Source organism: Streptomyces sp. CNT360, assembly GCF_000424785.1.
The window spans coordinates 55401-111314 of record NZ_AUKO01000028.1 but is presented as its reverse complement, the minus strand read 5'-3'; the positions used below and the strand labels follow the sequence as shown (position 1 = coordinate 111314).

Here is a 55914-nt window from a genome sequence, read left to right as displayed (position 1 = left end):
CTGTCCCAGTTGTCGGAGATGTCACCCGTGGTACGCCACAGGTGCCCCAGGTCCCCGGCCCACTGCCACGGCTCGTTCTCGCCCCACTCGCAGATGCTGTAGACGATGTCGCGGCCGGTCTTGTCGAGCGCGTCCCGCATCGCCTGGTACCGCTCCTCGGCCGGGACGCCCTCGTTGTTGCAGTTGTCGTACTTGAGGTAGTCCACGCCCCAGTCGGCGAACTGGCGCGCGTCGCTCTCCTCGTGGCCGAGCGCGCCCGGCATACCCGGCTCCGTGCTGCACGTGTGGGTGCCCGCACTGGTGTAGACGCCCAGCTTCAGCCCCTTGGCGTGCACGTAGTCGGCGACCGCCTCGATGCCGTCGGGGAAACGCTCCTTGTCCGGGACGAGCTTGCCGTCCGCGTCCCGCTCCGGCTCGGCCCAGCAGTCGTCGAGGTTGATGTACTCGTAGCCCGCGTCCTTGAGGCCCTTCTCGACGAAGATGTCCGCGGTCTCCTTGACCATCTTTTCGTCGAAGTCGGCCTCGCAGTGCGTGGCGTTCCAGTTGTTGAAGCCCATCGGCGGGGTCTTGGCCAGTCCCTCACCGGGCGGCGCGGCCGGGGCCGCCTCACCCGCCGCCGGGACGGGATCCGGTACGGCCGCGGGGCCGCTGCCCGGGGTCGGGCCCGCGGCCGAGGCGGGGCCGGCCAACCCGGCCCCGCAGAGCAGGGCGACGCCGATCGCGCTGGCGACCCGTCTGCCGGTGACGCGACCGCCGTCGTCCGACCTGCTGTCATCTCTTCGGTGCACGACACGGCTCAATACGGTGGGGCGCATGTTCCGTCCTCCCGGTCGTTCGCCGGGCTGCCCCGCGTCATGGTCGGCGGGGCAGCCCTCATGACAGCCTCACCGTAGGACCGTGTTCACCTCTGTTGGAACCCTCACGACAAATGTTTGTTTCCGTGTGTTCCTTTGCGCCGGCACCGGTGCCGTTCGCCGCGCGGCCCGCTCGACGGCGGACAGTTCAGCCCTCCACTCAGCCCTCCACCCGTACGCCGAGCTGAGCCGCGAACGCCGGTGCCAAATCCATCAGTTGGCCCGGCGAGATGACCGCACCCGCCAGGTCGCCCACCCCCGCGGCCACATCCAGCTCCGTCGCCCCGCGCAGATCCACGTCCTTGAGCCGCGCCTGGTGGAACTCGGCCCGCCGCAGCACGCAGTCCCGGAACTCGACCCGTTCGAGCGAGGCGCCGGAGAAGTCCGGCTCGCTGAGCACACACTCCTGGAACGTCACGTCTCTGAGGGCAGCCTGACGGAGGTTCAGGTAGTCGATCTTGCCGCCCCGCACCAGCACCCGGTCCCACCGCGCCCCGTGCAACTGGACACCGCCCAGCCGCGCGTCCCGCAGCTCCACGTCACGCCATCCGGCGCCCGCCAGGTCCGTACCGACGCCCCAGACCCCCTCCAGCACCGAGTCGATCACGCGCAGCCTGCCCAGGCGCGCCTCGTCCAGCGCGCAGCGGTACATGCCCACGTCCAGCAGCGTCGCCCCGCCACCGTCCGTACCGCTCAGGTCGAGCCCCTCGAACCGCACCCCGTCGTAGTCCCCGTCCGGCTCCAGCCCGCGCCCCTCGAAGGGGCGCAGCTCGGACAGGGAGACCTCGGGGCGCCGTGCCGCGCGTACCGCTGATGTCGCCATGCCCCCATGCTGCCCCCGACCACTGACAACGGCCCCGCGCGCCCGGGCGGGACAACGGTGCCGCCTGCCCCGGGCAGGACAACGCTGATCGGCGACTGGACGGTTGCCGGCCGGCGAGGTCTCCTCACGCCGGGTCGGCCGCCGCCGCAACGTCCGGCCTGAAGACCTCTCTCGGCTTGACCAGCGCCCGCATCCGGGCCCCACTCACCGCGTCACCGTCGCCCCCTTCCCCGGGCGCCTCCCCCGCAGCGCTCTGAGCGAGGTACGTACGCCACGGACCGACCCCCAGCACGGCGCCGACGACGAGGCCGAAGGCACCGAGCACATCGGCCGGCTGCACACCGGACCGCCGCCCCGCACCGCGCCGCCGACGCCCTTCGCCCACGGCACCGTCACCGTCGCCGCGCCGGATTCCTCCCTTGCGCGGCCCACTCTCGTCACCCTCACCCACTGCTCTCACCTGCCTCGTCTCTGCCGTTCACCGGCCGGCCGTCACCCCGTGCGCCGCGCGTCCCACGCCCGCCCACCTCGCTCCGGCCGCACCAGCCCGTCCCCCGGTGTGATGCGGCTGCCGCACCTAAAGTTCACGGCACGTCCCGCCCCTCCCCGCGGCTGAACGAGACGAGACGGGCCGCCCGACGCAAAGGGACGCGTGTGGCCAGGAGGTGTGGCCAGGAGGTGTGGCCGAATGACGACGCCTCACCGCCCGGGTTCTTTACCGATCTGCCGCAGTACGGCTAAAGTAAGGGCACTCATTTCTTCTACGAAGACGGAGGGGAGGTAAACCGTGCTGATTCTCATGAGCAACTGGGCCGCCGGTAAAAGCGTGTGGCACAGGACCTGCGGCGTGTGGCGAGAAACTGCGGGAAAGGCCGGTTCCTTCACCTTCTCCGCCACCGGGAACAATTCTTCGTCCGTATGAACCGTAGAAGTGCGCGCCCGGCCCGTGCGGGAAGGCGAGCGCGATGTACCTCCAACTCCTCGAATCCCTGGGCACGTTCTTCGGCGGCCTCGGCGCCCTCACCGCAGCCACCACCCAACTCCTGACCTTCCTCCAGAAGAAGTCCGAGGGGGAGGCCGACGCCGGAGAGCCGGGCGTCGGCGGCGACAGCCGGCGGCCCCCGATGCACCCGCTGAAGTGCCTCACGTACTCGCTCGCCATCTGACCTTCACCTGCTCCGCATTTCCGCTCCGTCACCCACGGAAACGGTTGCGCCGACATCACCGCACCGTCAAAGCCGAACACTCCGGTCCCGCACACGGAATGCAAAGAGGAGCGGCAGAAATCGTGCGAATGCTTTCCTTCAGAAGGGCCGCCGGTTCGCCGGTCGGGATTCCTGGGGAGGCCGACATGAACGGCAACGACTTCCTCCGCGAGCAACTCCGCCTCGCACTCCGCTTCGGCACCGCCTTCACGGCCCTCGCCCTCGCGGGCGCGGCGCTGTCCCTCTCGGGCGCTCCGGACCTGGTGTCCTGGCCCGCCGCAGCGGGAGCAGCCACCGCAGGCTGGTGGGGCGGGGACCGGCTGATGAGGCGGTACGAGGAGCGGCACTGACGGCGTCGCCGTAACCCCTGACTGCCGGGCTGCCACGGTGGCCCGGCCCCGACATATCCACCGACTTCGACGCCGAAGAGCTCTACCTCGACCATCAGCCACAGCGCGCGGGCCGTGAGGTCCTGCACCGGGAGACGAAGACAGAGGACTCGGAGGATTTCCTCCCCCTGCCGGAACCCTGCCTCGCAGCGCTCCGCCAGCGCCGTCAGCAGCAACAGGAGGACCGGAGAGCGGCCGGAGAACTCTGGCAGGACGTACACAGGCTGATCGTCACCACCCGCTACGGGACACCGATCGAACCCGGCAACCTCACCCGGGCCTTCGCCGTCCGCGTCCGCCAGGCCCACGTCCGCGCGATCCCGCTCCGGAACACCCGGCACACCACGGGTTCGCTCCCCGTCGCCATGAAGGTGCACCCCAAGGTGGCGCAGCGGATCTTGCGGCACTCCAAGTTCACGATGACCTTCGACGTGTACTCGGAGGCCAGCGACGAAGAGATCCGCGAGGCGCTGCAACGTCTCTCCCGCGGCTTCGGCCAAGAGCCGCCGGACGTCGCCGAGGAGTCCGCGGGAGGCTCGTAGCGGTCCGTAACGATCACCCCGGTTGCTGTCCTCCGCTGCTGTACGGCACGAAAGAGGCCCCGCATCGATCATGATGCGGGGCCTCTGAGCTGCGGAGCCGCCTGTCGGATTCGAACCGACGACCTTCTGTTTACAAGACAGATGCTCTAACCAACTGAGCTAAGGCGGCGGGGTGCGGTGTTGCTCGTGCAGTGTACCCGGCGCGGGTTCGGGCTGGTCGGACTACTGACAAACGGAGGATCACAGGCTAGCGTCCAGGCCAGGTCCACGCAGTGGACTACACCTCCCCCTTTACGACGGATCGTCCGGCACGTACCTGCCGGTGAAGGAGAAGAGAACATGGCCACGGTCACCTATGACAAGGCAACCCGGGTGTACCCCGGAGCGGAGAACCCCGCCGTCGACAAGCTCGACATCGAGATCGAGGACGGCGAGTTCCTCGTCCTCGTCGGCCCCTCCGGCTGCGGTAAGTCCACGTCGCTGCGGATGCTCGCAGGGCTGGAGGACGTCAACGAGGGCAACATACGCATCGGTGACCGGGACGTGACCCACCTTCCGCCGAAGGACCGGGACATCGCGATGGTCTTCCAGAACTACGCGCTGTACCCGCACATGTCCGTGGCCGACAACATGGGCTTCGCCCTGAAGATCGCGGGCGTCCCGAAGGCCGACATCCGCAAGAAGGTGGAGGACGCGGCGAAGATCCTCGACCTCACGCAGTACCTGGACCGCAAGCCGAAGGCGCTCTCGGGCGGTCAGCGGCAGCGGGTCGCCATGGGGCGGGCCATCGTCCGTGAGCCGCAGGTCTTCCTGATGGACGAGCCGCTCTCGAACCTGGACGCGAAGCTCCGTGTGCAGACCCGTACGCAGATCGCGGGGCTCCAGCGCCGGCTCGGCATCACCACCGTGTACGTCACGCACGACCAGGTCGAGGCCATGACCATGGGCGACCGGGTGGCCGTCCTCAAGGACGGGCTACTCCAGCAGGTCGACAGCCCGCGCAACATGTACGACCGCCCCGCCAACCTCTTCGTCGCGGGCTTCATCGGCTCCCCGGCCATGAACCTGGTGGAGGTCCCGATCACCGACGGCGGCGTGAAGTTCGGCAACAGCGTGGTGCCGGTGGAGCGCGACGCCGTGAAGGCCGCCGCCGACAAGGGGGACAAGACGGTCACGGTCGGTGTCCGGCCCGAGCACTTCGACCTTGTCGACGGGGAGGGCTCCGGCGAGGGCGAGGGCAAGAAGCTGACCAAGGGCGAGGCCGCGGGTGTCCCGGTCACGGTGAACGTGGTCGAGGAGCTCGGTGCCGACGGGTACGTCTACGGCACCGCCCAGGTCGGCGGCGAGGAGCGCGACCTGGTGGTCCGCGTGTCCGGCCGCAGCGTCCCGGAGAAGGGCACCACCATCCACGTGGTACCGCGCGGTGGCGAGTCCCACGTCTTCGCCACCTCCTCCGGCGAGCGCCTCAGCGACTGAGGCCCGAGCGCGGATTCGGCCGCCGGGGCGGGTGCGCAGAGGCACGCCCGCCCCGGCGGCCTTTTCTCGAACACTCCAGCATCAGGTCCCTCGAAGCGGTGACACAATGTCGCCAAATCACTACCGCTCGCTACCATCGCGGGCGTGAACCACGCAGCCCGCCGTATCGGCCGATCCCTCGCCCTCGTACTCCCGGTCGTGCTCGTTCTGTCCGGGACGCTCGCCGTCACCCGTGTCCCGTGGGCCACTGCGCCCGCGGACTCGCAGGTCCTCGCCTCCTCCGCACACGACGCCGCGTCGTCGGACAGCGCCTCGGACGGAGCGTCCCCGGACGCCTCGTCGGCGGACGCCTCGACGCCCACCTCCCCGGGCACCGCCTCGAACGCACGCGCCCCACAGGACGTGCTCCGGCACCGTCTCGTCGCCGAACTCCAGGAGAAGGACCCGGGGGTGGCGCTCAACAGCCTTCAGCGCGCCGTCAACCGGAAGCCGTCGCTGGCCCGCCACTGCTCCTCCCTCGCTCGGGCGCTCGGCAAGGCCGCCGTCCACAAGTACGGACCCCAGGGCGCCCAGCGGTTCTCCCGCCCGGTCTGTGACACGTCCTTCGCGTACGGCGTCGCGCAGATGAGCTGACGGCGGCACCGGAACGCGAAAACGCCCCGGAATGCCTCCGAACACCCTGGAATGATGCGGAACGCATCGGAACGTCCCGGAACACGGCACGCTCCGGGCTTCGGACGAAGCCGGACTCCCGGCTCCGGTCCAGGAATCGGCTCCGGTCCACAGATCGGCTCCGGTCCATGGATCATCGGGCTCCGGTCCACAGATCGGCTCCGGTCCATGGATCATCGGGCTCCGGTCCAGGAATCGGCTCCGATTTAGGAATCGGCTCCGGTCCAGGGACCGACTCCGGCCCGGGGACGGACTCCGGCCCGAGGACCGACTCCGGTCCAGGGGTGAACCGGCTCCCGGGAGCCGGGTGTCCGGGCCGCACACGCGCCCCTGCCCGGGGCCGGGGCCCAACCTGCGGGGGCCGGAGCGGTACCCGTACGACACACCCCGCAGCCGCGCGCCCCGCGCGCATAGGCTGCGGCACATGACCCAGCATCCGACCCAGGCCGTGATCCTCGCCGGTGGGCAGGGATCACGGCTGCGGCCGTACACCGACGACCGCCCCAAGCCGATGGTGGAGATCCCCGGCACCGGGGTACCGATCATCGGCCACCAGTTGGCCTGGCTCGCGGACGAGGGCGTCACCGACGTCGTCGTCTCCTGCGGGCACCTCGCCGAGGTACTGGACGAATGGCTCGGCAAGGCCGAACTGCCCTGCCGCGTCGCGACGGTGACCGAGCCCGAACCCCTCGGACGGGGAGGCGCGCTGAAGTTCGCGGCACGCTCCCTGCCTCGCCCCGACGAGCCGTGGTACGCGACCAACGGGGACATCTGGACCCGCTTCTCGCTGCGCGGGATGGCCGCCTTCCATGCGGAGCGCGACGCCACGGCCACTCTCGCGCTCGCCCGGCCGCGCATCCCGTGGGGTGCGGTGGAGACCGACCAGTTCGGTCACGTCCTCGACTTCATCGAGGCGCCACCCTCCCCATACCTGATCAATGCGGGCGTCTACGTCTTCGCACCCCGGTTCGCGGGGCTGCTGCCGGAGCGCGGCGACCACGAGCGCACCACCTTCCCCCGCCTCGCCCGCGAACGGGCCCTGGCGGGCTACCCGCTTCCCCAGCGCTCGTACTGGCGCGCCATCGACACGGCCAAGGACCTGACCGAGGCCGCCAGGGAACTCGCCGGCGACAACGGAGTCTGAGGCCCCTCGCCCCCCCCGGGGGGCCACCCGTCCGGCGCGCCACACGCACGAGGGCCGTCGGAGTCCCCGGAGTGTTCCGAAGGACCCGACGGCCCTCTGCCTCCCGTATGCGTACGCGGCGTACGCGGTGCCTCAGCCGTGGCCCAGCAGGCCACCCAACGCGCCGCGTCCGCCACCGCCACCGCTGCTGCCGCCGCTGCTGCCGGTGGAGGTGCCGCCGGCCGAGCCCGTCGACGTGCCGCCGCCGGAGTCGGAGGACTCGCGGGAGAGGCCGTTGCGGGAGCCTGAGCTGCCCGTCGTGGCCTGCGGCGGCTGTTGCTGCTGTTGCTGGGGTGGCGCCGTGGTGCCCTGCTCGCCCGGCGTGGTGGCGCCCTGCTGGGCGCCCTCGGTGGCGCCCTGTGTGCCGCCCTGACTCGGGGTGGCCTCCGGACCGCTGGTGGCCCGTTGCTCACCGGGCCGGGTCTCGCCCGTGGAGGGGTGGCGTCCCTTGTGGCGGGCGTCCGTGCCGCCGCGGTGGCCGTCCGCGCCGCCTGCGGGACCACTGGTGGCCTGGCCGGTGCCGGCGCTCTGCCCGGGGGTGCCCGGCATCGGCGAACCGGGCAGCCGGTTGGTGGGGACCTCGCCGCGGCCGGGGACGGTGGTGGTCTGCGAGGAGCGGACGGCGCTGCCCAGCAGGGAGCCGACGAGCAGCGCGAGGCCGACGATGACGGAGGCGGCCAGCGTGCCCCGGCGCAGCACGCGGCGGCGCAGGTCCCACAGGGTGACCCGGGGGCCGAGCTTGCGCCAGGCCTCGCTCGCCAGCCGGCCGTCGACGGAGAAGACCGGGGCGCCGGCGATGATCAGCGGGCTCCAGGCGGCGAGGTAGATGATGTCGGGCGCCTCGTAGGCGGGCACGGAGCTCCAGCTGACGGTCAGCAGCAGGGCGACGGACAGCAGTGCGCCGACGCCGGCGGCGAGGCGCTGCCACAGGCCGAACATCGTCAGCACGCCGACGATCACTTGAAGGAACGCCACTGTGAGCCCCGAGCCGACCGGGTGGGCGAGGGCGAAGTCGCGGAGCGGGGAGGCGATCGTCCACGGGTGGAGGGAGCGGAGCCAGGTGACCATGGAGCCGCGTTCGCCGCCGTCGAAGTAGACGGGGTCGCACAGCTTCCCCATGCCGGCGTAGACGGTGATGAAGCCGAGGAAGATGCGCAGCGGGAGGAGGACGACGCCGAGGTTCAGCCGGCGCCCGGGGTAGTAGGCGTGCCGCACCCCCTCGCGGCGGCGACGCCCGTCGGCGTCCCGGCTGTCGGCGGCCCCGGGGTCGGTGTCGTCGACGTAACCGTCGTCGGGGTGGACGCCGCCGGGGTAGGCGTCGTACAGGGCGGTGGCGGGGCCGGGGCGGGACGGCGCGGGGACACCGCCGCGGCGTCCGACGGTGCCGAGCTCACCGGTGTCGAACTCGCCGGTGTCGGCGCCGCCTCCGGCGGAGCCGTAGCGCTCGTGCGTGTCGTCGTCGAAGGCGCCGCGCGCCGGCCGTACGCCCTTGAGCAGCGGTTCGCCCGGGGGCGGCAGCGGCTGCCCGCTCTCGGAGGGCTGCGGGCCGCGGGGCGGGCCGACCACGGTGGCGGGACCGCCGGCGCCCGGTCCGCCGCGCGGCGGAGTGTCCATGACACGGGGGAGCAGCTGCGTGGACGGGGGCTCGGTCCCGGTGGCCGCGGGGCCGGCGAAGCCGACGAGGCCGGCGGTACGCGCGGCCTGGATGACCTTCGTGGCGCCCGTGTCGTCCGGCTCGGCACCGCCGCTCCAGACCACGGGCGTACGGCGCCGCGCCTGCCGTGCCGGGCCGGTCCCGCGGGCCGCGCCGGCCGCCACACTGCCGGCGGCGACCGGGATCGGCTCGGTGTCCTCGAAGGCCGTCCCGCGCGCGTGGGGCGCCGCGAACGCGGCCCCCACGGGAACGGCGGAGGCCGCGGACGCCAGGGCGGCGCGCGCGGCTACGGACGAGGAGAGGGCGGTCGGCGCCGTCGAGGACGCACCGAGCCGCACTCGGAAACTCGCGTGATTGACGACCACCTCAGCGGGGTCGGACGGGACCTTGACCGTGCTCAGCACCGGCTCGTCGTCGAAGAAACCGCGGGGGCTTCCCCCTGGGCTGTGCCCAGAGCCGCGGCCCGAAGCGCCGGGTGCGCGGGGTGTTCTGGTGTCCACACTCATCTAACCGAGTGACGGACGGTTAGGACACTGCCTTGACCGCACCGATCTGTCCGAGGCCCGTCAAGCCGGCCGGGCAGCCCCTCCCTGCCCCCTCCGGCGCCGGACGGGGCCCGGCGCCGCGCACGCCCCGGTCAGCTCCGGCGCCGCGCCGCCTCGTACAGGACGACGCCCGCGGCGACACCCGCGTTCAGCGACTCGGCACCGCCCGGCATCGGGATCCGCACCCGCAGGTCGCAGGTCTCCCCCACCAGACGGGACAGCCCCTTGCCCTCGCTGCCGACGACCACCACGAGCGGGCCGTCGAGCGCGGCCACGTCCTGGAGTTCGACCTCGCCGTCCGCGGCGAGCCCGACCACCGTGAGGCCTGCCTTCTGGTAGCCCTCCAGCGCACGGGTGAGGTTGGTGGCGCGCGCCACCGGCGTACGCGCCGCGGTGCCCGCCGACGTCTTCCACGCCCCGGCCGTCATCCCGGCCGCCCGCCGCTCGGGCACCACCACGCCGTGACCGCCGAACGCCGAGACGGAGCGGACGACGGCGCCCAGGTTGCGCGGGTCGGTCACGCCGTCGAGGGCGACGATCAGCGGGTCCTCGCCGCGGTCGAACGCGACCGCCGCCAGGTCCTCGGGGTGCGCGTACTCGTACGGCGGCACCTGGAGGACCAGACCCTGGTGGTTGAGGCCGTTCGTCATCCGGTCGAGCTCCGGCTTGGGCGCCTCGACCAGCCGGATGCCGCCCCGCTCACCCGCGACCCGGACCGCCTCGCGGACCCGGTCGTCGCTGTCGACGAACTGCTGGACGTACAGGGCGTTCGCCGGGACGCCCTCGCGGAGCGCCTCCACGACCGAGTTGCGGCCGACCACCAGCTCCGCGGTGCTCTTGCCGCCGCGCGGACCGCTCCGCTGCGTGCGGCCCTGCGCGCGGCGCGCCTTCACCTGCGCGGCACGCTGCTTGGCGTGGCCCTTGCGCATCTCGGCGGGCGGCGTGGGGCCCTTGCCCTCCAGGCCGCGGCGGCGCTGTCCTCCGCTGCCGATCTGCGGGCCCTTCTTCTTCCCGGGCATGGGTACCTACCTTGGTTGGTCGCTTGCTTGGTCGCTGCTTGGACGGTGCGTGGGCGGTGCGTGGACCGCGCCCGCGGCTCCGGACGGAGACCGCGGCCACGGGCGGCCGCGGTCTCGGACGTACGTTTCGGATGTACGTGCGGCCTGTCAACGGTACGGCACGGCGCGGGGCCGCGCCCTCACTCCGAGGCCAGCTCCCAGCGGGGCCCCGCGGGGGTGTCCTCGATGGCCAGGCCCGCGCGCTTGAGGTCGTCGCGGAGGGCGTCGGCCGTGGCGTAGTCCTTGCGCTGCCGGGCGGCCTGCCGCTGCTCCAGTACGAGACCGACCAGCGCGTCCACCACCGGGTGCAGGTCCTCGGCGGCGCCGCCGGACGGGCCGCCGGACCAGGCGGGGTCGAGCGGGTCCATGCCCAGGACACCGAGCATGGCCCGCACCTCGGCGACCGCCGTGGCGACCGCCGCCGCATCGCCGTCACCCAGCGCCGCGTTCCCCTGCCGCACCGTGGTGTGGACGACGGCCATGGCCTGCGGGACGGCGAAGTCGTCGTCCATGGCCTCGGCGAACGCGTCGGGCACCCGGCCGGCCGGCGGTACGTCACCGGCCGCCTCGGTGCCCCGCTGGAGGAAGCCCTCGATGCGGGCGAAGGCGGCGTCCGCCTCGCCCAGCGACTCCGGGCTGTACTCGATGGTGGAGCGGTAGTGCGGGGTGCCCAGGTAGTAGCGCAGCACGAGCGGGCGCCACTGCTTGACCATCTCGCTGACCAGCACCGAGTTGCCCAGCGACTTGCTCATCTTCTCGCCGCTCATGGTGACCCACGCGTTGTGCGCCCAGTAGCGGGCGAACTCGTCACCGTAGGCGCGGGACTGGGCGATCTCGTTCTCGTGGTGCGGGAAGACGAGGTCGACGCCGCCGCCGTGCACGTCGAAGACGCGGCCCAGGTACTTGTGCGCCATCGCGGAGCACTCCAGGTGCCAGCCGGGGCGGCCGGGACCGAACGGCGTCTCCCAGAACGGCTCGCCGGGTTTGGCGGCCTTCCACATGGCGAAGTCGCGGGGGTCGCGCTTCCCGGTCTCGCCCTCGGCGGCGGGCTGGCGCAGGTTGTCCAGGTCCTGGTTGGACAGCCCGAGGTACTCGGGGAAGGAGCGGACGTCGAAGTAGACGTTGCCGTCGGCGGGGTAGGCGTGACCGCGGTCGATCAGGACGCGCATCATCTCGACCATCTCGGGGATGTGGCCGGTCGCACGGGGCTCGTAGGTGGGCGGCAGGCAACCGAGGGCGTCGTAGGCCGCGTTGAAGGCGCGCTCGTTCTCGTAACCGATCGCCCACCAGGGGCGGCCCTGCTCGGCGGACTTGGCGATGATCTTGTCGTCGATGTCGGTGACGTTGCGGACGAACGTCACCGCGTAGCCGCGGTAGGCGAACCAGCGGCGCATGATGTCGAAGTTCAGGCCCGAACGGATGTGCCCGATGTGCGGGGCGGCCTGCACGGTGGCACCGCACAGGTAGATCGAGACACAGCCGGGCACAAGCGGGCTGAAGTCGCGGATCTGCCGGGCGCTGGTGTCGTACAGGCGAAGAGTCACGGGGTCAAGCCTAGTAGCCCGCAGAACCCCGTTGTGCCCCTCCCGCAGGAGGGGCACAGGGAAGGTCACAGGCGGCCGGCGACCTTGTCGACCGTGACGCGGACGACGACGCGCTCCGCCTCGCCGGCCGAGTCAGGGTTGAACTCGCTGTACGGCTTGCCCGTGTACTTGTGCGACAGCTCGTCGATCAGCTCCTGACCGCCCTCGGTGGTCAGGGAGGCGGTGCCCCGCAGCTCCCCGTACGCGTACGGGTTGTCGGCGGGCTGCACCATGACGCTCACCCGCGGATCGCGCTGCATGTTGCGGGTCTTGCGCCGGTCGACGGTGGTCGAGATGAGCAGGTCGTCGCCGTCCCGCTTCACCCACACCGGGGAGACCTGCGGGCTGCCGTCGGGCTGCAGGGTGACGATGGCGACGAACACCTTGCCGTCGAGGATCTTCTTCAGGTCGTCGGAGAGCTGGGCCACGAAACGCTCCTCGGGTCGCGGTGGGGCAGGATCACGGGGTCGGCGTACCCCCGGCGTCCGACGGTATCCGCGACGCCCGTGGCCGCTCCCCCGACACCCCTGACCGCTTCTGCCCCTTCCGGGCCGGAAGCGGACGCGGGCGCTCTCAGCGGTCGGGCAGCACCAGGGCGGTGGCCAGGGCGGCCAGCCCCTCGCCGCGGCCGGTGAGGCCCAGGCCGTCCGTGGTGGTGCCGGCGAGGGAGACGGGGGCGCCGACCGCGGCGGAGAGCGTCCGCTCGGCCTCGGCCCGGCGCTTGCCGACCTTGGGCCGCACGCCGATGACCTGGACGGCGACGTTGCCGATCGCGAAGCCGCCGTCCCGCACGATGCGGGCGGCCTCCGCGAGGAGGGTGACCCCCGAGGCGCCGGACCACTCGGGGCGCCCGGTGCCGAAGTGGGCACCCAGGTCGCCCATGCCGGCGGCCGAGAAGAGGGCGTCGCAGGCGGCGTGGGCGGCCACGTCACCGTCGGAGTGCCCGGCGAGCCCGTACCGCTCCCCCTCCCACAGCAGTCCGCCGCACCACAGTTCGCGGCCCTCCTCGAACGCGTGCACGTCGGTGCCGATCCCCACCAGGGGGACCGCGGGGCGCTCAGATGTCACCGTCGGTCTTCCTCCGCTCCAGTACCGCCTCGGCGAGCACGAGGTCCAGCGGCCGGGTCACCTTGAAGGCCTCCTCGTGACCGGGCACGACGACGACCTCGACGCCGAGCCGCTCGACCATGCCGGCGTCGTCGGTGGCGCCCTCGCCCTGGGCTGTGAGCCGGGCGTGCGCCTCGGCGAGGACCTTACGGGCGAAGCCCTGCGGGGTCTGCACGGCACGCAGCCGCGCCCGGTCGGGGGTGCCGGTGACCGGCTCGGGCTCCCCTTCCGTACCCGGCTCCACCTGCTTGACGGTGTCGGTGACGGGCAGCGCGGGCACCACCGCGGGCGCACCCTCGCGGACGGCGGCCGCGACCGCGTCCACCGTTCCGCGGGGCACGAGGGGGCGGGCCGCGTCGTGGACGAGCACCGTCTCCACCTCGGCGGGCAACGCGTCCAGGCCGAGCCGCACGGACTCCTGGCGGGTCTCGCCACCGGGGACGACGACGGTGTCGGCCAGCCGGTGGGCCCGCAGCAGGGCGCGGACGGCGGGTGCACCGTCGGGCGGAGCGACGACCACGACCAGGTCGACGGCGTGGGCGCGTGCCGTCGCCCGGACGGCGTGGACGAGCATCGGCGTACCGCCCAGCTCGCGCAGCGCCTTGGGGGCGCCCGGGCCGAGCCGCACGCCCCGTCCTGCCGCGGGGATGATCACCGCGGTGCGGGGGCCTGGGTCACCGGGGGGACGCGGGTCTCCGGAAGGGGCGGTGCCGGTGGAATCGAGTGACATCGGTAGCGCGTTCAGGGTTTGTGTCCTCAGCCGGGGTGGGTATGGCCTGGGGGTGCCCCCGACCGTAGGTTGGGGGAAGTGCCGGGCGCGACCGTTCGACCGAGCCCTTCCGTGATCACCGGTCGAGCGTGCAGCCCGGGCCCGGCACGCCAGATCCTTCGAGCCAGATCCTTCGAGGGGGCCGAGCCCTCTGCGGGTTCAGAGGGGCACAGCCCTCAGCGAAGCGTGCGTGCGCATGCCGCCACATATGCCGCAGCGCCCGGCGACGACTGCTGTCATCCGGGCACCGCGGCATCTGGACCGTCCGTACGGACGGTCGCTGGGTCAGGAAGCGAGAACCTCGTCGAGCAGGGCCTCGGCCTTGTCCTCGTTCGTGTTCTCCGCCAGAGCCAGCTCGCTCACCAGGATCTGCCGGGCCTTGGCCAGCATCCGCTTCTCACCGGCGGACAGGCCGCGCTCGCGCTCACGACGCCACAGGTCGCGCACGACCTCGGCCACCTTGATCACATCGCCGGACGCGAGCTTTTCGAGGTTCGCCTTGTAGCGGCGGGACCAGTTGGTCGGCTCCTCGGCATACGGCGCGCGGAGCACCTCGAAGACCCTGTCCAGCCCGTCCGAACCGACGACGTCACGCACACCCACGAACTCCGCATTGTCCGCCGGCACACGCACCGTCAAATCGCCCTGCGCAACCTTCAGAACCAAGTAGGTCTTGTCCACGCCTTTGATCTGGCGAGTTTCGATAGCCTCGATCAGCGCGGCCCCGTGATGGGGATAGACCACGGTGTCGCCAACCTTGAACGTCATGTGTCAGGTACCCCTTCCGTGGCTATCCAGGGTAACACGGCAACGACGTCTTCTGAATGGCGTTTTCGCAGGTCAGGGCGTATCTCGGGGCTTGACAAGCGGCCCTCTATCGTGCTGCGGCCGGTCAATGCAAGCGGGTATTCGCAGGTGGGAGCGGGTCTGCCCGACCTCGGAAACGTGACCCGAGAGGCGCCGGAGACGGACTGCAACACGTCCGCGATGCCCGTTTTGTCCCCCTGTAGGGAGTGAGCTCTTCGCGTGATCTTCCGGCTTTCCCAAGAATTGATCGGTGGCTGTGCAAGAAGCTGTTGATCAATTCTTCATCGGCCCCACGCATTCTCCGCATTCGCCCGTACGGAGCGCCGCGCCAACGCGCGGAGCCGCACGGTGCGGGACGGCCGCGCGGTGCGGGGTCCCCCATGGAGCGGGCGGTGGCGGGGCGCCCTGCGGCCAGCGGTGTGGAGTCGCCCTCGGGTGAGTGCCGCGGAATCGTCCCGCGGCAAGCGGCGCGGGGGCGCCCCGGGGCGCCCTGCGGTGAGTGGCGCGGGTCACCCTTGCGGGAAGGGGTGCGGATTCGCCCTGCGGCGAGGCGCGAGTCCCTCCGGGGGCGAGTGGCGCCGGGTCACCCCGCGGCAAGACGCATGGCACCAGACCCTCCCGGACGAGCAGCGCCGGATCACCCCACGGCAAGACGCATGGCGCCAGACCCTCCCGGACGAGCAGCACCGGATCACCCGGGGTGAGAGGTGCGCACTCGACCTGCGGCGAGTGGGACGGAGGCATCTGCTGCGACAGGCGCGGAAGCGCCGCGCGACGACTGAAGCAGAGCCGCCCCACCGCACTTGGAGCGTCCGTGGACTCGACCTGCGGCGATCGGCACGAGTCGCCTTGCGGCGACCGGCGGAGCGGAAACGACGGGTGGAGGGGCACGGGCACGGGGCGCGTGGAGGCGGAGGGCCGCAACGGTGGCCCGGTTGAGCGGCGCCCGGCGCCAACGCGAGCAGCACGGAGACAGCGGACGACGAACCGCGCCGAAGCGCAGGAGCCACAACCGGCAGCAAACGATGGACAAGCACCGGCGCAAATGCGGGCGGCGCGGGCATCGGGCGACGAGCCCGTGGAAGCGCAGGGGCAAACCGGCGGCAAGCATCGGACGGCACAGGCGTCGGTTAGCAGTAATGAAGGCGGGACCACAACCGGCAGCAAACGGTGGGCGGCGACCAGCACAAGCGGGGCGCGGACATCGGACGACGAGCCACGAGAAGGCACAGGGGCCGCAACCGGCGGCAGTGGTGGGCGGCGACCAGCACAAGCGGGGCACGGCATCGGGCGGCGAGCCGCGCCGAAGTACAGGAGCCGCAACCGGCAGCAAACGGTGGGCAAGCACCGGTGCAAGCGTGGGCGGCGCGGGGCATCGGGCGGCGAGCCCGTGGAAGTGCAGGGGCAAACCGGCGGCAAGCATCGGACGGCACAGGCGTCGGTTGGCGGTGGTGAAGGCGGGACCACAACCGGCAGCAAGCACCGGCGCGGGAGCGTGGGCGGCGCGGGGCATCGGGCGGCGAGCCGCGCCGAAGTACAGGAGCCGCAACCGGCGGCAGTGGTGGGCGGCGACCAGCACAAGCGGGGCACGGCGTCGGGCGGCGAGGCGTGTGGAGGCGCGGGGTCGCAACCGGCGGCAGGCGGTGGGTGACGCAGGCGTCGATGGCCTGGGTGGTGTGGGGTGGGGTGGGTCGGAGGGTCGGGTGTGGGGCGTCCGCGGGCTGTCGGTACCCTGAGCGCGCACGCCAAGCCCATCCGTACGCGATCGGCAACGCTCCGGAGCGTCCCCCGCTCAGCAGCGTGCCGCCGCCCCAGCCCGCCTAGGAGTTGCCGCCGCCGTGAGCAGCAGCCTTCGTCGCGGCGCCCTCGCCGCCACCACCCTCGCGCTCGCCGCCGTCTCGCTGACCGCCTGCGGTGCCGGAAACGACGCCCAGACGCTGGAAGTCAAGCCCGACAACGCGGCGACGCATGTCGGGGACATCAAGGTGCAGAACGCCAACGTCGTCACCGACACCCACGGCAGCGGTGAGGCGACCGTGACGGCCCGGATCTTCAACGACGGTGCCAAGGACCAGACCCTCAAGGGCGTCTCCGTCAGCGGTCACCGCACCGAGCTGAGCCCGGCCAAGGGCGAGCGGAAGCTCGTCGTCCCGGCGGGCGGCTCGCTGGCGCTCGGCGGCAGGAACGAGGCCTCCGCGCTGCTCACCGACGCGAAGCGGGCCGGTGTCAAGGACGGCAACGCGCAGCCGGTCACCTTCGACCTCAGCCGCACCGGCGCCATCAAGCTGAAGGCCGCCGTCTTCCCGGCCGAGGGCTCCTACAAGACCGTGGGCCCCAGCTCCTCGCCCTCCAGCCAGGGCCCCAAGCCGGGCGGCTCGGAGTCCGGGAAGCCCGGCAAGCCGGGTGAGGAGAACCCGTCGTCCTCCGCGACGGCAGGGGAGCAGGGCGGAGCGGGCGAGCCCTCCGACGCCTCCTCGGCCACGCGGGGCGCCACCGAGGAGGGCGGCGCACAGGGCGAGCACGCCGGTCACTGAGCCGGCCCGGCATCCGCGGCGGCGGCCCGCCAGGGCGCCGGGCGGCTGCCCCACCCGCAGACGGCGAGAGGCCGCACCCCGGAGCAAGGGGTGCGGCCTCTCGCCGTCTGCCGCGCGATGCGGCGGGGCCCGTCCCCGGACCCGGCGGCACCGGCGGGGCGGCTCCGGCCGTCACCGGCGGTCACGACCGCTCGGGACCGCTCACGGCTCGAACTTGTAGCCGAGGCCGCGCACCGTGACCAGGTGGCGGGGGGCGCCCGGGTCGGGCTCGATCTTGGCCCGCAGCCGTTTGACGTGGACGTCGAGGGTCTTGGTGTCGCCCACGTAGTCGGCGCCCCAGACGCGGTCGATCAACTGCATCCGGGTCAGCACCCGGCCCGCGTTGCGCAGCAGCATCTCCAGCAGGTCGAACTCCTTGAGCGGCAGGTCCACCTTGCCGCCGCCGACGGTCACCACGTGCCGGTCCACGTCCATGCGGACCGGCCCCGCCTCCAGGGCCGCGGGGGTGACCTCCTCCGGCTCGCCACGGCGACGCAGTACGGCGCGGACGCGGGCGACCAGCTCACGCGAGGAGAACGGCTTGGTGACGTAGTCGTCGGCGCCTATCTCCAGGCCGACGACCTTGTCGATCTCGCTGTCCTTGGCGGTCACCATGATCACCGGGACGTTGGAGCGGCCACGCAGCTGGCGGCAGACCTCCGTACCGGGCAGCCCCGGCAGCATCAGGTCGAGCAGCACCAGGTCGGCGCCGTTGCGTTCGAACTCGTCGAGCCCCTCGGGGCCCGTGGCCGCGACGGCGACCTCGAACCCCTCCTTGCGGAGCATGTACGACAGTGCGTCGCTGAACGATTCCTCGTCCTCGACGACGAGCACTCGGGTCACGGGAGGACCTCCGGGGCGGAAAGTTGTTCATCGGCCTGGTCGACATACGGCCGCTCCTCCTCGTCGAAGGCGGCCGGTTCCTGCAGTGCGCCGGAGAGGTGGTTGCGGCCCAGCCGGTCGGCTCTGTCGGCCGCAGCACGCTCCCGCCCGCTGCCCGCCTCGGGCAGCCGCAGGGTGAAGGTGGAGCCCTGGCCCTCGGCGCTCCACACGGTGACCTCCCCGCCGTGCGAGGCGGCCACGTGTTTGACGATGGACAGGCCCAGACCGGTGCCGCCGGTGGCACGGGACCTGGCCGGGTCGACGCGGTAGAAGCGTTCGAAGATCCGCTCCCTGTCGCGCTCGGAGATGCCGATGCCCTGGTCGGTTACGGCGATCTCGATCATGTCGCCGCCCGGGGCCCGCAGGGAGCGGCCGGCGACCTTGACCCGGGTGCGGGCCGGCGAGTAGTTGACGGCGTTCTCCACGAGGTTGCCGAGCGCGGCGGCGAGCTGGCCGCGGTTCCCCCACACGTGGAGCCCCTCGGTGCCCCCGGCCAGCAGCGTGATCTGCTTGCCCTCGGCACTGTGCCGGCTGCGCTCGATGGCCTCGGTCACCAGTTCGTCGACACGGACCGACTCCGAGTCCTCCAGCGGATCGTCGTTCTGCACCCGGGACAGGTCGATCAGCTCCTGCACCAGATTGGTCAGCCGCGTCGCCTCGTTCTGCATCCGGCCCGCGAACCGCTGCACCGCCTCCGGATCGTCGGAGGCGTCCAGGACGGCTTCCGAGAGCAGGGAGAGCGCCCCCACCGGCGTCTTGAGCTCGTGACTGACGTTGGCGACGAAATCCCGCCGCACCGCCTCGATCCTGCGGGCCTCCGTCAGGTCCTCCACCAGCAGCAGCACCAGCCGGGAGCCCAGCGGAGCCACCCGCGCGGAGACCGCCAGGGCGTCGCCCCTGCCCGTACCGCGCCGGGGCAGATCCAGCTCGACCTGGCGTATCTCGCCGTCCCGCCGGGTGTCCCTGGCCATCTGGAGCATCGGCTCGACGCCCAGCTTGCCGCCCCGCACCAGCCCCAGCGCGTAGGCGGCGGAACTGGCCTTGACGACGGCGTCGCTCTCGTCCAGCACCACGGCGGACGAGCGGAGCACCGACAGGACCGTGTCGACGCCGGGGGGAAGGCCGGTGCCGGTGTGCAGCGAGGAGGCGGAGGTCCGCGTCGGGCGGGCCTGCTCCCGTTCGCTCCAGCGGAACGCCAGCATCGCGATCACACCGGTGCACACACCGGCGATCGCTGCTGCCGCGGCGACCGCCGCATTCACGTCCATACAGCCAGGTTATGCGGCCACTGCGACAGTCCCCCAGTCCAGGAGGGGACGGGCGGCGCGACTGTCGCCCAGTGTTTACCCGTACGGCGCCTCCGGTTCACCGTGGAGGGCCGAGGTGGTCGCATTTCGGGCGCACCGTGTCAGCGTGGGGGCCGCCCGGGGGCGGCCTCGGACAGCAGTGCTCACAGCCGACAACTGTGCTCGCAGCCCGCAGCCCGCAGCCCGCAGCTCAGGGCCTCGGGGCTGCGCAGCCCGGATCAGTGCGAGGGAAGGACAGCCATGCGGGACGCGTACCACGAGGAGCTGGACTCGATCGGGGACAGCCTGGTCGAGATGGCCAGGCTCGTCGGCTCCGCGGTCGGGCGCGCCACCACGGCGATGCTCGACGCGGACCTGAAGCTCGCCGAGAGCGTCATCGCCGCCGACGAGAAGGTCGACGACCTCCAGCGGGACCTGGAGACCCGGGCGATACAGCTCCTGGCCCGGCAGCAGCCGGTCGCCACCGACCTGCGGATCGTCGTCACCTCGCTGCGGATGAGCGCCGACCTGGAGCGCTCCGGCGACCTGGCCCAGCACGTGGCCAAGGTCGCCCGGCTGCGCTACCCCGAGTCCGCCGTGCCGCAGGACCTCCAGGCGACGCTGCTGGAGATGGGGCAGCTCGCGCAGCGGCTGATGGCCAAGGCCGCCGAGGTCCTCGTCACCAAGGATGTCGACCTGGCGCTCCAGCTCGAACAGGACGACGACGCGATGGACCTGCTCCACCGCACCCTCTTCCAGCATCTGATGGACGACCGCTGGAAGCACGGCATCGAGACGGCCGTCGACGTCACGCTGCTGGGCCGCTACTACGAGCGGTTCGCCGACCACGCCGTCTCGGTGGCGCGCCGCGTCGTCTACCTGGTGACCGGGGACTACGCCGACGAGATCGACCCCGCCCTGGCGGCCGCCACCGGCGGGGCGGCCGGACCCGGCGAGGCGTCGGCGGGTCCGGGCGGCACCGCCTCGTAGCCGTCCGGGTGTGCCTCCGCGCGCCCTTGATGCGCCCAGGGCGGGGCGGCGTGCAATGGGCGGGCAAGGGGAGGGCGTCACGCCCGTCCACGACAGTCCCTGCCGAGGGACGGTCCCTGCTGAGGAGGGAACGATGGCCGAGACCCCCAGGCCGCTCCACACCCCGGCCGACCAGCCACCCGCCGCCCCCCTGGGCACCCGCGAGCTGCCTCTGCTGGGGGCGTGCGGATGCGGTGCCGGCTGCGGGTGCGGCTGCCAGTCCGGCGGTGCCTGCTCGTGCGGAGGGTCCTGCGGCTGACCTGAGCCCCCACGGGACGCGAGGCGGGGTCCTGGCCGGTCCGGCAGGTCAGGGCCCCGTGCCGACAGCGGTGTCGGTCCCGTGCCCCGGGCGGCGCCACGGCAGTCGGGCCGTCAGCGTGAACGCCCCCTCCTCGGGGCCGTAGGAGAGGGTGCCGCCCTCGATCTCCAGGCGTTCCCGCAGCCCGGTCAGCCCGGCGCCGGCCCCCGGGATGCCCGTCCCGCTCCGGCCGGGCGCCAGCGGGTTGCCGACCCGTACCGTCAGCTCCTCGCCCTCTGCACCGGCGACGTGGATGTCGACCGGCTGTCCCGGCGCGTGCTTGCGCGCGTTGGTGAGCCCCTCCTGGACCGCGCGGTAGGCGGTGCGCTGGAGCTGCGGGCGCAGCGGGTAGCCCTCCGCCGTACGCTGCGGCAGCTCCCGCACCAGGCGGACGGTCTGCCCCGCGCCGCGCGCCTCGTCCACCAGCTCGCCGAGCCGGTCGAGATCCGGCTGCGGCCTGGCCCCGTCCGGCACCTCGGCCCCGGACCCGGATCCGGCCTTGAGCCCGGCCCCGGTCCCGGCAGTGGGCTCCTCCTCGTCCTCGCGCAGGACGTGCAGGACGTCGCGCAGCTCCTCCAGCGCCTGGTGGGCGTTGTCGCGGATGACGGTCGCGCTCCCGGCGATGTCCGCGTCGTCCAGCGCCGCGCCCGCACCGGCCGCGGAGCGCTGCGTGCGGTAGGCGAGCGCACCCGCGTGCACGGACAGCAGCGAGACCCGGTGCGCGAGCACGTCGTGCATCTCGCGGGCGATCGCCCGTCGCTCGGCCCGCCGTACGTCCGCCAGCCGCCGCTCGTGGTCGGCGCGGGCCCGTACCGCGTCCTCGCGCAGCTTCAGGACGAGCTGCCGTCGCACCCGGGCGAGGCTGCCCCAGGTGAAGAAGAGCAGGTAGTACGCCGCCACCAGGGCGGCAACCGTCCAGTGCTCGGCGTGCGGCGCCCCGTACAGCAGGACGTACGGGAGCGTCAGCGCCAGGTGCACCAGCAGCACGAGGGCGGCCGTGCGGGGTGCGCAGCGCAGCGCCAGATTGAAGACGATCACCGCCAGGGCGCCGACGACGGTGTCGGTGAGCGCAGCCGCCGGTACCGCCGCCAGGGCGACGCCCAGCGGCCAGCGGCGGCGCACCCACAGCGACAGGCACGCCAGCGCCCCCAGCGGCGGGTCCAGCACCACGAGCCAGTGGGGCAGGTAGGTCTTCGCCTCGGCCTGCTCGAACAGGGCCAGCCAGCAGAACACCGCCCATCCGAAGAGGACGACGTCCACCACCCAGTCCCGGGCGCTCCGCCGCACCGGGCCGCCCCGCGACGGCCCCCCGCCGACCGTCAGCTCGCCGGCTGTCAGCTCGCCGGGCAGCCACCGCCGGGCACGGTCGGAGACGGTCTGACTGGTCATCCTCCGACCCTATGCGCGGCGGCCGGCCCGCCTCCCGTCACACCTGGGGGCGGTTGCTACTTCCTGCCCTGGTTCTTGACGGCCTCGATGGCGGCCTTGGCGGCGTCCGGGTCGAGGTAGGTGCCGCCGGGGACGACCGGGTGGAAGTCGGCGTCCAGGTCGTAGGCGAGCGGGATGCCGGTGGGGATGTTGAGGCCCGCGATGTCCTCGTCGGAGATGCCGTCCAGGTGCTTGACGAGGGCGCGCAGCGAGTTGCCGTGGGCGGCGACCAGGACGGTGCGGCCGGCCAGCAGGTCCGGGATGATGCCGTCGAACCAGTAGGGCAGCATCCGCTCGACGACGTCCTTGAGGCACTCCGTGCGGGGCCGCAGCTCGCTGGGGACCCCCGCGTAGCGCGGGTCGTCGCTCTGCGAGAACTCGGCGCCGTCGGGCAGCTCCGGCGGCGGGGTGTCGTAGGAGCGGCGCCAGAGCATGAACTGCTCCTCGCCGAACTCGTCCCGGATCTGCGCCTTGTCCTTGCCCTGGAGCGCACCGTAGTGGCGCTCGTTGAGCCGCCACGAGCGGCGGACGGGAATCCACAGGCGGTCGGCGGCCTCCAGGGCGAGCTGCGCGGTGCGGATGGCGCGCTTCTGCACGGAGGTGTGCAGCACGTCGGGGAGCAGGCCGGCGTCCTTGAGCAGCTCGCCGCCGCGGACCGCCTCCTTCTCGCCCTTCTCGGTGAGGTTGACGTCCACCCAGCCGGTGAACAGGTTCTTGGCGTTCCACTCGCTCTCGCCGTGGCGGAGCAGGATCAGCTTGTACGGTGCGTCGGCCATGCCCCTGAGCCTACGCGCCGAGGGTGGGGCCGCCGCCGAGGGTGGGGGCGGGCCTCACCGGCGGGCGGCGAAGTGTGGGGTGCCGCCACATGGGGGCCGGTGGGCGGTTTCCCTACGGTGCGGCTGCATGGCTGCCCCTTCCTCCAGTTCCCCCAGTTCCTCCAGTTCCCCCAGTTCCTCGGGGACCCCCGGGTCCCGTCCGCCTTCGCCCTCGTCCCGGCCCTCCGCCCGTTCGCTGCGGCGGATCGTCGCGGCCGGCCTGGTGGGGACCACGATCGAGTGGTACGACTTCTTCCTCTACGGTTCGGCTGCCGCGCTGGTCTTCAACAAGCTCTTCTTCCCCGACTCCGACCCGCTGGTCGGCACCCTGCTGTCGTTCCTGACCTACGCGGTCGGTTTCGCGGCCCGCCCGATCGGGGCGCTCGTCTTCGGCCACTACGGGGACCGGATCGGCCGGAAGAAGCTGCTGGTCGTCAGCCTGCTGATGATGGGCGGCGCGACGTTCGCCATCGGGCTGCTGCCCACCCACGCCACGGTCGGCTCGTTCGCGCCGGTGCTGTTGACGACGCTGCGGCTGGTGCAGGGCTTCGCGCTGGGCGGCGAGTGGGGCGGCGCGGTACTGCTGGTGTCCGAGCACGGGGACGCCCGGCGGCGCGGCTTCTGGGCGTCGTGGCCGCAGACGGGTGCGCCGGCCGGCCAGCTACTGGCGACCGGGGTGCTGGCGGCGCTGACCGCGCTGCTGACCGACGGCGCGTTCGAGAGCTGGGGATGGCGGGTGCCGTTCCTGCTGTCCGGGGTGCTGGTGGTGATCGGGCTGTGGGTGCGGCTCGCGGTGGACGAGTCGCCCCTCTTCCGAGAGGCCAGGGCCCGTGCCGAGGCCCGCACGGCGCAGGCGGGCGGCGAGAAGGAGGAGCTGCCGCTGCTCGCCGTGCTGCGGCACCACTGGCGTGACGTCCTGGTCGCGATGGGCGCCCGCATGGCGGAGAACATCAGCTTCTACGTGCTGACCGCCTTCATCCTCGTCTACGTCACCGACCATCTCGACCTGTCCCAGCAGACGGGCCTGAACGCCGTGCTGGTCGCCTCCGCCGTGCACTTCTGCGTCATCCCGCTGTGGGGCGCCCTGTCCGACCGGGTGGGGCGGAGGCCCGTCTACCTGCTGGGCGCCCTGGGCGTCGGCGCGTGGATCTTCCCCTTCTTCGCGCTGCTGGACACCGGGGACTTCGGCTGGATCGTGCTCGCGGTGACGGTGGGCCTGGTGCTGCACGGGGCGATGTACGCGCCCCAGGCGGCGTTCTTCTCCGAGCTGTTCGCGACCCGGATGCGGTACTCGGGCGCCTCGATCGGGGCGCAGTTCTCGTCGGTGGCCGCGGGGGCGCCCGCCCCGATGATCGCCACGGCGCTGCTGGCGGAGTTCGACGGCCCGGCCATGGTCTCGTGCTACGTGATCGTGGCGGCGCTGCTGACGATCGTCGCCCTCGCGTGCGCGACGGAGACCCGCCACCGGGACCTGGCGGAGGTGGGCGCCGAGCAGTCCGGCGCCGCGGGCACGCCCGGTCCGCAGGACGCGGTACCGCCGCAGTCAGCCGCCGAGGGCTCCCGCCAGACGGTGGAGCCGTAGGGCGAGCTGGACCTCCAGTACGCGGTGCGGCGCCTGCCAGTCGCCGCCCAGCAGGTGGGCCACGCGCTCCAGCCGCTGGGCGACGGTATTGACGTGGACGTGCAGGACGTCCTTGGCGTGGACCGGGCTCATGCCGCAGGAGAAGTACGCGTCCATGGTGGCCACCAGCCCGGTGCCGCGCCGCTCGTCGTAGTCGAGCACGGGCCCCAGGGTGCGGCGTACGAAGCCCGCCACGTCCCGCGCGTCCGTCAGCAGCAGCCCGAGGAAGCCCAGGTCGCCGGGGGCGGCCCCGTCGCCGGCCCGGCCGAGCAGGCTGAGCGCGTCCCGGCAGCGCCGCGCCTGGGACCAGGCGGCGGCGACGGCCTCCGGACGGTGCGCGGGGGACGGTACGGGGGCGGAGGCGCCGACGGTGACCGGCCCGCCGACGGCCCGGCCCAGTTCGGCGGCGACCTGCCGGGCCGCCCCGGAGACCGCCTCCGCCTGCGCGCCCTGCGGTGCCGTCAGCGGGAGCAGCAGCACGAGGCCGCCGTCACGGGTGGCGGCCAGCCCGTGCCGGGTGGCGGCGAGGTGGCTGGCGGCCGACCAGAGGCGCTGCCGGTCCCCCTCGTCGGGGCCCGCCCCGGCGGTGCGGGCGGTGTCGAGGGGGGCGATCCCGCGCGAGCCGTCCTCGGTGGTGGGCTCCCGCGAAACCGACTCCTGCTGGTCCGGCGGCGTCTCCAGGCGGGCGGCGAGCACGGTGTGCGGGGTGTCCAGGTCGGCGCCGAGCCGTGCGGCGCGGTCCCGCAGCAGGTGGGGGTCGCGGTGGGCGGCGTCCAGCAGGTCGTCCAGCAGCTCTCCGCGGACCCGTTGCTCGGCCTCACCGGCGGAGCGGCGGGCGAGCTGGAGCAGCGAGGTGACCATCGCGGCCCGCTCCAGGGTGCGCTTGTCCACCGGGGCGAGCTCGGGGTGGCCGTGCAGCAGCAGGGCGCCCAGCGGTTCGCCGCCCGCGGTGACGGCGGCCACCCAGGTGTCGTCCTGGCGTACGGCGTGGCCGTCGCGGCGGGAGCGTTCGACGGCGGCTTCCCACCCGGGCGCCTCCCCGCGTTCGGTGAAGGCCACCCGGCCGCCGAGCACCTCGGCCAGGGCGCGGGTCACGTCGGGCACGCCGCCGCCGCGCAGCACCAGTTCGGTGAGGCGGTCGTGGACGTCGGAGGCGCGGCGGATGGTCGCGTTGACGTCGCGGAGCCCGGCCAGCGCCTGGGTGGTCTCGGTCAGCAGCCGCGTGTTGTCCAGGGCGACGGCGGCGTGCGCGGCGAACGAGCGGAGCAGCGCGATCTGTTCGGGCTCGAAGACGCGTTCGCGCCGGTCGGCGGCGTACAGCACGCCGATCACCTCGCGCCCGCCCAGCAGCAGCGGCACCCCCAGGATCGCGACCAGGCCCTCCTCGCCGACGCCGCTGTCGATGGGGTGGGTGTGCCGGAAGCGGGCGTCGCGCGGGTAGTCCTGGGTGGCGTACGGGCGGGCCGTCTGTGCCACCAGGCCGCCCAGCCCCTCGCCCATGCCGAGCCGCAGTTGCTGGAAGCGGGCCGACACCGAGCCCTCGGTGACCCGCATGTAGGTGTCACCGCGCTCGGGGTCGGTGAGCGTCATGTAGGCGACCTCGGTGGACAGCAGACGGCGGGCGCGCTGCACGATCGCCTGGAGCACGTCGTCCACGTCGCGGAGCCCGGCCAGGTCGTGCACCGTGTCGAACAGCGCGGTCAGTTCGGCCTCGCGCCGCCGTCGGCCCTCCAGCTCGGCGCGGATGCGCAGCGCCAGGTGCTTGCCGCGGGCGGCGGTGGGTCCGCTCGCTTCCGAAGCGCCGGGCGGGGCGTGCGCCGCGGGGGCGTCGTACGCCTCGGCCGGGGCGCCCCGCGACAGCAGTTCGAGGTAGCCGAGGCAGGGGTCCGGGCCCCCGCCGGTGCCGGGCGCTGCTCCCCCGGCGAGGGGGCTGTCAGGACCGTGGGGGCTCTCGGCGTGGTGCATGGGCACAGGGTCAGTGCGCTGTCCAGGCGCCGTCGAGGGGCAGGGCGGCGCCCGTGACGAAGGAGGCGGCGGGCGTGCACAGGTAGGCGACCGCCTCGGCGACCTCCTCCACCTCCAGCAGCCGCTTGAGCGCCGAGTCGGCGAGCATGACGTCGGTGACGACCCGCTCGGGCGGAATGCCGTGTGCCTGCGCCTGGTCGGCGATCTGCCGCTCCACCAGTGGCGTGCGCACATAGGCCGGGTTGACGCAGTTGGAGGTCACCCCGTGCCCGGCACCCTCCAGCGCCGTCGTCTTCGACAGCCCCTCCAGACCGTGCTTGGCCGCCACGTACGCCGCCTTGTAGGGGGAGGCCCGCAGCCCGTGCACGGAGGAGATGTGCACGATCCGGCCCCACCCCTGCGCGTACATCCGGGGCAGCGCGCCACGCGTGGTGCGGAACGGCGCCTCCAGCATGAGGGTGAGCATCGTGCGGAACGCCTCGGGCGGGAACTCCTCGACGGGCTTCACGAGTTGGGTGCCGGCCGCGTTGACGAGCACGTCGGTGCCTGCGGCGGCCTCCTCGGCGCCGTCCAGCCCGGCCGGGTCCGTCAGATCGAGGGTGTGCACGTCCACCGACGCCTGCCCGGCCCCTGCCCCGCGGGCCGCCTCCCCGGCCTCCTCGGCCAGCGCTGCCAGCCCCTCCGGGTCGCGGTCCACCGCCCGCAGACGGGCGCCCGCCGCCACGAGCCGCAGCGCGCAGGCCCGGCCGATGCCGCTGGCCGCGCCGGTGACCAGCGCGGTGCGGCCGGTCAGGTCGAGGGAGACGGACGGGGACGCGGGACGAGGGGCCGACGCGGCGGAGCCGGCTCCCTGGGAGGGTTCGCGGTGTGGCGTCATGGCCGCCAGCCTAGGTGCGGCCCCCGACCGCCCGGATGTGGAGCGCGCACATACTTCGCGGGCCGACGGCGTGCGGCGGGCACCCTCCTCGCCGCACGGGCTCAGGGGGCGCAGGGGAGCTGGGAGGGGTCAGGCCGGTCGGGTCCCGCCCGCGCGCCGGGTCACCTCGGCGGTCGCCCGGGCCACGGCACGCGCGCCCTCGTCGGACATCACGATCGAGTAGTGGTTGACGCCCTCGACCCGCCCCACGGCGACCCGTTCCGGGTGCAGCCCGCAGGTGGCCAGGTGCCCGGCGTCGTACAGCCCTCGCGGCTCGTCCAGCATGCCGCGTTCGGCCCACAGGAAGGCGGCGGGCGGCCCGGGTTCCCGCAGCGCGGTGCGCAGCGACGGCTCGACGAGCACGCCCCGGCCGTCCTCGCGTACGGCGTCCAGGACGCAGCTGCTGCGCAGTTCGGGCTCGGTGCCGACCAGGTCGCGGTCGAAGCAGGCGCGCACGTCCGCGTTCCACAGCGGCCCGACGGCGGGGTGCTGCCGGAAGAAGTCGGCGTAGCTGTCGCGGTCGGGGAAGGTCATCGACAGCCGCCGCATGGCCGGGCCGATGACCGCCTCCAACTGCGCGTCGATACGGGCTGCTTGTGCGTCGGTGCCGGCCGCCGGTGCGTCGGTGCCGGCCGTGTCGCCGGCGGGCCCGTGAACGTGGCCGTCCCCCTGGCCGTGGTCGCCACCGTCTCCGTCTGCGGCGAGCGAGCCGGGGAAGGGCAGCCCGCCGTCGACCAGCACCGTTCCGGCGACGCGGTCCGGACGGCGGGCGGCGGCCAGTGCGGCGACGAAGCCGCCCATGGAGTGCCCGATCAGCACCGCGCGGTCCTGCCCCAAGTGGTCCAGCAGAGCGAGGACGTCGGCGACGTGCGCCCGCAGCCCGTACGGGCCGGGCAGCGCCGCACTCGCGGCACGTCCGCGCAGGTCGGGGGCGTACAGCGAGGCGCCAGGGAGGGTTTCGCCGAGCGCGTCGGCCACGGCGTCGAAGGCGCGCCCGTTCGCGGTGATGCCGTGCAGAGCGATCAACGCCGGGGCGTCCGGGGCCTGGGCGGGCGCGCCCTCCCAGTCCCCCGCTGCCGATCCCGTCTGTGCGGGCCAGTAGGTGACGGCGAGGGCGCCGCCGCCGGGCGCGGGGACGGTACGGGTGGTGGCCGTACGGATGCTCACGCGGTCCTCCTGTGCGCTGTGCCCGGTGCCGGGCCCGGTGCGGGCTGCCGCGCCCTCGCGACGGTGCCGGGACGCCCGGGACGCCGGCGCAGCCGACGATGTGTCCGCCGCACACGTGCGGCCCGACTCCGGTGGCAGACAGGCACGTTCGGTGCCCGGCGGGCCGACCCTACGGTACGGAAGCGTTCCGCACACGACCTCCGCCCCATCCGGAAGGACCCCCGCGCGTATCCCTGCGCGGCGCGGCGCTCCCGTGAACCGCGCTCGCCTCCCTCACCGCCCCGGGTACCGGCACGGCGGCTGCACGGTGGACGGCATGGGCCGCGGCACGCCGGTGAAGCCCCGGGAGGGCTGCGGGCGGGCCGGCGCGTACTTCCTGGACACGGTCTGCTCGACGGCGCACATCACCGGGGACCGGGGGCCGGCGCCGGGCGCCCGCACCGATTGACGGGTCACGTCAATTCGCTGGCGACCGCACACGCCGCGTGGGAAATTTGCGTCCAAGGGTCGTGAACCTTACGGGGCACGCCGTTCGGGGGCACGTGCACACCCCCCTCACCATCGAGCTGCCGGCGGGCAGGTTTCCCAGGGGAGCGGTCATGGGCGCAGGCGCGGGTACGGGCGCGGACCCGGGAGCAGGGCGGGCGGCGCGGGCGGGACGCCGCGGTGTCGGACGAGCCGTCGCCGAGAGCATCGGCGGGCTGCCCCGCCAGTTCTGGTGGCTGTGGACCAGTACGCTCGTCAACCGGCTCGGCGCCTTCGTCGCCACCTTCCTCGCCCTCTACCTCACCACCGAGCGCGGCTACTCGGCGTCCTACGCGGGGCTGGTCGGCGCGCTCTACGGGCTCGGCGGCGTCGTCGCCTCCGTCGGCGCAGGCGTGCTCACCGACCGGCTGGGGCGGCGGCCGACGATGCTGGCCGCGCAGCTCGCGACCGCAGCCTCCGTCGCCGCCCTCGGGCTGGTGACGCACCCGGTGGCGATCGCGGCCGTCGCCGGTCTCGTCGGCCTCGCCTCCAACGCCTCGCGCCCCGCCGTCCAGGCGATGATGGCCGACGTCGTCCGCCCCGAGGACCGCGTACGGGCCTTCTCCCTCAACTACTGGGCGATCAACCTCGGCTTCGCCGTCTCCTCCACCGGCGCCGGGCTCATCGCCCGGTACAGCTACCACCTGCTGTTCTTCGGCGAGGCCGCGATGGTGCTGGCCACCGCCGTCGTCGTCTTCCTCAAGCTGCCCGAGTCCCGGCCCCGCACCCCGGACGCGCCCGCCGGGTCCGCCGACCCCGCCCGGGTCGCGGCGGTCTCCATGGGGACCGTCCTGCGGGACAGGCGCTTCATGGTCGTGGTCGCCCTCAACCTGATCCTGGCCACCGTCATCCAGCAGGCGTTCGTCTCCCTCCCCATCTCCATGGGCGAACAGGGCTTCACCAGCAGCGACTTCGGCACCGTCATCGCCCTCAACGGCGTCCTCATCGTCCTGCTCCAGCTCCCCCTCACCCGCTTCATCCAGGACCGCGACCCCGCGCGGCTGCTGATCGTCTCCGCGCTGCTGACCGGCTACGGGTTCGGACTCAACGCGTTGGCCGGGTCCGCCGCCTTCTACGCGGTGGCCGTCGCCGTCTGGACGATCGGCGAAATGATCAACGCGCCCACCCAGATGGGGCTCGTGGTCCGCCTCTCCCCCGTGCACGGCCGCGGCCGGTACCAGGGCATGTACACCCTCTCCTGGTCCGCCGCCGCACTCGGTGCCCCGCTCCTCGGCGGCACCGTCATCGACCGCTTCGGCTCCACCACCCTGTGGGTCACCTGCGCCGCTCTCGGCACCCTCGCCGCCGCCGGCTACGCCCTCCTCCTCCGACGCCTGTCCGCCGACGAGCCCGTACGGGAAGAGAGCCCGGCGCGGGAGGAGGGCACGGGGCGGCAGGAGAGCCCGGCGCGGGAGAACGGTCCGGATCAGGCCGTCGCCCCCGCGGGCGGGGCAGACCCCGCTCCCCTCGCATAGGCAGGCACCTGCCCTCGCATACACCCGCCTCACCCGGGTACGCCGGGGGATGGTGATGCCCGCGCTGGGCGCCGCTCGCACCCGGCCGAGCTGCGAAAGGCGGATATGACCCATGAGTACGACCGTGAAGCCCCCGACCGAGCAGGACCTGCGCCAGGACCTCCGGGAGGATGTCCGGCCCGACGCGCACCCGGACGGCCATCCGGCCGGCCAGGTCGACGGCCACCGGAAGAGGGCCGCCGACGAGTCGGTCGGTGAGCTGGTCAAACAGGCGTCGGAGCAGGTCTCGGTGCTCGCCCGTCAGGAGCTCCGCCTCGCGCAGGCGGAGATGCAGCAGAAGGGCAAGCGCTTCGGTCTCGGCGGCGGCATGTTCGGCGGGGCGGCCGTCTTCGGCTTCGTCGCCCTGCTGGCCGCTGCCGCCACCGGCATCGTCGCCCTCGACCTCGTCTGGCCGCTGTGGCTGGCCGCGCTCGTGGTGACCGGCGTGCTGCTGGCCGTCGCAGGCGTGCTCGCCGTCGTCGGCAAGCAGCAGATCAGCAAGGCCACGCCCGCCACACCCGAACGCGCCGTCGACAGCGTGAAGGCCGACGTGGCCGAGATCAAGGAAAGGTCGCACCGATGACAGGCCACTCCCACGGCACCGGCCACGGTGCCGCACCGACCCCCGACGAACTGCGGGCCCAGGTCGAGGAGACGCGCAAGGAGCTCGGCGAGACCGTCGAAGCCCTGGCGGCCCGCGCGGACGTGCGCGCCCAGGCACGGCAGAAGGCCGCGCACCTGAGAAGCCAGGCGACCGACACCGCCCACACGGTGCGGGCGAAGGCCCGCGGCGCGGTCGGCGGGACGAAGCAGGCCGGCCCCGGGCTGCCGCTCGCCGCCGGCGTGGTGGTGCTCGCCGCCGTCCTCCTCGCCGTGCGCAGCAGGAGGCACTGATGAACGGGGCAAAGCTCGCCTACAAGCCCGTGGGCATGGTGCTGGGCGCCGCCGGCGGTGCGCTGGCCGGGACGCTGTTCAAACAGGTGTGGAAGTTCACCGGTCACGAGGAGGACGCGCCCGACGCCAAGGACGAGGACCGTGCCTTGCGGGAGATCATCCTCGCCGCCACTTTGCAGGGCGCCATCTTCGCCGCGGTCAAGGCGGCCGTGGACCGCGGCGGTGCCACCACGGTGCGCAAGCTGACCGGCACCTGGCCCGGCTGACGGCTGCCCACGGTAGAGAGCTTCCCCTTCACGGCTGCCGCACGTCGGTGATCCCGAGGCCCCGGCCCTTCGCGGCCGCGGGCCTCGGGATCACTTGCCGGAGCCGACGGGGTCGACCTTGATCTGGCCGGTGGCGCTGTCGGTGACCGGGAGGTTGATGCTGACCGGCAGGGTCCGCGACTGGGTCTCGCCGGGCGGGGTGACCACCAGGCTGGTCATGGTCGCACCGGTGCCACCGGTGTCGTTCGGCGGATAGTGCAGGGAGAAGCGGGTCTCCTGACCGGGGGGAACGTCGACGGGGGACGGCGCGAGGTTGCTGCGTGCGGCGCTGAGGGAGCCGCCCTCGCCCTGGAGGTCGGCGCCGGGGAAGCCGTTGAGGGTGCAGGACGCGGAGCCGTTGTTCTTCATGTCCACGATGAGGGTGCCCTCGCCCATGCCGTGGGTGGTGCGGAAGCCGAGCTGGGAGGTCTTGCAGGCGCCCCCGCCGCCACCACCGCCACCGCCGGAGGAACCCGACCCCCCGTCGGAACCGCCCCCGCCGGTCGATCCCGAGCCGCCGCCGCTGCCCGAGGAGCCGCCCGCGTCGCCGCCGCTGCCCTTGTCGCCCTTCCCGCCGCCGGACTTCGCCGAGTCCGAGGGGGAGGCGGTCTTTCCTCCCGCGGACTTCCTGGGGGAGTCACCTGGTGCGGGGGCGGCCTCGCCGTTCACCTTCTTCGGCCCGGAGTCGCCTCCGTCCTGCTCGCCGCACCCGGTCAGCAGCGTCGCCATGAGCCCCACCGCGACGGCAGACCCGAGACGTATGCCCCTGCCCGCACACCGCCTCCCCACAGGCCCTGCGGGACCCGCGGGGCCTGGCCCGGGTGCGGCAGCTCCGCACTCCTGTGGCCGCCCGGTGGCCCGCGCCCCGTGCTGCTGTCGTTCCCTCACTGCCGTCACTCCCTGCTGGTTCCTCGGTGAACGTACCTCGCGCGCGGACTGCCGAGCCAACGGCCCCGAGCTGCTCTCGTGCCGTACCCACAGTCCGATGGCCGGCCCGGCGGAAAAGTTCACGGCGGGCCCTCGCCTTCCGCCGCAGGCGACCGCCCCGTCAGGCTCTCTTCCCCTCGGTGAGGTGCCGGAACGCCTCCAGGTTGCGGGTGGACTCGCCCCGCGAGGTGCGCCAGGCGTACTCCTTCTTGATGGCGGTGGCGAAACCCATCTCCAGGAGCGTGTTGAAGGAGCCGTCGGCGTTCTCCAGGACGCTGCCCAGCAGCCGGTCGACCTCCTCCGGAGTGACGGCGGCCAGCGGGAGGCGGCCCGCCAGGTAGATGTCGCCGTGCTGGTCGACGGCGTAACCGACGCCGTACAGCCTGGTGTTGCGCTCCAGGAGCCAGCGATGGACGGCGGCGTGGTTCTCGTCGGGGTTGCGCACGACGAAGGCGTTCACCGACAGGGAGTGGGCGCCGACGGCCAGCGAACAGGTGGTCTGGAGCTTGCGGGTGCCCGGGAGCGTGACGACGTACGTGCCCTCGGCCGGCTGCTCCCACTCCAGCTCGGCGTCCACCAGCGTCTGCTCGATGGCCGCCCTCGCGGCGGCCGTCAGGTCCACGTCACCCATGAGGCGATCGTAGGCGACGGCGCCGTTCCTGCAATGCAGCGGTATAGACCTGTGCGGTGGCCTCGGCGGCGGCACCCCAGCCGAAGCCCTGCGCATGGGCCGCCGCGGCGCCACCGAGCCGGTCCACCAGCGCGGGATCGTCCAGGAAACGGCGCAGCGCCTGCGCGTACCCGGCGGGCTCGTGACCGTCGACGAGGTAGCCGCTGGTGCCGTCCCGGACGACGACGGGCAGCCCGCCCACGGCGGCGGCCACCACCGGGGTGCCGCAGGCCTGGGCCTCGGCGGCGACCAGGCCGAAGGACTCGTTGTAGGAGGGCATCACCAGCACCGACGCGGCCCGGTACCAGTCGGCGAGCTGTTCCTGGCCGACCGGCGGGCGGAAGAGCACCAGGTCGGCGATGCCGAGCCGGGCCGCCAGCTTCTGCAGCTCCTCGGGCTTGGCCAGACCGCTGCCGCTGGGCCCGCCGACCACGGGCACCACCATGCGGCCGCGCAGCGACGGGTCCTCGTCCACCAGCAGAGCGGCGGCGCGCAACAGCACGTCGGGGGCCTTGAGGGGCTGTATGCGGCCGGCGAAGAGGGGCACGAACGCGTCGGGGGGCAGCCCGAGCCGGGCGCGGGCGGCGGCACGGTCCGTCCCGGGCCGGAAGCGGTCGAGGTTGACGCCGGGGTGGACGACGGCCGTCCGCTCGGCGGGGGCGTCGTAGTGCCGCATCAACTCACCCGCCTCCTCCTCGGTGTTGGCGATCAGCCGGTCGGCGGCCCGCACGATCTGCGTCTCCCCGATGACGCGGGCCGCCGGCTCCGGGGTGTCGCCCTCGGCCAGCGCGGCGTTCTTGACCTTGGCCATGGTGTGCATGGCGTGCACCAGCGGGACGCCCCAGCGCTGCGCGGCCAGCCAGCCGACGTGCCCGGAGAGCCAGTAGTGCGAGTGGACCAGGTCGTAGTAGCCGGGCCGGTGCCCCGCCCACACCTGCATCACGCCGTGCGTGAAGGCGCACAGCTGGGCGGGCAGCTCCTCCTTGGACAGCCCCTCGTAGGGGCCGGCGTCGATGTGCCGGACCAGCACACCCGGCGTCAGCTCCACCACGGGTTCCAGGGCGCCGGTGGTGGCGCGGGTGAAGATCTCCACCTCGATGCCCTGCACGGCGAGCTGCCGGGCCAGCTCGACGATGTAGACGTTCATGCCGCCCGCGTCCCCGGTGCCCGGCTGGTGCAGGGGCGAGGTGTGGACGCTGAACATCGCCACCCGGCGGACCCGGCGGGGCACCGGGAGCCGGCGGAGCGGGCCCTTGGACGGGAGCCCCCGGGGCTGAGGCCCCCTGGTCGGGGAGCTGCCGCGCCACTGACCGAGCCGGGACACGTAGTGGCTCACGGTGCCGATGCCTCCTGACGATGCGGGCGGTACGGACCGGGACCGGACGGGGGTGGCCGAGCCGGGTGTCGCGGACCCGAGACGGGAACAGCGGAAAGGTTGCCTCTTCTTCCCACTTTGCCCAATCGTGACCGAGGGGTGCCCGCGGAGCTGCCTCGTATGCTCAGGGGATGCCCCCGCGTCCCCGCACGTCCGCGCCGTCCCGCCCGGTCGGCACCGTGACCCGGGGGACGACGAACCCGAACCGGCTGCGCCGGATGGACCGCTGGATCACCGCCACGCACGGCCCGGCGCTGCGCCGCGCCCTCCCCCACCCCACCGCCGTCGACCTGGGGTACGGGGCCGCGCCGTGGACCGCCGTCGAACTGCTGGAGCGGCTGCGGTCGGTGCGCGGGGACGTCCAGGTGTACGGCGTCGAGATCTCCCCGGAACGGGTCGCGGCCGCCCGCCCGTACGAGCGCGCGGGCCTGGCTTTCGTCCGCGGCGGCTTCGAGCTGCCCGTGGGCGGGGTCACCGGCGGCGGGAGCCGCGGCCTGGCGCTGATCCGCGCCGCGAACGTGCTGCGCCAGTACGCGGAGGCGGAGGTCCGCCCCGCCTGGGAGAAGCTGTGTGCCCGGCTGGCCCCGGACGGGCTGCTGGTGGAGGGCACCTGCGACGAGATCGGCCGCCGCCACGTCTGGGTCGCGCTCGGCCCCGAGGGCCCCCGCACCGTCACCTTCGCCGCCCGCCTCGCCGCCCTGGCCGCCCCCTCCGACCTGGCCGAACGCCTGCCCAAGGCGCTCATCCACCGGAACGTGCCCGGCGAGCCGGTGCACGCGTTCCTGCGCGACTTCGACCGCGCCTGGGCGACCGCGGCGCCCTACGGCGCCCTCAGCGCCCGGCAGCGCTGGATCCGCGCCGCCCACACCCTGGCCGCCGACTGGCCGCTCACCGACGGGCCCCGCCGCTGGCGCCAGGGCGAGGTCACCGTCCGCTGGAACGCCCTCGCCCCTCGGGGCACCGAGGGAGCAACCCGCTGAACCCGACCCACCTCCCGGGACCCGGGACGCTGCATCCGGCCCGCCCCTGGGACCCGGGGCGCTGCATCCGACGCCCGTCAGGGCCCGAAGCTCTGGAGACGACCCGCCCGTCGGGCCCGCGCCGCTGTATCCGACCCACCTCTCGGGCGCAGGGCGCTGCATCCGACCCACCCCTCGGGCCCGGGTCTCTGATCGCCACTCCGGCGGGCTCTCCGCGCCACGGCCCCGGGTCCCTTCGCTCGCCTGCTCGCCCCCACCGCCCGTGCTCCGCCCCGCGGACCGGCCGCGCGCCTCTTTCCCCCGGAGGGTGCTCGTCCCCCTCGGGGAGTATCCGAACGGAAATCAGCGGTAGCTGCTGACCTGGATCACGGTCCGTCTGTGCCGAGGTTGCTGATGCGGTTCGCGTACTCGCGGCGGGCCTCGCGCTGTACCGGGATCGCTGCTGCGTTGTCGAGCGGCTGGCAGCGGTCGAGAAGAGTGCGGTGGACGGCGGGTGTGGTGCTGACGCGGAGGGTGCAGCCCTGGCCGCGCCGTACGGTGACGCCCTGGTCGAGCGCAGCGCGCTCGGCGGGCTCCAGGTCGGCAGCGCGGAGGAGGTCGGCGACCTTGCCCGGCATGTCGGGGATGATCGGCAGCTCCAGAGCCGGGGCGTCCGGGTCGGCTGCCGCGTGCTCGGGCAGGAGGTCGGCGACGGCGGTGCGGACAGCGCCGCGGCTGACAGCGTGGTCGCGGGCCAGGGCGGCGATGAAGCGGCCCTCCGGGTATGCGGTGCGCACGGTGTCGGTCTCGCCGGTGTGCGGGGGGGGTGAGGTCCATGGCGGAGAACGCGCCGTCCTGGATGCGCAGGGACGAGGTGGGCGCGGTTGAGGACGTCGAGCGCGTCGAGGATGTGCCCGGTGCCGCGCACGAGGCGGAACATCTCGGAGATGTGCACGGTGTCGCCCGGCCGGGCGTGGGTGAGCAGTTCGCCGAGCTTCGGACGCTTCAGCGGGTGGAGGCAGCTGCAGGTGCCGGCCTGTCCCTCGAAGTCGACCAGGTCCTCGTTCCCTGCCTCGTCCGGGAGGTTTTGACGGTCGGTCGACTACTGGTCGGTCGACACCCGCTTGTGGACCAGGTCGGCCATGCCGCTCCCCGCTGTGGTGGTCGCATTCGACCCTGGCTGTCAGCAAACCCTGTCATCAGCCGCCATCGGATCTCATGGGATCCGCGCCGCCGACGAACCTCGAAAGGTCCGGGTTCATCGGACCCTCGCCGCCGCACCTGTCGTCATTCGTTCGTCTGCCACCACTCGGGGCCGCGATCACAAACCCTCTCAGGTGGGAAGTGTCGGCAACCCGCGTCGGGAACAGCGTCGAAGAACGGTCCTTCGGGCAGTTGTTCCCTGGAGTCCAGGTTGCGACTCCGGGCCGACGAGGCGTGGCTGCTGACAATCGAGGCTGTTGCCATGCGGTAGAGGTGCCACGCTGCGGTCAGGCGGCCTCAGTTGGGGGGGGCTGTCAGACCTCGGCCCTACACTTCGGGCGCATGACTGCACTTGCTCTCTCCAGCCAGCTCCCCTCCGGGCGCCTCTGGGACCTCGACCTTGTCACCGTCGACGGTCGTCTCCTCGTCGTCTGCGCCGTCGAGCCGTGGGCGTACACCTGGGAGCCGTCCGAGGACCGATGGACGCAGTACCGGCTGGACATGCCGTACCGTCCCGACGACTTCCACGCGAGGGTCGGGCACCTCCCGACCGACGATGACAAGGACGCCTCGCTGTTCACCAGAGTCTGCGCCGCCGTCGTGGACGGTCGGCTCGTGGTCGGTGGGGCCGAGTACCGAGAGTCCTTCGCGCAGTGGGATCTGGCCAGCGGAGCTGTCCGCGTGCACGCGCGCCTCAACCACGGCGGTACGGGGAAAGTGGCGACGGTGTGGTTGAACGGGCAACCGTTCTTCATCAGCTGTAGCGACCGTACATACATGTGGGATGCGGCACGCAGAGACACCACCGGTGCCACGGACGTCGAACCAGCCGTGCTCTATGGAGACCGGGACGACGTCACCGGGATCGCGGCCGGCATGTTGCACGGCCGCCCGGTCGTGATCTTCGGCTCCTACGACGACACTGTGGTCGTGTGGGACGTCGACGCCCAGAGCGTCAGCAGAGAGGTCCCCTGTCCCATACCCGTGGCGGACATCGGTTTGGCGACGGTGGACGGCCGCACCCGGGTGGTGGCGGCTGGCGGAAACCGGGTGATCCTTGGGGATCCCGACACCGGGGCATGGGAGTGGGGAGTGCCGATCGACGAGGATTCGATCGAGTTCGACGAAGAGAACGACGAGGACGAAGAGGACGACGAGGCGGAGAACTCCATCTCCTGCATGGATGTTGGCGTCGTGGGCGGCCGTCCGATCGCGGTGACCGGTTCGGGGGACGGTCGGGTGTGCGTGTGGTCGCTGGCGGAGCGCCGCCTCGCCCATGGGCCGTTCGACGAACACCACGGCAGTGAGGTCGTCGGCGTCCGCATCGCGGATCTGGACGGTCGCACGGTCGCCATCACGGCGGGGCAGGACGGCCGGGTACTCGTGTGGGACCTCGAACGGAGCTGACGTCGTGCCCGGTGGTTCCCGGGCGCTGCCTCCCGAACTGCTGTCGAAACGCTGCTGCGCGACGTGAACTGAGCTAACGGTTCCACTGTACGGGCGCGTGGCGCGGATGGTCGGGTGAAGGCGCAGCGGCCGAGGAAGTTCAGCATGCCGTTGACCAGCTTGCGGAACGGCACCATGAGCTTGGGTTCCTCGGCCTTGCCGAGCCTGGCATGTCGAGGACCGTAGGGACCCCTGGCCAGGTAAAACGGGCACGTCACCGAACCGGAACCGAGATCGCCCCGCTACCGCTGATTCCCGTTCGGATACTCCCCGAGGGCTCGTCCGGGCGGGGCCGTGGCGGACGCCGGCGCCGGCCGTGCCCACCGTCCTCCTCTCCCTCGCTGTGGGCACCGCACAGGGCCGGACCGGCACGGGCACGATGTCGGGACCGACGTGCACCGCGGCCGACGGCTGCCAGGACGGATTGACCCACGCCGACAGCAGGACCGTCACGGTGCCCGAGATCGTCCGCACCGCACCGTGCCGTGGGCCGCACTCCCCCTCTGCGGTGCCGCGGCGCCGACGCTGCCCCTGGCGGCGGCGGGCGTCGCCCTGCTGGTCGTGCGGCGTGGCTCCCCCGACGCGCAGGAGCTCAGGGCCGCGTGAGAAACCACGGGCCGCCGGGAGGGGAGGGGGCGGCCCGTGGGGTGTGTGGGGCGCCGAGTCCCCGGGCCCCTTGCTGCGTCAGCTCCTCGCCGCGTCAGCGGAGTTGTCGTCGGGGGCGGGCTGTCGCGGCCAGGGCCGTAAGGGTCAGTGCGGACAGCAGTGCCCAGGACAGGGTGAAGCTCCCCGTGGCGTCGGCCAGCAGACCGAGCACGGGGGGCATCGCGACGATGGCGATCTGGTTCCCCGACATGGCCAGCCCCAAGGCGAAGCCGGTCCTGTCCTGCGGGGCCGTTTCGGTGACGTAGGCGACCCACGGGCCGTACCAGCCGAAGCCGAAGAAGCCGAGCCAGACGAAGACGGCCCCGGCGACGACCGGTGACCGCCCCGCCGGAGTCATGAGCACGGTCAGCCCGGCGAGCACGGCGACCATGCAGACCAGCACGACGAGGTAGCGCCCGGATCTGCTGCGGTCGCTCCACGCCGCGAGGCAGACCCGGCCGGCCACACCCGCTCCCTGGGACGCCGTCAGGACCAGGGCCGCCCGCCCCGCGGGGACCGACGCCGTCTGGTTCAGGTGCAGCACCGTGAGGATGCCCACGCCGCTCTGCACCGAGATCAGGGCGGCTCCCGACAGCATGATCCGCACCGCGGTCGGTTCGCGCAGCATGGCCCACCGGGCGCGGAGCTGTGCTCCGAGCGGAACCGGCGGCTGCGCGCCCGCGGCCACGGACGCGCTGGACCGGGCCCCGGACGCACCGGCTTCGGACGCGGACCCGCCGGTCCCGGACGCGGACCCGCCGGTCCCGGACGCCGGCGCAACAGGTGGCCGCCGACAGCAGGCCAGGAAGAGTCCGGCGCCCAGCAGCGCCGACAAGCCGCCCGTCACCAGTGTGGCCCGCCAGCCGAAGTGCGAGGCGACGAGCGGGAGTACGGCGGAGGCGAGCGCCGCCCCCAGCGGCAGCCCGGCCTGCCTGATCCCCATCGCGACGCCGCGCTGCGATGCGCGGAACCAGGAGGCCACCGACATGCTGCCGCCTGGCTGAACGGTGCTGTACCCCGCGCCGACCACCAGCAGGGCGACCAGCAGCGCCCCGTAGCCGGGTGCCAGGCTTCCCGTGCACAGGGCCACCCCGACCAGCGTGGCCCCGGCCCCCACCACCCAGCGCTCGCCGTACCGGTCCAACAGGACGCCGGCCACCAACAGCCCGGCCAGCGGCGCGAACTGGGCCGCCGAGACGAGCAGTCCGAGCTGGGCCGCGCTCAGACCCAACGCGTGCCGCAGGTGGACACCGAGCGCACCGATACCTCCCACGAAGAAGCCCGACGACGCCTGGGTGAAGGTGGCGACGCCCAGCACCACCCAGCGGTAGCGCCACGGATCGCGGGCCTGGACGCCGGTGACTCCGGCGGCATGTTGTGCCATGCCCGGCACCCTGCTGTAATGGCCTTGTGCAGCTCAACCCTTACGGCGAAGAGGCGGTGCACCTGGCCGCGGACCTGGCCAACCAGCGCCCTACCGGTGCGGCGGAGTTGGCGGACCGCTGCCGCGCCGCCGGAATCGTGCTGGAGTGCCCCGTCACGGCCGCAGACCTCGACGGTGCCCATGCCGCCCTCGACGCCTGGGAGAAGGCCGTCGACGCCACCGGGGAGGCCGAGCGCGCCGCACTGGTCAACCGGATGCTGGCCGATGCCGCCGCCTACCCCCGGCTGACCACGCACGACGGCACCGCCTGGCACCTGCACTACCGGGACGCCCGACAGCCCCTCGGCACGGCACTCTTCACCCTGTTCGCGGTCGGGACCGCGCTGCACCTGGCGGGCCGCGGCATGCACCGGCTCCGGCGCTGCCGGGTGACCGAGTGCGAGAGGGCCTTCGCCGACACCTCACGCACCGGACGGCGGCGCTACTGCTCACCACGGTGCGCCAACCGCGATGCGGTACGCCGCCACCGCACCCGTACGGCAGCCACCTGACCCACCTGACCGAGCAGCCGCCGCCCCGCGGGGCTGCCGCGCGACCGCATCCCCCGGCGCCGCCCCGCCCGGCCGTCGGGACAGGCTCGGGACAGGCTCGGGACAGGAGGGGCCGCGCTGCCCCGGTCAGCCGTGCACGCCCCGCAACCCCGGCGACGGGGGCCGCCAGTGGCGGCCGAAGGCGAACCGGGCGGCCTCCACCTCGTGCCGCTGGTCGGCGTGGAGGACGCCGAGGGCGTAGGCGGTGGCCGGAGCGATCCGGGGGGTGGCGGCTGCCGCCGCGGCCTCGGCGGCAGCCGCGGCCGCCTGCCGGTGCCGCTCCAGCGCGTCCCCCGCGGGACGCAGCCACGGCTGCGGCGCGGCGCTGCCGCCCAGCACCTCCACGGCGTACCGGTGCCGCCGCAGCAGCACCCGCACCTGGTCCCAGGCGGCGTCCTGGCGGGCCTCCCCGGCCAGCGAACGGGACAGCCCGTCCGCGTTGTACGGCGCCCCCGCGTGGGACAGCGGCAGCACCGCGGCGGCCTCCGCGAGGTGCCGGCCCGCCTGCTCGGCCAGCGGCCCCAGGACGGCCCCGGCCGGACGCCCCGCCTGCTGCGCACCGGCGCGCAGGGGTGCCTCCGACGCCAGCAGGGCCACCGCGTCCGCCACCGCGTGGAACCGGGCCGAGCCCAGCGCGTGGAGCGCCTCCGAGTGGGCGCGGGTACGGGCGAGGGTGAGGCGGCGGTCCAGCAGCGCGGCCGCGCGGGCCGCTCCCACCGGGAGGTCGCCCCTCTCCCGGGCCGCCCCGTCACCGGCCAGCCGGTGCAGCGCGGCCAGCAGCTTCTCCAGCTTCGCGGCGTACACGTGTTCGCGCCCCAGGGTGCCGGCCAGCCAGCTCAGCTCGGTACGCAGCTCGTCGGCCCAGACCGGCTCGACCAGCGGACGGTAGGTGAACAGCACACCGCCCAGGCGGCGGGCTGCCGCCCGTACGGTGTCCACGGCCGACCGCCCGGTGTCCACAGGCACCCGCCCCGCGGCTGCGCCGGGACCGCTTGGGGTGCCCGTGCCCCGCGGGTGACCGCCCAGTCCCCGCAGTCCGCGCAGGAACTCCGTGGCCCGCCCGTGCAGATAGCCGCCGAGCACCTCGGCGACGCTGCCGGTGGCCGGGTCCGCTCCGCGTGGCACCTCACATCCGGGGCCTCCGGGCTCGACGACCGCGTCCCGGCGCTGTCCGACCATCACGTCCCCTTCTCGCCCTTCGCCCCGTCCCCGCAGCGCACGACGCCCCGCGCCCGCCACCGCGCCCCGACCTGCGCGCGGCCCCGTACGCGACCGCGCCACCCCGACCGCCCCGGCACCTGCGGCCGTACGCCGGGCGCACCCCGCCCCGCGGTCACGTCGCCGCCGTCGGGCCGCGTCTGCGGCGGCGCGCCTCGATCAGCACTTCCTGCACGTTCGGCAGCGGCGCTCCGGCCCCGTCCCGGGCGTGCCGCGTCCACTCCCCGTCCGGGCCCAGCCACCAGGAGGCCGACGAGTCCGCCGTACCCGTCTCCAGCAGACGGTTGAGGGCGGCACGGTGCGCGGGATCGGTGACCCGCACCAGCGCCTCGACCCGCCGGTCCAGATTGCGGTGCATCATGTCGGCGCTGCCCAGCCACACCTCGCTCTCCCCTCCACCCCCGAAGCAGAAGACACGGGAGTGCTCCAGGAACCGGCCCAGCACACTGCGCACCCGGATGTTCTCGCTCAGCCCCGGCACACCGGGCCGCAGCGCACAGATGCCGCGCACCCACACGTCCACCGGGACACCCGCCGCCGACGCCCGGTACAGCGCGTCGCACACCGCCTCGTCCACGATCGAGTTGACCTTGATCCGCACGTACGCCTCACGGCCCGCCCGGTGGTGGGTGACCTCCCGCTGGATCCGCGACACCAGCCCGTCCCGCACCGAGTGCGGGGCGACCAGCAGCCGCCGGTAGGTCTCCCGCCGCGAGTAACCCGACAGCCGGTTGAACAGGTCCGACAGGTCGGCACCCACCTGCTGGTCGGCCGTCAGCAGCCCCAGGTCCTCGTACAGCCGCGCCGTCTTGGGGTGGTAGTTGCCCGTCCCCACGTGTGCGTACCGGCGCAGCGTCTCGCCCTCCTGCCGCACCACCAGCGACAGCTTGCAGTGCGTCTTGAGCCCCACCAGCCCGTGCACCACATGGCAGCCGGACTCCTCCAGCTTCCGCGCCCACTTGATGTTGGCCTGCTCGTCGAAGCGGGCCTTGATCTCCACCAGGACGAGCACCTGCTTGCCGGACTCCGCCGCGTCGATCAGCGCGTCCACGATCGGCGAGTCGCCCGAGGTGCGGTACAGCGTCTGCTTGATGGCCAGCACGTCCGGGTCGGCCGCCGCCTGCTCCAGGAACGCCTGCACCGAGGTGGAGAACGAGTCGTACGGATGGTGCAGCAGCACGTCCCGCTCGCGCAGCGCCGCGAAGATGTCCGGCGCCGACGCCGACTCGACCTCCGCCAGGTGGCGGTGCGTCCCCGCGACGAACTTCGGGTACTTCAGCTCCGGCCGCTCCAGCGCCGAGGCGATCCCCGACAGCCCCGTCAGATCCAGCGGGCCCGGCAGCGGATGGACCTCCGCCTCCGAGACCTTCAACTCCCGCACCAGCAGGTCCAGCACGTACGGGTCGATGGACGCCTCGACCTCCAGCCGCACCGGCGGGCCGAAACGGCGCCGCATCAGTTCCTTCTCCAGCGCCTGAAGGAGGTTCTCCGCGTCGTCCTCCTCGACCTCCAGATCCTCGTTCCGGGTCACCCGGAACATGTGGTGCCCCAGCACCTCCATCCCCGGGAACAGCTCCTCCAGATGCGCCGCGATCACGTCCTCCAACGGCACGTACCGGTACGGGGACGCCTCCAGGAAGCGCGGCAGCAGCGGCGGCACCTTCACCCGGGCGAAGTGGGTGTGCCCGCTCACCGGGTTGCGGACCACCACCGCCAGGTTGAGGGACAGCCCCGAGATGTACGGGAACGGGTGGGCCGGGTCCACCGCCAGCGGGGTCAGCACCGGGTAGATCCGCTGCCGGAACAGGCTGAACAGCCGCGCCTGCTCCTTCTCCGTCAACTCCGGCCACCGCAGCAGGAACAGGCCCTCCAGCGCGAGGGCCGGAGCGATGTCCTGCTGATAGCAGGCAGCGTGCCGGGCCATCAGCTCCCGGGAGCGGCGCCAGATGCCCTCCAGCACCTCGCGCGGCTGGAGACCGGAGGCGCTCCGCGTGGCCACCCCCGTCGCGATCCGCCGCTTGAGCCCGGCGACCCGCACCATGAAGAACTCGTCCAGATTGCCGGCGAAGATCGCCAGGAAGTTCGCACGTTCGAGCAGCGGGGTGCGGGGGTCCTCCGCGAGTTCGAGCACGCGCTCGTTGAAGGCCAGCCAGCTTTGTTCGCGGTCCAGGAAGCGGTCGCAGGGCAGGTCGGGGGCTGTCTCGGCGGGGTGGTCGCGGTCCGCCTCGTACAGGTCGACGTCCGAGTCGAGGTCGGGGTCCAGGCCCAGGTCTGAACGGTGCGGTTGCTGGGTCATACCGTCATTGTCGATGCTCTCTGTGAGGGAGGGGGCGGCCATTGCGCGAGCTTCGCAAGAGAGTCTGAACCAATGGTTACGCCCTCATGGACCCGCGGGGTCCCGCCGGCAACCCCCCGATGCCTTGGGCTCCGCCCCGGTGATCCCCCTCTCCCATGGCTGGGGCCCCAGCCCCTGTGACCTCTCATTCCTGGGGCTTCGCCCCAGACCCCTTTGTCCTCGCCGGACGGGCGTTGGGGCGGCTCCTCCCCCAGACTCCGTCCGGGGGACCCCCACCCCTGGGAGCTCCCTTCCGCAAGAGCTTCAGCCCGTTTACTTCGTGGGAACGCCCTGGGGGTTGGGCACCCCGGACCGTCCGGTGGCTTTCGCGCGGGTCAGGACGTCAGTTGTGCCGAAAGCCTCATCGCTGTCCGTGAACTTTTCGAGGTCCGTCGCATCGGACTGAGAGCAAGGTCCGGACCAGGTGTATTGACCCGCAGCGTTGTTGACGCGGCTGATGGGTGGCTGGCCGCCGAGCGCGGTGTGGCACCGGTGGTAGTTGTAGGTGTGGAGGAAGTCTGCCAGGGCTTCGGTGCGTTCCGCGTTGCTGGAGTACCGGCGCACGTACGCCCATTCGTCGAGCAGGGTCCGATTCAGGCGCTCCACCTTGCCGTTCGTCTGCGGGCGATAGGGCCGAGTGCGCTTATGGGTGATGCCGGAGGCACTCAGTGTCTGGGCAAAGAGACGAGACCGGTAGCAGGATCCGTCGTCCGTGAGGACGCGTTCGACCGTGATGCCGTGGCCGGCGAAGAAGGTGTTGGCCCGCTGCCGAAAGGAGGCGGCGGTCTCCTTGCGCTCGTCGGTCAGGACCTCGCTGTAGGCGAGTCGGGAGTGGTCGTCGACTGCGGTGTGAACGAAGCTGTAGCCGATCACTGGGCTACCGCCCCTGCGCTCAGTGGTCGTGGACTGGCGATTGGCGGTGGCCTTCTGGCGGGGCATGATGCGGTGTCCGCCGCCATGGGGAGTCTTGCCGAGCTTCTTGATGTCGACATGATCAGTTCACCGGACGTGATCGCTCGTAGCGGCGGATGACCTGGCCGGTGGGTCGGTCCAGCCGGCGCAGGCGGTTCAGGCCGTGGCGGGTGAGGACGCGATGGACTGTCGAGGGCGGTATGCCGAGAACCGGGCCGATCCGTGCGGGGCCGAGCTTGCGTTCGCGCCGAAGTGCGCAGATCGCGGCCTCGGTACCGGGTGCGGTTCGGTGCGGGGTGGTCCGGGGCCGACTTGGGCGGTCGTACAGGCCGGCGTCGCCTTCGGTTCGCCAGCGACGTACCCACTTGTGGGCGGTGGTTCGGGAGATGCCCATCTCGTCGGCTACGTGGGCGACGGGCCTTCCGGCCTGGACGCGGTCGACAAGGAGTCGTCTGCCATGGATCGTCAGCCGCGCGTTGGGGTGGGGCACAGGGACCTCGTAGATGTGGTGAGCAAGGGCCGAGGCCCCGGCCCGTCCGGACTCGGGGCAGTGCGGATGTCAGTCGACGAACTCGGCTCCGGCAGCGGCGGCGAGATCGGGGCCGAGGGCAGCGGCCGGGGTGTGGGCGCCGGGGCGTCCCTTGCCCGCGGCGAGCTGGAGTGCGGTCTGCGCGGCGGCGGCGCAGGTGAAGTCCATGGCGTCGTCGGCCCGCAGCCAGCCCTCGCGGACGGTGCCGTCGGGCCAGGTGACGACGGCGTGGCCCCAGGTGTGAGGGCGCGGACGCGGGGCGGCCTTGGCCTTGATCCCGGCCATCCGGCCGATCGCGAAGGTCCGCACGGCGCGGATCCGTAGGAGCGCGGACAGCAGCGGCAGTACCGCCCGGACGGCGCGCGCGGCGGGAAGGAGACCGGAGGTCGCCGACACCGACGGGGCGCCACTCACCCGCTGGGCGGCGATGAGCTCACCGGAGGGGACGCAGACCGCGGACACGCGCTCCCCGTCGGGCAGGGTGACGTACTGAACCTCCCCGCCAAGGCGGGTCTTGACCAGCTCGCCGTCTTCGTAGCGGCGGCCGCCCATCGCAAGGCCGTCCACGATGCTGGTGGCGAGGGCGGTGCCCATCGCTCCTTCCTCGACGGCGGCCGAGGCGAAGGCGTCCACCCTGACCTGGCTCGGTACGGGACGGTTTTCGCAGAGGCGGGCCACGACCGCTTCGGTGCCGAGAACGCCGTATCCCGCGCCGGTCACCAGGGTGCTGCCCGCGGCGGCGGCCTCGTCGTGCAGCTCGAGCAGGCGGTGGAAGGCGGTCAGGTCGTTGGCCTGGTCAAGGTAGTGGCCGCCCGGCAGGCAGGCGTGGGCTGTCCGGACGGCAGTCTCGGCGTAGTCGCCGATGGTGTTCACGACCACGGTGGGCCGCTGCCGGGTGATCTCGGCCGCGATCGCGTCCGCACCTGACGCGACGACGATCTTCGAGTCGGCGCCGAGCCCCAGGCCGGCGGCGGCCTTGCGCAGCCTGTCGGCGTCGCGTCCAACCAGCACCGGGACGGTCCCGGCCGCCGCGATCCGCGCGGCCACGGCCCGGCCGATCCGGCCGGTGGCTCCCAGAATCCAGATCTCGCTCTGCGTCATCGCCGTCCCGCTTCCATGATGTCTCACTGTGACATCATTACCTTAGCATCGATGACACAATGGGACATCGCGACGCGTAGGATGAGGTCATGGCGCGTTGGGACCCTGGAGCACCGGAACGCCTGCGGCAGGCGGCGCTGGACCTGTTCGGCGAGCACGGCTACGACGCCGTGACAGTGACGCAGATCGCGGAGCGGGCGGGGCTGACCCGGCGGACCTTCCACCGGTACTTCCCGGACAAGCGGGAGATCCTCTTCGCTGGCTCCGAGCGGCTTCCCCCCGCCGTGTCCCAGGCCGTCCAGGCCGCGGACCCCGGGCTCGCACCACTGCCAGCGGCGCTGTCGGCCCTGCGCGAGGTCGGCACGACGGTCAGTGACATGGTCACCGACTCCGGGCGCCGCCGAGCCGTCATCGAGTCCAGCCCGGAGCTGCTGGAGCGCGAGCGCAGCAAGTCGGCGGACGTCACCGCCGCTATCCGGGACGCCCTCGAACGGCGCGGGACCGGGCCCACTGAGGCGCACCTGGCCGCGCGGGTGGCCTCGATCATCTCCGAGGAGGCGTTCGCCCGCTGGACCGGCGGCGATGGTGCCTTCCCCGCGTGCTTCGACGCCGCCGAGGCCGCGCTTCACGCGATGCTGGCCAGGGACGCGTGAACCGAGGGGGTCAGCGCCACCCCACGTCCGCAGAGTCCTCGCAGGCTATCGCCGACGCTGCGAGGACGGGCATTGGCTCCGGTGAGACCGCGCTGCCCGAAGGGGACAGGATCACCTGGCCCTGTTGACAACGCTTGTGGTCAATACAACTAGGTGCTGGATCTGCGTGCATCCGGTACGGGACAGCGGCCCTCGCGCAAGCGTGCGGGCTGGGCCTTCTCGCCTTCTCCGGGATCGCCGCCGGAGCGGTCCAGGCCGCACCAGCGGTGCACCAGGGCGAGGACATCGTCTTCCCCGGCACCACCATCGAGGACTGCCAGCGCCACGGCGACGAACTCCAGTCACAGGGCGGGATCGCGGACTACGCCTGCATGGTCAATGACGACAACACGGTCCCGGTCACCCCTTACTACAAAGACTGAGTCCCGCCCCCTGGTGCCCCGCGCCCCCGACGCGGAGCACCGCCCCCTGGCGACCAATCCTGAAGGACGCGCCCCGATAGCCGCGCGAAAGCCGCCGGACGCACCAAGGTGCCCTTCCACCAGGGCGTTTCCACGAAGTAAACGAGCTGTGGCTCTTGCGGAAGGGGGCTCCTAGGGGTGGGGGTCCCCCCGGACGAAGTCTGGGGGAGAAGCCCCCGTAGCGGGGGGCAGTTGGGGTGGGGGTCCCCCCGGACGGAGTCTGGGGGAGGAGCCGCCCCAACGCCCGTCCGGCGAGGACAAGGGGGTTCGGGGGCGGAGCCCCCGACAAATGAGAGGTCACAGGGGCTGAGGCCCCAGCCATGGGAGAGGGGTCACATCTCGGTGCGGTACATCAGGTCGGTCTCATGGGTACTGAAACCCAGTTTCTCGTAAACCCTCACGGCGGCGCCGTTATCGGCGTCGACGTACAGCATGGCGGTCGGCAACCCCCTCTCAAGGGCGAGGTACCGCAACCCCACCGCGGTGAGGACCTTCCCCAGGCCACCCCCCTGCTCCCTGGGCGCAACCCCCAACACGTACACCTCACCGAGCCCCTCCCCCGCATGGACCTTGGTCCAGTGGAACCCGACGAGCCTCCCCTCCCGCTCGGCGAGGAAGAAGCCCGCGGGATCGAACCACTCCTCCGCCTTGCGGTCGTCCAGATCCCGCTGGGTGAGCCCACCCTGCTCGGGATGGTGGGCAAAGGCCGCGGCGTTCAACGCCAGCCACGCCGCATCGTCCTCACCGGGCCGGAAGGTCCGGACGGTCACCCCGGCGGGCACCTCCGGGGCCGGCTGCTCCCACCCGGCCAACGGCCTCCGCATCTGCCGCAGCTCGCGGAAGAGGCTGAGCCCGAGGCTCTGCGCCAGGTGCCGCGCCGCCGGGTGCCCGCCGTGTGCCCACACCCGCAGCCGCCGCCCGGACAGCTCCAGGAGGGCGTGTCCGAGCCGCCTGCCGTGGCCGTTGCCGCGGCGCGAGGGGGCGACGACGAGCTCGGCCGCGGGCGCCTCCACTGGGTCGGTGTCCTCCAGTTGCGCGTATCCGGCCAGGGCGCCGTCACCGTCACGCAGCAGCAGGTGGCGCACCCCTTCGCGGGGGCCGCCGCGCAGGTGGAGGCGGCCCTGTTCGGAGACGGCGGGCTGCCCGTCCTGCCGGGCCGCTTCGTCGATCAGTGCGCGGACCTCGGGTACGACGCCCGCGGGTACCTCGTCCACAACATCCAGGTCGCTCATGGTCCCGACCTTACGGCTGTCCGGCCGGGGGCGGCGTGGGGGCGCCCGGCAGTTGAAGCACCGCTTCGGTCCCGGCGCCGCCGTCCAGGGGGCGGCGCAGCCACACCTGGCCGCCGCACTGCCGCACGGTCCGCGCCACGATGGACAGGCCCAGTCCCGAGCCGGGCAGGCTCCGGGCGGAGCGGGAGCGCCAGAAGCGGTCGAAGACGTGCGGGAGTTCCTCGGCGGGCACGCCGGGCCCCTCGTCCCGCACGGTCAGCACACCGTCGCGCAGCGCGGTGTGCACGGTGCCGCCCTCGGGGCTGAACTTGACGGCGTTGTCCAGCAGGTTGACGACGGACCGCTCCAGCGCGGCGGACTCACCCAGCACGTACCAGGGGGTCAGCTCGCTGGTGAGGGTCAGCCGCGGGCCGCGCGGCCGTACCCGCTCGACGGCGTGCTCGACGATCTCGTGCAGGCCGACGACGCCGCCCCGTGCCGCGTCGACGGGCTGACCGTCCTCGAAGGTGCCCGCGGAGACGCCGGGGCCCCCGTGGGGGCGGGAGAGCTCCTGGAGGTCGCCGATGAGGTCGCCGAGCTCGGCCATCTGCGCCTGGACGGAGGACAGCAGTTCCCTGCGGTCCTTCTCGGGCAGCGCCCGGCCGGTCTCCTCGCTGCGGACGAGCAGGTCGATGTTGGTGCGCAGCGAGGTGAGGGGGGTGCGCAGCTCGTGTCCGGCGTCGGCGATGAGCTGCTGCTGGAGTTCGCGGGAGCTGGCCAGCGCCTCGGTCATGGCGTTGAAGGAGCGGGAGAGCCGGGCGATCTCGTCGTCGCCCTCGGCGGGGATGCGGACGGCCAGATCCTCGGTGCGGGCGATGTGTTCGACGGCTTCGGTGAGCCGGTCGACGGGCCGCAGCCCGGCGCGGGCGAGCGCCACACCGGCGCCGGCCGCACCCAGCACACCGGCGCCGCCGACGAGGGTGAGGATGAGCGCGAGCTGGCGCAGCGACTCGTCGATCTCCGTCATGGGCCGGGCGAGCGAGACGGCCAGGCCGGTGCCGGGCACCTGTGTGGTGCGTACCCGGTACTCGGCGCCGTTGGCGGCGCGCGCGGTGTGCAGGGAGTGGCCGCGGTGGCGCTCGGCGACGTGGATGTCGGCGGTGGTCACATCCAGTTTGCGGCCGACGATGACGCAGCTGCCGCCGGAGGTGTCCACGACCTGCACGGTGGCCCCGAACGGGTTGGGGGCCGGCTGGTCGGGCGGGGTGCACTGGCCGGAGCGGACCCGGTCGACGACGGCGCTGGGCGCGACGGAGTTGTCGCGCAGCGAGTCGTCGAGGGAGCTGAGCAGTTGGGCCCGGACGAGGAACCAGCAGGCGGTCGCGCAGGCCGCGACGGCCAGGGCGACGGTGGCCGCGGCCAGCAGCGCGAGGCGGCCGCGCAGCGGCATGGAGACGGCCCGCGCGCCCTGGCGCCGCAGCCGGTACCACAGGGTGCGGGCAGTCGTCGTGCGGGCCGGGCCGTCCAGGGTCACGCGTCGTCCCGCAGCACGTACCCCACCCCGCGCACCGTGTGCACCAGGCGGGGCTCGCCGCCCGCCTCGGTCTTGCGCCGCAGGTACATCACGTACACGTCGAGCGAGTTGGAGGACGGTTCGAAGTCGAAGCCCCAGACGGCCTTGAGGATCTGCTCACGGGTGAGGACCTGGCGCGGGTGGGCGAGGAACATCTCCAGCAGCGTGTACTCGGTGCGGGTCAGCTCGACCGGCCGCCCGCCCCGGGTCACCTCGCGGGTGAGCAGGTCCATGCGCAGGTCCGCGAAGGAGAGCGTGTCGGGTTCCTCGGCCGCCTCCGCCTGCGCCTGCCGGCGCGCGTAGGAGCTGCGCCGCAGCAGGGCGCGGACGCGGGCCAGGAGTTCGTCCAGCTCGAACGGTTTGACCAGGTAGTCGTCGGCCCCCGCGTCCAGCCCGGTGACGCGGTCGCCGACGGTGTCACGGGCGGTCAGCATGAGGATCGGTACGCGGTGCCCCGCGCCGCGCAGCCGGCGGGCCGCCGTCAGCCCGTCCATGCGGGGCATCAGGATGTCGAGCACGACGAGGTCGGGTGCGCACTCGTCGGTCTTCTCCAGCGCTTCGGCGCCGTCGGCGGCCAGCACCGTCCCGTACCCCTCGAAGCTGAGGCTGCGCCGCAGCGCGTCCCGCACGGCCGGCTCGTCGTCGACGACGAGGATCGTCGGCTCCTCGGGCGGCGGTGCGGAGGGGGAGGCGGCAGGCTCGGGGGAGGACGGTGCCGCGGTGGAGGCCGCGGTGGAGGAAGGCTCGGAGGGCATGCCTCCCAGCTTGGCACCGTCCGCACCGCCCGGTGCGCCACCGCGTGCCGGCGCGGGGTCGCCGCCCCCGCGGGCCAGCGCGCGACCGTCCCGGTCCCGCCGCAGGCGCTCGCCCCGGCCCCGCGGGGGATCCGCGGTGGCGGGCGGCGGCGCGGACGGCGTGCGCCCCGCGAAGGGAAGCCTCACGCGCCGCCGCCGTCCCGCAGGGTGCCCAGGTCGTGCTTCACGTCGTCGACGGGGATGGCGAAGCCGAGCCCGACGCTGCCCGCGTCCGACTGGGAGGTCTGGCCCTGCCCGGAACCCGAGGAGAGGATCGCCGAGTTTATGCCGACGACCTGTCCGGCCATGTTGAACAGCGGTCCCCCCGAGTTGCCCGGGTTGAGGGAGGCGTCGGTCTGGAGGGCCTTGTAGGTGGTCGTGTCGCCCTGCACCCCGCCGTTGTACTGGCCGCCGTCGTACTCGAACGGCCACTCGTCGCCGAGCCCGCCGCCCTGGCCCTGCCCCTGTCCTTGCCCCTGACCGGGGTCGGTCCCCTGGCCGCCGTCCCCCTTGGGGACCTTCACCTTGCGCTCCTTGGCGGAGACGATGCCGCTGGTCACCGTGTTCGACAGGCCCTGGGGCGAGCCGATCGCGACGACCTGGTCGCCGACACCGACCGCGCCGGAGTCGCCGAGCGAGGCCGGGTGGAGGTCGTCCTGCCCCTCCACCTTGATCAGCGCCAGGTCCTTGTCGGCGTCGGTACCCACGACGTCGGCCCGCGCCGTGCTGCCGTCGCTGAGGGAGACCTTCACCGTGTCGGCACCGGAGACGACGTGGTTGTTGGTGACGATCTCGCCGCCCTTGGTGATGATCACGCCGGACCCGGTGGACTGGCCCGAGCCGGAGTCCGCCTTGATCTCGACCACGCTGTCCTTGACGCTCTTCACCACGTCGGAGACCGTCCCCTCGGCCGCCGCGGTGTCGCCGTCGGCGGTGGGTGCCGACGCGCTCGTGCCGCCGGCGCCGCCCAGCAGCTCCTCCATCCCGAAGGCGGTGCCGCCACCGATCACGGCGGCCCCCACGGCGACCGCCGTCAGCAGCGCGGCCGGCCGCCGCATCCGCCGCCGCGGCTTCCCGTCTCCGACCACGGCCCCGTCCTCCGGTGCCGGACCCGGCTCTGCGGAGAAAGCCGCGTACGGCGGCGCGGCGGGCGGCGCACCGGGCGGCGGGGGCACGGCACCGGCCGGGTAGGCGGAACCGCCCGTGGAGGCGGAATCGGCCGGGTACCCGGAACCGGTCGGGTGGACGGAGCCGCCCGGGTACGTGGGGCCCTGCGCGGGTACGGCGCCGAACGTGGCTGTATCTCCGCCGCTCACGCCGTTGGCGCTGTTCCCGCCGTCGGCACGGTTCACGCCGTATCCGCCGTTCCCGCCGTACTCGCCGTTCCCTTCGAATCCGCCGTTCCCGTCCCACGGGTCCGGGTGCCGCGGGTCGGTGACCGGCTGCCCGGCGGTCTGCGAGGGGTCCGTGCGCTGCTGCGCTCGCCTGTCGAAGTTCTCCATGTCACCGAGCGTGGCTCCGCAACATGAGAGCAGGCTGAGGAGGCGCTGAGAAACCCCCAAGTGTTGCGCCGCGGCCCGGCCGGTCAGGCCGGCCGGCACCCGCAGGAGCGGCGGATCACCAGGCCGGACGGGAACTGGCGCACCCGCCCCTTGCCGCCGGGGACGCCCGCGGTGCGGGTGCCCGGAATGCGTACCGAGTCGTCCAGCACCAGGTCCACGGCGGCCGTCGCCATCGCCGTCCGGTCCGAACCGACCGTGGTCAGCGGCGGGTCGGTCAGGCCCGCCTCCTTCACGTCGTCGAACCCGACGACGGCCAGTTCGCCGGGGACGTCGATGTCCAGCTCGCGCGCCGCGCGCAGTACGCCGATGGCCTGGTCGTCGGTGGCGCAGAACAGCGCGGTGGGGCGGTCCGGACCGCGCAGCAGGTCGAGCGCGCGCCGGTAGGTGTCGTAGCGGTTGTACGGCGACTGGAAGAGGCGGCCCCGCACGGACCTGCCCGCCTCCCGCATGGCGCGCTCCCAGCCGACGATGTGGTCGGTGACCGGATCGCCGTGCTCCGGGGTCTCCTCGACGCCGCCGAGGCAGGCGACGTACTCGTGGCCGTGCTCCAGCAGGTGGCGGGTGGCCAGTTGGGCGCCGCCCACGTCGTCGAGGACGACGGCGACGTCGTCGATGGCCTCGGGCCTCCGGTGCATCAGCACGACGCGGGCGTCCCAGGCGTCTATCTCCGCCGCCGCGTGCTCGCTGGGCCCCGCGCTGATGAGGATGAGGCCGGAGACCCGCATGCCCAGGAAGGCCCGCAGGTAGTGGACCTCGCGCTCGTCCAGGTAGTCCGAGTTGCCGACCAGCACCATCTTTCCGCGCTCGGCGGCGGCCCGCTCGACGGCGTGGGACATCTCCGCGAAGAACGGCTGGCGGGCGTCCGGGACGACCAGCCCTATGAGATCCGTACGGCGCGAGGCCATCGCCTGCGCCACCCGGTCGGGGCGGTACCCGAGCTCCTTGATCGCGGCGAGCACCCGCTCCCTGGTGGCCGGGGCGACCGGCCGGGGACCGTTGTTGATCACATAGCTGACGACGGCCGTCGAGGTTCCCGCCACTCTTGCCACGTCGTCCCGCGTCACCTTGGCCACCCGGCAGAGTCTACGCGGGTCCACCTCCGTCGCGACGGCCCTTTCCCCGGCCGCCTCACCCGGCTCCGGTGGCCGGGTGAGGCGGCCGGGGGAAGGCCCTCGGACGAGTCCTGGAGCGGTCCGGGTCGGGCCCGGTGCGCCGGGGCTCAGCCCTCGTGGTGGCGGGAGGAGGAGGCGGCCTCGCGTGCGACGCGCTCCGCCTCGTCCGCGACCGACCCGGCCGGCTTGTCCGCCTTCTCCGCGGTCTTCTCCGGGGAGACGAACCGGTAGCCCACGTTGCGGACCGTCCCGATGAGCGACTCGTGCTCGGGGCCCAGCTTGGCCCGCAGCCGCCGCACGTGGACGTCGACGGTGCGGGTGCCACCGAAGTAGTCGTAGCCCCACACCTCCTGCAGCAGCTGGGCGCGGGTGAAGACCCGCCCCGGGTGCTGGGCGAGGAACTTCAGCAGCTCGAACTCCTTGAAGGTCAGGTCCAGGACCCGGCCCTTCAGCTTGGCGCTGTAGGTGGCCTCGTCCACCGACAGGTCACCGTTGCGGATCTCCGTGGGCTTGTCGTCGGCGGTGAGCTGCTGCCGGCCGGTGGCCAGCCGCAGCCGGGCCTCCACCTCGGCGGGCCCTGCCGTGTCCAGCAGCACGTCGTCGACACCCCACTCGGCCGTGACGGCGGCCAGCCCGCCCTCCGTCACGATCAGCAGCAGCGGACAGCCGGGCCCGGTGGAGCGCAGCAGCTGGCACAGGGACCGCACCTGCGGCAGGTCACGGCGGCCGTCGACGAGGATCGCGTCGGCGGACGGCGCGTCCACCAGCGCGGGTCCCTCGGCGGGCGCGACCCGCACGTTGTGCAGGAGCAGCCCCAGCGCGGGCAGCACCTCGGAGGACGGCTGGAGAGCGTTGGTGAGCAGCAGCAGCGAGCTCATGCGTGAACGCCCTCCTCCGGCGAGCCGGCCCGGTGGGGGGAGGTCAGCGGGGGAGAGAAGAGGTGTGGTGGGTTCCAGCGCGGATGGTGTGCTTTCGAACGGCCTCGGTTCCGGTCCCGGTTCTGCACGGTTCGCTTGCCCATGACGTCGAGTTCCCTCCTGGCGCCCGGCGTGGCGGACGCCACCCGGGCTGCTGTGCCCGGGGGAATGTGGCGGCACTGCTTCGTACGGCACTGCCCGAGGGCTGGGCCGCGGCCTGTCCACGGCCCGGCCCCCAGAAAGCACAAAAGGACCCGGGGGCGACGCTGCCCGAGTCCTGCTTGCCCAGCAGAATACCCGCATGAAGGACGGAGCGGCATGTGACATCTCTCGCCCTCCCCGGCAAAACATCACGGAGTGTGTTCAGGTGGGCCCCACACGTACGGAGCTGCGGACCGCGGACGGCGTCCGCGTCGAGGCCGCGTACCTGCCCTGGCAAGGGCGCCGCCCCG

The 55914-nt window shown here is 73.1% G+C and carries 51 protein-coding genes, 1 tRNA gene and 3 pseudogenes (2 of these 55 running past the window's edge); 21 read left to right on the top strand and 34 right to left on the bottom strand.

Going from position 1 to position 55914, the window contains the following annotated elements; all coding sequences use genetic code 11:
- The 3 genes and pseudogenes from H297_RS37670 to H297_RS0121445 form a co-directional block, all read right to left on the bottom strand.
- Positions 1-788 (bottom strand): annotated as a pseudogene (locus tag H297_RS37670) (glycoside hydrolase family 27 protein); its annotated part reaches 505 nt to the left of the window's first position; the annotation flags it as partial.
- Between the two features lie 226 nt (positions 789-1014).
- Complete coding sequence (locus H297_RS0121450; protein ID WP_027738733.1) at positions 1015-1677, bottom strand: pentapeptide repeat-containing protein; 663 nt, start codon at positions 1675-1677, stop codon at positions 1015-1017.
- Between the two features lie 124 nt (positions 1678-1801).
- A complete protein-coding gene (locus tag H297_RS0121445; RefSeq protein WP_158693713.1) occupies positions 1802-2128 on the bottom strand; it encodes a hypothetical protein in 327 nt (108 codons plus the stop codon).
- Between the two features lie 514 nt (positions 2129-2642).
- Here H297_RS0121445 and H297_RS0121440 point away from each other — a divergent pair.
- The 3 genes and pseudogenes from H297_RS0121440 to H297_RS37665 form a co-directional block, all read left to right on the top strand.
- Positions 2643-2843: a hypothetical protein gene (locus H297_RS0121440; protein WP_027738731.1), complete on the top strand. Its 201-nt coding sequence runs from the start codon at positions 2643-2645 to the stop codon at positions 2841-2843.
- Between the two features lie 185 nt (positions 2844-3028).
- Positions 3029-3232: a hypothetical protein gene (locus H297_RS0121435; RefSeq protein WP_027738730.1), complete on the top strand. Its 204-nt coding sequence runs from the start codon at positions 3029-3031 to the stop codon at positions 3230-3232.
- Positions 3233-3288: 56 nt separating this feature from the next.
- Positions 3289-3813, top strand: a pseudogene (locus tag H297_RS37665) (site-specific integrase); the annotation flags it as partial.
- Positions 3814-3908: 95 nt separating this feature from the next.
- Here H297_RS37665 and H297_RS0121425 read toward each other — a convergent pair.
- Positions 3909-3982, bottom strand: a tRNA-Thr gene (locus H297_RS0121425).
- Between the two features lie 170 nt (positions 3983-4152).
- Between H297_RS0121425 and H297_RS0121420 the strand changes: the two genes are divergently transcribed.
- The 3 genes from H297_RS0121420 (at position 4153) to H297_RS0121410 (ending at position 7105) form a co-directional block, all read left to right on the top strand.
- Positions 4153-5289 carry a sn-glycerol-3-phosphate ABC transporter ATP-binding protein UgpC gene (locus H297_RS0121420; RefSeq protein ID WP_027738729.1) on the top strand — a complete coding sequence of 379 codons (1137 nt, stop codon included), beginning with the start codon at positions 4153-4155 and terminating at the stop codon, positions 5287-5289.
- A gap of 144 nt (positions 5290-5433) precedes the next feature.
- Complete coding sequence (locus H297_RS0121415) at positions 5434-5922, top strand: hypothetical protein (RefSeq protein ID WP_027738728.1); 489 nt, start codon at positions 5434-5436, stop codon at positions 5920-5922.
- A gap of 463 nt (positions 5923-6385) precedes the next feature.
- On the top strand, positions 6386-7105 hold the full coding sequence (locus H297_RS0121410) for a nucleotidyltransferase family protein (RefSeq protein ID WP_027738727.1): 720 nt from the start codon (positions 6386-6388) through the stop codon (positions 7103-7105).
- Positions 7106-7237: 132 nt separating this feature from the next.
- Here the strand turns inward: H297_RS0121410 and H297_RS0121405 are convergent, their stop codons facing one another.
- From H297_RS0121405 to H297_RS0121375, 7 genes are all read right to left on the bottom strand, one after another.
- Positions 7238-9304, bottom strand: a complete 2067-nt coding sequence (locus H297_RS0121405) for a DoxX family membrane protein (RefSeq protein ID WP_064744854.1) — start codon at positions 9302-9304, stop codon at positions 7238-7240.
- A gap of 131 nt (positions 9305-9435) precedes the next feature.
- Positions 9436-10362: a 23S rRNA (guanosine(2251)-2'-O)-methyltransferase RlmB gene (gene rlmB, locus H297_RS0121400; protein WP_027738725.1), complete on the bottom strand. Its 927-nt coding sequence runs from the start codon at positions 10360-10362 to the stop codon at positions 9436-9438.
- A 179-nt stretch (positions 10363-10541) separates the two neighbouring features.
- Positions 10542-11945, bottom strand: a complete 1404-nt coding sequence (gene cysS / locus H297_RS0121395) for a cysteine--tRNA ligase (RefSeq protein ID WP_027738724.1) — start codon at positions 11943-11945, stop codon at positions 10542-10544.
- A 65-nt stretch (positions 11946-12010) separates the two neighbouring features.
- The gene (locus H297_RS0121390; protein WP_027738723.1) at positions 12011-12412 is read right to left on the bottom strand and encodes a PPOX class F420-dependent oxidoreductase; all 402 of its coding nucleotides are present in this window, start codon (positions 12410-12412) and stop codon (positions 12011-12013) included.
- 145 nt (positions 12413-12557) lie between these two features.
- Positions 12558-13052 carry a 2-C-methyl-D-erythritol 2,4-cyclodiphosphate synthase gene (gene ispF / locus H297_RS0121385; protein WP_027738722.1) on the bottom strand — a complete coding sequence of 165 codons (495 nt, stop codon included), beginning with the start codon at positions 13050-13052 and terminating at the stop codon, positions 12558-12560.
- Positions 13042-13821 (bottom strand): 2-C-methyl-D-erythritol 4-phosphate cytidylyltransferase, encoded by a 780-nt coding sequence (ispD, locus tag H297_RS0121380; RefSeq protein ID WP_027738721.1) that lies wholly within the window; start codon positions 13819-13821, stop codon positions 13042-13044. Before ispD ends, ispF begins: the two co-directional genes overlap by 11 nt.
- A gap of 324 nt (positions 13822-14145) precedes the next feature.
- Entirely contained in the window at positions 14146-14628 is a 483-nt protein-coding gene (locus H297_RS0121375) for a CarD family transcriptional regulator (protein ID WP_016472332.1), read from the bottom strand.
- A 1877-nt stretch (positions 14629-16505) separates the two neighbouring features.
- Here H297_RS0121375 and H297_RS0121370 point away from each other — a divergent pair.
- Positions 16506-17201, top strand: a complete 696-nt coding sequence (locus H297_RS0121370) for a copper chaperone PCu(A)C domain-containing protein (protein WP_027738720.1) — start codon at positions 16506-16508, stop codon at positions 17199-17201.
- 201 nt (positions 17202-17402) lie between these two features.
- Here the strand turns inward: H297_RS0121370 and phoP are convergent, their stop codons facing one another.
- Both phoP and phoR read right to left on the bottom strand, forming a co-directional pair.
- A complete protein-coding gene (gene phoP / locus H297_RS0121365; protein ID WP_486589608.1) occupies positions 17403-18074 on the bottom strand; it encodes a two-component system response regulator PhoP in 672 nt (223 codons plus the stop codon).
- Positions 18075-18079: 5 nt separating this feature from the next.
- A complete protein-coding gene (phoR, locus tag H297_RS0121360; RefSeq protein ID WP_027738718.1) occupies positions 18080-19390 on the bottom strand; it encodes a two-component system sensor histidine kinase PhoR in 1311 nt (436 codons plus the stop codon).
- Between the two features lie 279 nt (positions 19391-19669).
- Between phoR and phoU the strand changes: the two genes are divergently transcribed.
- Positions 19670-20398: a phosphate signaling complex protein PhoU gene (phoU, locus tag H297_RS0121355; protein ID WP_027738717.1), complete on the top strand. Its 729-nt coding sequence runs from the start codon at positions 19670-19672 to the stop codon at positions 20396-20398.
- A 346-nt stretch (positions 20399-20744) separates the two neighbouring features.
- Here phoU and H297_RS0121350 read toward each other — a convergent pair whose 3' ends face one another.
- From H297_RS0121350 to H297_RS44460, 3 genes are read right to left on the bottom strand one after another with little or no spacing between them, the layout of a single operon-like run.
- A complete protein-coding gene (locus tag H297_RS0121350; protein WP_027738716.1) occupies positions 20745-22124 on the bottom strand; it encodes a sensor histidine kinase in 1380 nt (459 codons plus the stop codon).
- A 56-nt stretch (positions 22125-22180) separates the two neighbouring features.
- Positions 22181-22939, bottom strand: a complete 759-nt coding sequence (locus H297_RS0121345) for a phosphoglyceromutase (RefSeq protein ID WP_027738715.1) — start codon at positions 22937-22939, stop codon at positions 22181-22183.
- Positions 22940-22993: 54 nt separating this feature from the next.
- The gene (locus tag H297_RS44460; RefSeq protein WP_486589606.1) at positions 22994-23212 is read right to left on the bottom strand and encodes a hypothetical protein; all 219 of its coding nucleotides are present in this window, start codon (positions 23210-23212) and stop codon (positions 22994-22996) included.
- Between H297_RS44460 and H297_RS0121340 the strand changes: the two genes are divergently transcribed.
- Positions 23202-24560 carry an MFS transporter gene (locus H297_RS0121340; RefSeq protein ID WP_486589605.1) on the top strand — a complete coding sequence of 453 codons (1359 nt, stop codon included), beginning with the start codon at positions 23202-23204 and terminating at the stop codon, positions 24558-24560. The two genes, H297_RS44460 and H297_RS0121340, sit on opposite strands and share 11 nt — an antisense overlap.
- Here H297_RS0121340 and H297_RS37660 read toward each other — a convergent pair.
- The 3 genes from H297_RS37660 to H297_RS37655 form a co-directional block, all read right to left on the bottom strand.
- Positions 24522-26564 (bottom strand): GAF domain-containing protein, encoded by a 2043-nt coding sequence (locus tag H297_RS37660; protein ID WP_078514411.1) that lies wholly within the window; start codon positions 26562-26564, stop codon positions 24522-24524. The two genes, H297_RS0121340 and H297_RS37660, sit on opposite strands and share 39 nt — an antisense overlap.
- Before the next feature lie 10 nt (positions 26565-26574).
- A complete protein-coding gene (locus H297_RS0121330) occupies positions 26575-27441 on the bottom strand; it encodes a 3-hydroxybutyrate dehydrogenase (protein WP_027738713.1) in 867 nt (288 codons plus the stop codon).
- Between the two features lie 129 nt (positions 27442-27570).
- Positions 27571-28647 (bottom strand): alpha/beta fold hydrolase, encoded by a 1077-nt coding sequence (locus tag H297_RS37655; RefSeq protein ID WP_051352053.1) that lies wholly within the window; start codon positions 28645-28647, stop codon positions 27571-27573.
- A gap of 316 nt (positions 28648-28963) precedes the next feature.
- Between H297_RS37655 and H297_RS44455 the strand changes: the two genes are divergently transcribed.
- The 5 genes from H297_RS44455 (at position 28964) to H297_RS0121300 (ending at position 31846) form a co-directional block, all read left to right on the top strand.
- Positions 28964-29095 carry a hypothetical protein gene (locus tag H297_RS44455; RefSeq protein ID WP_486589604.1) on the top strand — a complete coding sequence of 44 codons (132 nt, stop codon included), beginning with the start codon at positions 28964-28966 and terminating at the stop codon, positions 29093-29095.
- Between the two features lie 151 nt (positions 29096-29246).
- Positions 29247-30647, top strand: a complete 1401-nt coding sequence (locus H297_RS37650) for an MDR family MFS transporter (RefSeq protein ID WP_078514409.1) — start codon at positions 29247-29249, stop codon at positions 30645-30647.
- A gap of 112 nt (positions 30648-30759) precedes the next feature.
- Positions 30760-31269: a phage holin family protein gene (locus H297_RS0121310; protein WP_027738711.1), complete on the top strand. Its 510-nt coding sequence runs from the start codon at positions 30760-30762 to the stop codon at positions 31267-31269.
- A complete protein-coding gene (locus H297_RS0121305) occupies positions 31266-31580 on the top strand; it encodes a DUF3618 domain-containing protein (RefSeq protein WP_027738710.1) in 315 nt (104 codons plus the stop codon). Before H297_RS0121310 ends, H297_RS0121305 begins: the two co-directional genes overlap by 4 nt.
- A complete protein-coding gene (locus tag H297_RS0121300; protein ID WP_027738709.1) occupies positions 31580-31846 on the top strand; it encodes a DUF4235 domain-containing protein in 267 nt (88 codons plus the stop codon). The genes H297_RS0121305 and H297_RS0121300 overlap by 1 nt, the downstream gene beginning before the upstream one ends.
- Before the next feature lie 90 nt (positions 31847-31936).
- On the opposite strand, the gene H297_RS0121295 is transcribed toward H297_RS0121300, so the two are convergent.
- The 3 genes from H297_RS0121295 to mshA all read right to left on the bottom strand — a co-directional run bounded on the left by H297_RS0121295 (position 31937) and on the right by mshA (position 34818).
- Positions 31937-32614: a DUF4232 domain-containing protein gene (locus H297_RS0121295; RefSeq protein WP_078514407.1), complete on the bottom strand. Its 678-nt coding sequence runs from the start codon at positions 32612-32614 to the stop codon at positions 31937-31939.
- A 319-nt stretch (positions 32615-32933) separates the two neighbouring features.
- Positions 32934-33443 carry a type III secretion system chaperone family protein gene (locus H297_RS0121290; RefSeq protein WP_027738707.1) on the bottom strand — a complete coding sequence of 170 codons (510 nt, stop codon included), beginning with the start codon at positions 33441-33443 and terminating at the stop codon, positions 32934-32936.
- The gene (gene mshA, locus H297_RS0121285; RefSeq protein WP_027738706.1) at positions 33436-34818 is read right to left on the bottom strand and encodes a D-inositol-3-phosphate glycosyltransferase; all 1383 of its coding nucleotides are present in this window, start codon (positions 34816-34818) and stop codon (positions 33436-33438) included. Before mshA ends, H297_RS0121290 begins: the two co-directional genes overlap by 8 nt.
- Positions 34819-34988: 170 nt before the next feature.
- Between mshA and H297_RS0121280 the strand changes: the two genes are divergently transcribed.
- On the top strand, positions 34989-35837 hold the full coding sequence (locus tag H297_RS0121280) for a hypothetical protein (RefSeq protein WP_027738705.1): 849 nt from the start codon (positions 34989-34991) through the stop codon (positions 35835-35837).
- Between the two features lie 365 nt (positions 35838-36202).
- Here the strand turns inward: H297_RS0121280 and H297_RS37645 are convergent, their stop codons facing one another.
- Positions 36203-36613 (bottom strand): resolvase, encoded by a 411-nt coding sequence (locus H297_RS37645; protein WP_486589603.1) that lies wholly within the window; start codon positions 36611-36613, stop codon positions 36203-36205.
- 748 nt (positions 36614-37361) lie between these two features.
- On the opposite strand from H297_RS37645, the gene H297_RS42860 reads away from it, so the two are divergent.
- Both H297_RS42860 and H297_RS44450 read left to right on the top strand, forming a co-directional pair.
- Positions 37362-38426 (top strand): WD40 repeat domain-containing protein, encoded by a 1065-nt coding sequence (locus H297_RS42860; protein ID WP_027738704.1) that lies wholly within the window; start codon positions 37362-37364, stop codon positions 38424-38426.
- Positions 38427-38945: 519 nt separating this feature from the next.
- Positions 38946-39071 (top strand): hypothetical protein, encoded by a 126-nt coding sequence (locus tag H297_RS44450; RefSeq protein WP_486589602.1) that lies wholly within the window; start codon positions 38946-38948, stop codon positions 39069-39071.
- 94 nt (positions 39072-39165) lie between these two features.
- Here the strand turns inward: H297_RS44450 and H297_RS0121260 are convergent, their stop codons facing one another.
- The gene (locus H297_RS0121260; protein WP_037794974.1) at positions 39166-40494 is read right to left on the bottom strand and encodes an MFS transporter; all 1329 of its coding nucleotides are present in this window, start codon (positions 40492-40494) and stop codon (positions 39166-39168) included.
- A gap of 26 nt (positions 40495-40520) precedes the next feature.
- Here H297_RS0121260 and H297_RS0121255 point away from each other — a divergent pair, with 26 nt between their 5' ends.
- Complete coding sequence (locus H297_RS0121255; RefSeq protein ID WP_027738702.1) at positions 40521-41045, top strand: CGNR zinc finger domain-containing protein; 525 nt, start codon at positions 40521-40523, stop codon at positions 41043-41045.
- Between the two features lie 126 nt (positions 41046-41171).
- Here H297_RS0121255 and H297_RS37640 read toward each other — a convergent pair whose 3' ends face one another.
- The 4 genes and pseudogenes from H297_RS37640 to H297_RS0121235 all read right to left on the bottom strand — a co-directional run bounded on the left by H297_RS37640 (position 41172) and on the right by H297_RS0121235 (position 47179).
- Positions 41172-42263, bottom strand: a complete 1092-nt coding sequence (locus tag H297_RS37640) for a CHAD domain-containing protein (protein ID WP_051352052.1) — start codon at positions 42261-42263, stop codon at positions 41172-41174.
- A 154-nt stretch (positions 42264-42417) separates the two neighbouring features.
- Complete coding sequence (locus tag H297_RS0121245; RefSeq protein ID WP_486589601.1) at positions 42418-44598, bottom strand: RNA degradosome polyphosphate kinase; 2181 nt, start codon at positions 44596-44598, stop codon at positions 42418-42420.
- A 465-nt stretch (positions 44599-45063) separates the two neighbouring features.
- Positions 45064-46039 (bottom strand): annotated as a pseudogene (locus tag H297_RS37635) (IS481 family transposase); the annotation flags it as partial.
- A gap of 69 nt (positions 46040-46108) precedes the next feature.
- Complete coding sequence (locus tag H297_RS0121235) at positions 46109-47179, bottom strand: saccharopine dehydrogenase NADP-binding domain-containing protein (protein ID WP_027738700.1); 1071 nt, start codon at positions 47177-47179, stop codon at positions 46109-46111.
- A gap of 89 nt (positions 47180-47268) precedes the next feature.
- Between H297_RS0121235 and H297_RS0121230 the strand changes: the two genes are divergently transcribed.
- A complete protein-coding gene (locus tag H297_RS0121230) occupies positions 47269-47832 on the top strand; it encodes a TetR/AcrR family transcriptional regulator (protein WP_027738699.1) in 564 nt (187 codons plus the stop codon).
- Positions 47833-48098: 266 nt separating this feature from the next.
- Positions 48099-48254 carry a hypothetical protein gene (locus H297_RS44445; RefSeq protein WP_486589600.1) on the top strand — a complete coding sequence of 52 codons (156 nt, stop codon included), beginning with the start codon at positions 48099-48101 and terminating at the stop codon, positions 48252-48254.
- Between the two features lie 371 nt (positions 48255-48625).
- Here the strand turns inward: H297_RS44445 and mshD are convergent, their stop codons facing one another.
- From mshD to H297_RS0121195, 6 genes are all read right to left on the bottom strand, one after another.
- The gene (mshD, locus tag H297_RS0121220) at positions 48626-49525 is read right to left on the bottom strand and encodes a mycothiol synthase (protein WP_027738697.1); all 900 of its coding nucleotides are present in this window, start codon (positions 49523-49525) and stop codon (positions 48626-48628) included.
- 10 nt (positions 49526-49535) lie between these two features.
- Positions 49536-50954 carry a sensor histidine kinase gene (locus tag H297_RS0121215; RefSeq protein WP_037795003.1) on the bottom strand — a complete coding sequence of 473 codons (1419 nt, stop codon included), beginning with the start codon at positions 50952-50954 and terminating at the stop codon, positions 49536-49538.
- A gap of 80 nt (positions 50955-51034) precedes the next feature.
- Positions 51035-51832, bottom strand: coding sequence for a response regulator transcription factor (locus tag H297_RS0121210; RefSeq protein ID WP_078514421.1), 798 nt, complete (start codon positions 51830-51832; stop codon positions 51035-51037).
- 182 nt (positions 51833-52014) lie between these two features.
- A complete protein-coding gene (locus tag H297_RS37630; RefSeq protein ID WP_078514403.1) occupies positions 52015-53373 on the bottom strand; it encodes a trypsin-like peptidase domain-containing protein in 1359 nt (452 codons plus the stop codon).
- 83 nt (positions 53374-53456) lie between these two features.
- Positions 53457-54506 (bottom strand): LacI family DNA-binding transcriptional regulator, encoded by a 1050-nt coding sequence (locus H297_RS0121200; RefSeq protein WP_027738694.1) that lies wholly within the window; start codon positions 54504-54506, stop codon positions 53457-53459.
- 146 nt (positions 54507-54652) lie between these two features.
- Positions 54653-55423: a response regulator transcription factor gene (locus tag H297_RS0121195; RefSeq protein ID WP_027738693.1), complete on the bottom strand. Its 771-nt coding sequence runs from the start codon at positions 55421-55423 to the stop codon at positions 54653-54655.
- Between the two features lie 340 nt (positions 55424-55763).
- Between H297_RS0121195 and H297_RS0121190 the strand changes: the two genes are divergently transcribed.
- Positions 55764-55914, top strand: the 5' portion of a protein-coding gene (locus tag H297_RS0121190) for an alpha/beta fold hydrolase (RefSeq protein ID WP_027738692.1). 968 nt of this gene lie beyond the right edge of the window; 151 of the gene's 1119 nt are visible here — the first part of the coding sequence; the start codon lies at positions 55764-55766; its stop codon lies off the right edge, out of view.

What these genes read in the sequence shown, in the direction of transcription:
- H297_RS0121450 (WP_027738733.1), bottom strand. Translation starts at nt 1,677, where the DNA reads ATGGCGACATCAGCGGTACGCGCGGCACGGCGCCCCGAGGTCTCCCTG.
- H297_RS0121440 (WP_027738731.1), top strand. Translation starts at nt 2,643, where the DNA reads ATGTACCTCCAACTCCTCGAATCCCTGGGCACGTTCTTCGGCGGCCTC.
- H297_RS0121435 (WP_027738730.1), top strand. Translation starts at nt 3,029, where the DNA reads ATGAACGGCAACGACTTCCTCCGCGAGCAACTCCGCCTCGCACTCCGC.
- H297_RS0121420 (WP_027738729.1), top strand. Translation starts at nt 4,153, where the DNA reads ATGGCCACGGTCACCTATGACAAGGCAACCCGGGTGTACCCCGGAGCG.
- H297_RS0121410 (WP_027738727.1), top strand. Translation starts at nt 6,386, where the DNA reads ATGACCCAGCATCCGACCCAGGCCGTGATCCTCGCCGGTGGGCAGGGA.
- H297_RS0121405 (WP_064744854.1), bottom strand. Translation starts at nt 9,304, where the DNA reads ATGAGTGTGGACACCAGAACACCCCGCGCACCCGGCGCTTCGGGCCGC.
- rlmB (WP_027738725.1), bottom strand. Translation starts at nt 10,362, where the DNA reads ATGCCCGGGAAGAAGAAGGGCCCGCAGATCGGCAGCGGAGGACAGCGC.
- ispD (WP_027738721.1), bottom strand. Translation starts at nt 13,821, where the DNA reads ATGTCACTCGATTCCACCGGCACCGCCCCTTCCGGAGACCCGCGTCCC.
- H297_RS0121375 (WP_016472332.1), bottom strand. Translation starts at nt 14,628, where the DNA reads ATGACGTTCAAGGTTGGCGACACCGTGGTCTATCCCCATCACGGGGCC.
- phoR (WP_027738718.1), bottom strand. Translation starts at nt 19,390, where the DNA reads ATGGACGTGAATGCGGCGGTCGCCGCGGCAGCAGCGATCGCCGGTGTG.
- phoU (WP_027738717.1), top strand. Translation starts at nt 19,670, where the DNA reads ATGCGGGACGCGTACCACGAGGAGCTGGACTCGATCGGGGACAGCCTG.
- H297_RS0121350 (WP_027738716.1), bottom strand. Translation starts at nt 22,124, where the DNA reads ATGACCAGTCAGACCGTCTCCGACCGTGCCCGGCGGTGGCTGCCCGGC.
- H297_RS0121345 (WP_027738715.1), bottom strand. Translation starts at nt 22,939, where the DNA reads ATGGCCGACGCACCGTACAAGCTGATCCTGCTCCGCCACGGCGAGAGC.
- H297_RS37660 (WP_078514411.1), bottom strand. Translation starts at nt 26,564, where the DNA reads ATGCACCACGCCGAGAGCCCCCACGGTCCTGACAGCCCCCTCGCCGGG.
- H297_RS0121330 (WP_027738713.1), bottom strand. Translation starts at nt 27,441, where the DNA reads ATGACGCCACACCGCGAACCCTCCCAGGGAGCCGGCTCCGCCGCGTCG.
- H297_RS44455 (WP_486589604.1), top strand. Translation starts at nt 28,964, where the DNA reads ATGGGCCGCGGCACGCCGGTGAAGCCCCGGGAGGGCTGCGGGCGGGCC.
- H297_RS37650 (WP_078514409.1), top strand. Translation starts at nt 29,247, where the DNA reads ATGGGCGCAGGCGCGGGTACGGGCGCGGACCCGGGAGCAGGGCGGGCG.
- H297_RS0121310 (WP_027738711.1), top strand. Translation starts at nt 30,760, where the DNA reads ATGAGTACGACCGTGAAGCCCCCGACCGAGCAGGACCTGCGCCAGGAC.
- H297_RS0121305 (WP_027738710.1), top strand. Translation starts at nt 31,266, where the DNA reads ATGACAGGCCACTCCCACGGCACCGGCCACGGTGCCGCACCGACCCCC.
- H297_RS0121300 (WP_027738709.1), top strand. Translation starts at nt 31,580, where the DNA reads ATGAACGGGGCAAAGCTCGCCTACAAGCCCGTGGGCATGGTGCTGGGC.
- H297_RS0121295 (WP_078514407.1), bottom strand. Translation starts at nt 32,614, where the DNA reads ATGGCGACGCTGCTGACCGGGTGCGGCGAGCAGGACGGAGGCGACTCC.
- H297_RS0121290 (WP_027738707.1), bottom strand. Translation starts at nt 33,443, where the DNA reads ATGGGTGACGTGGACCTGACGGCCGCCGCGAGGGCGGCCATCGAGCAG.
- H297_RS0121280 (WP_027738705.1), top strand. Translation starts at nt 34,989, where the DNA reads ATGCCCCCGCGTCCCCGCACGTCCGCGCCGTCCCGCCCGGTCGGCACC.
- H297_RS42860 (WP_027738704.1), top strand. Translation starts at nt 37,362, where the DNA reads ATGACTGCACTTGCTCTCTCCAGCCAGCTCCCCTCCGGGCGCCTCTGG.
- H297_RS0121260 (WP_037794974.1), bottom strand. Translation starts at nt 40,494, where the DNA reads ATGGCACAACATGCCGCCGGAGTCACCGGCGTCCAGGCCCGCGATCCG.
- H297_RS37640 (WP_051352052.1), bottom strand. Translation starts at nt 42,263, where the DNA reads ATGGTCGGACAGCGCCGGGACGCGGTCGTCGAGCCCGGAGGCCCCGGA.
- H297_RS0121245 (WP_486589601.1), bottom strand. Translation starts at nt 44,598, where the DNA reads ATGACCCAGCAACCGCACCGTTCAGACCTGGGCCTGGACCCCGACCTC.
- H297_RS0121235 (WP_027738700.1), bottom strand. Translation starts at nt 47,179, where the DNA reads ATGACGCAGAGCGAGATCTGGATTCTGGGAGCCACCGGCCGGATCGGC.
- H297_RS0121230 (WP_027738699.1), top strand. Translation starts at nt 47,269, where the DNA reads ATGGCGCGTTGGGACCCTGGAGCACCGGAACGCCTGCGGCAGGCGGCG.
- mshD (WP_027738697.1), bottom strand. Translation starts at nt 49,525, where the DNA reads ATGAGCGACCTGGATGTTGTGGACGAGGTACCCGCGGGCGTCGTACCC.
- H297_RS0121215 (WP_037795003.1), bottom strand. Translation starts at nt 50,954, where the DNA reads ATGCCGCTGCGCGGCCGCCTCGCGCTGCTGGCCGCGGCCACCGTCGCC.
- H297_RS0121210 (WP_078514421.1), bottom strand. Translation starts at nt 51,832, where the DNA reads ATGCCCTCCGAGCCTTCCTCCACCGCGGCCTCCACCGCGGCACCGTCC.
- H297_RS37630 (WP_078514403.1), bottom strand. Translation starts at nt 53,373, where the DNA reads ATGGAGAACTTCGACAGGCGAGCGCAGCAGCGCACGGACCCCTCGCAG.
- H297_RS0121195 (WP_027738693.1), bottom strand. Translation starts at nt 55,423, where the DNA reads ATGAGCTCGCTGCTGCTGCTCACCAACGCTCTCCAGCCGTCCTCCGAG.